This window comes from Arenicella chitinivorans (assembly GCF_014651515.1).
In the GTDB taxonomy this organism is placed as follows: Bacteria; Pseudomonadota; Gammaproteobacteria; order Arenicellales; family Arenicellaceae; genus Arenicella; species Arenicella chitinivorans.
On the sequence record NZ_BMXA01000007.1, the window covers coordinates 112,666 to 170,336 of the forward strand.

General features: G+C 50.4%; 57 protein-coding genes and 1 tRNA gene (1 of these 58 running past the window's edge). 36 read left to right on the top strand and 22 right to left on the bottom strand.

The features are described from left to right. Positions 1–239 carry the 3' portion of a hypothetical protein gene (locus IE055_RS15605; protein WP_189402614.1) on the top strand. 208 nt of this gene lie to the left of the window's left edge, so 239 of the gene's 447 nt are visible here — the last part of the coding sequence; the start codon falls outside the window, past its left edge; its stop codon occupies positions 237–239. Positions 240–241: 2 nt separating this feature from the next. Next, positions 242–613, top strand: a complete 372-nt coding sequence (locus tag IE055_RS15610; protein WP_189402615.1) for a hypothetical protein — start codon at positions 242–244, stop codon at positions 611–613. Between the two features lie 134 nt (positions 614–747). On the opposite strand, the gene IE055_RS15615 is transcribed toward IE055_RS15610, so the two are convergent. From IE055_RS15615 to mutY, 5 genes are all read right to left on the bottom strand, one after another. Further along, positions 748–1,737, bottom strand: a complete 990-nt coding sequence (locus IE055_RS15615; protein WP_189402616.1) for an ATP-binding protein — start codon at positions 1,735–1,737, stop codon at positions 748–750. Positions 1,738–1,780: 43 nt separating this feature from the next. Beyond that, the gene (locus IE055_RS15620; protein ID WP_189402617.1) at positions 1,781–2,815 is read right to left on the bottom strand and encodes a site-specific integrase; all 1,035 of its coding nucleotides are present in this window, start codon (positions 2,813–2,815) and stop codon (positions 1,781–1,783) included. 108 nt (positions 2,816–2,923) lie between these two features. Further along, positions 2,924–2,999, bottom strand: a tRNA-Phe gene (locus tag IE055_RS15625). A gap of 110 nt (positions 3,000–3,109) precedes the next feature. Beyond that, positions 3,110–3,409: an oxidative damage protection protein gene (locus tag IE055_RS15630; protein ID WP_189402618.1), complete on the bottom strand. Its 300-nt coding sequence runs from the start codon at positions 3,407–3,409 to the stop codon at positions 3,110–3,112. Between the two features lie 38 nt (positions 3,410–3,447). After that, positions 3,448–4,470 (bottom strand): A/G-specific adenine glycosylase, encoded by a 1,023-nt coding sequence (gene mutY / locus IE055_RS15635; protein ID WP_189402619.1) that lies wholly within the window; start codon positions 4,468–4,470, stop codon positions 3,448–3,450. 155 nt (positions 4,471–4,625) lie between these two features. Here mutY and IE055_RS15640 point away from each other — a divergent pair, with 155 nt between their 5' ends. The 4 genes from IE055_RS15640 to trmB all read left to right on the top strand — a co-directional run bounded on the left by IE055_RS15640 (position 4,626) and on the right by trmB (position 8,575). Continuing rightward, on the top strand, positions 4,626–5,738 hold the full coding sequence (locus tag IE055_RS15640) for a nucleotidyltransferase family protein (RefSeq protein WP_189402620.1): 1,113 nt from the start codon (positions 4,626–4,628) through the stop codon (positions 5,736–5,738). Between the two features lie 14 nt (positions 5,739–5,752). Continuing rightward, entirely contained in the window at positions 5,753–6,049 is a 297-nt protein-coding gene (locus tag IE055_RS15645; RefSeq protein WP_189402621.1) for a PqqD family protein, read from the top strand. A gap of 5 nt (positions 6,050–6,054) precedes the next feature. After that, a complete protein-coding gene (locus IE055_RS15650; RefSeq protein WP_189402622.1) occupies positions 6,055–6,900 on the top strand; it encodes a hypothetical protein in 846 nt (281 codons plus the stop codon). A gap of 985 nt (positions 6,901–7,885) precedes the next feature. Further along, positions 7,886–8,575, top strand: coding sequence for a tRNA (guanosine(46)-N7)-methyltransferase TrmB (trmB, locus tag IE055_RS15655; RefSeq protein WP_189402623.1), 690 nt, complete (start codon positions 7,886–7,888; stop codon positions 8,573–8,575). A gap of 1 nt (position 8,576) precedes the next feature. On the opposite strand, the gene IE055_RS15660 is transcribed toward trmB, so the two are convergent. Beyond that, entirely contained in the window at positions 8,577–8,825 is a 249-nt protein-coding gene (locus IE055_RS15660) for a CPXCG motif-containing cysteine-rich protein (protein WP_229794325.1), read from the bottom strand. A 7-nt stretch (positions 8,826–8,832) separates the two neighbouring features. Here IE055_RS15660 and IE055_RS15665 point away from each other — a divergent pair, with 7 nt between their 5' ends. Continuing rightward, a complete protein-coding gene (locus IE055_RS15665) occupies positions 8,833–9,915 on the top strand; it encodes a hypothetical protein (protein ID WP_189402624.1) in 1,083 nt (360 codons plus the stop codon). A 269-nt stretch (positions 9,916–10,184) separates the two neighbouring features. Beyond that, positions 10,185–10,484 carry a GIY-YIG nuclease family protein gene (locus IE055_RS15670; protein WP_189402625.1) on the top strand — a complete coding sequence of 100 codons (300 nt, stop codon included), beginning with the start codon at positions 10,185–10,187 and terminating at the stop codon, positions 10,482–10,484. Positions 10,485–10,970: 486 nt separating this feature from the next. Here IE055_RS15670 and rpiA read toward each other — a convergent pair whose 3' ends face one another. From rpiA to purD, 4 genes are read right to left on the bottom strand one after another with little or no spacing between them, the layout of a single operon-like run. Next, entirely contained in the window at positions 10,971–11,630 is a 660-nt protein-coding gene (gene rpiA, locus IE055_RS15675; RefSeq protein ID WP_189402626.1) for a ribose-5-phosphate isomerase RpiA, read from the bottom strand. A 38-nt stretch (positions 11,631–11,668) separates the two neighbouring features. After that, positions 11,669–12,151 (bottom strand): dihydrofolate reductase, encoded by a 483-nt coding sequence (locus IE055_RS15680; protein ID WP_189402627.1) that lies wholly within the window; start codon positions 12,149–12,151, stop codon positions 11,669–11,671. Beyond that, complete coding sequence (gene thyA / locus IE055_RS15685) at positions 12,151–13,059, bottom strand: thymidylate synthase (RefSeq protein ID WP_189402628.1); 909 nt, start codon at positions 13,057–13,059, stop codon at positions 12,151–12,153. The genes IE055_RS15680 and thyA overlap by 1 nt, the downstream gene beginning before the upstream one ends. Before the next feature lie 20 nt (positions 13,060–13,079). After that, complete coding sequence (gene purD, locus IE055_RS15690; protein WP_189402629.1) at positions 13,080–14,369, bottom strand: phosphoribosylamine--glycine ligase; 1,290 nt, start codon at positions 14,367–14,369, stop codon at positions 13,080–13,082. A gap of 167 nt (positions 14,370–14,536) precedes the next feature. Between purD and IE055_RS15695 the strand changes: the two genes are divergently transcribed. Then, positions 14,537–16,174, top strand: a complete 1,638-nt coding sequence (locus tag IE055_RS15695) for a mucoidy inhibitor MuiA family protein (protein ID WP_189402630.1) — start codon at positions 14,537–14,539, stop codon at positions 16,172–16,174. 76 nt (positions 16,175–16,250) lie between these two features. Here IE055_RS15695 and IE055_RS15700 read toward each other — a convergent pair whose 3' ends face one another. Together IE055_RS15700 and IE055_RS15705 are read right to left on the bottom strand one after the other, a co-directional pair. Next, positions 16,251–17,102 (bottom strand): YIP1 family protein, encoded by an 852-nt coding sequence (locus IE055_RS15700; protein ID WP_189402631.1) that lies wholly within the window; start codon positions 17,100–17,102, stop codon positions 16,251–16,253. A gap of 165 nt (positions 17,103–17,267) precedes the next feature. Further along, positions 17,268–18,272, bottom strand: coding sequence for a LacI family DNA-binding transcriptional regulator (locus IE055_RS15705; RefSeq protein WP_189402632.1), 1,005 nt, complete (start codon positions 18,270–18,272; stop codon positions 17,268–17,270). Between the two features lie 301 nt (positions 18,273–18,573). On the opposite strand from IE055_RS15705, the gene IE055_RS15710 reads away from it, so the two are divergent. The 4 genes from IE055_RS15710 (at position 18,574) to IE055_RS15725 (ending at position 24,146) form a co-directional block, all read left to right on the top strand. Next, positions 18,574–20,844, top strand: coding sequence for a TonB-dependent receptor domain-containing protein (locus tag IE055_RS15710; RefSeq protein ID WP_189402633.1), 2,271 nt, complete (start codon positions 18,574–18,576; stop codon positions 20,842–20,844). 107 nt (positions 20,845–20,951) lie between these two features. Next, positions 20,952–22,187, top strand: coding sequence for an MFS transporter (locus IE055_RS15715; protein WP_189402634.1), 1,236 nt, complete (start codon positions 20,952–20,954; stop codon positions 22,185–22,187). 5 nt (positions 22,188–22,192) lie between these two features. Next, positions 22,193–23,251, top strand: coding sequence for a glycoside hydrolase family protein (locus IE055_RS15720; RefSeq protein ID WP_189402635.1), 1,059 nt, complete (start codon positions 22,193–22,195; stop codon positions 23,249–23,251). 1 nt (position 23,252) lies between these two features. Then, the gene (locus IE055_RS15725; protein WP_189402636.1) at positions 23,253–24,146 is read left to right on the top strand and encodes an ROK family protein; all 894 of its coding nucleotides are present in this window, start codon (positions 23,253–23,255) and stop codon (positions 24,144–24,146) included. Here IE055_RS15725 and IE055_RS15730 read toward each other — a convergent pair. After that, positions 24,119–24,583 (bottom strand): tRNA (cytidine(34)-2'-O)-methyltransferase, encoded by a 465-nt coding sequence (locus IE055_RS15730; protein ID WP_189402637.1) that lies wholly within the window; start codon positions 24,581–24,583, stop codon positions 24,119–24,121. The two genes, IE055_RS15725 and IE055_RS15730, sit on opposite strands and share 28 nt — an antisense overlap. Before the next feature lie 122 nt (positions 24,584–24,705). Here IE055_RS15730 and tmpT point away from each other — a divergent pair, with 122 nt between their 5' ends. Next, a complete protein-coding gene (gene tmpT / locus IE055_RS15735; RefSeq protein ID WP_229794326.1) occupies positions 24,706–25,401 on the top strand; it encodes a thiopurine S-methyltransferase in 696 nt (231 codons plus the stop codon). Between the two features lies 1 nt (position 25,402). Here the strand turns inward: tmpT and IE055_RS15740 are convergent, their stop codons facing one another. Both IE055_RS15740 and hemJ read right to left on the bottom strand, forming a co-directional pair. Then, complete coding sequence (locus tag IE055_RS15740; protein ID WP_189402639.1) at positions 25,403–25,819, bottom strand: DUF2721 domain-containing protein; 417 nt, start codon at positions 25,817–25,819, stop codon at positions 25,403–25,405. A 10-nt stretch (positions 25,820–25,829) separates the two neighbouring features. Further along, the gene (hemJ, locus tag IE055_RS15745) at positions 25,830–26,243 is read right to left on the bottom strand and encodes a protoporphyrinogen oxidase HemJ (protein ID WP_189402640.1); all 414 of its coding nucleotides are present in this window, start codon (positions 26,241–26,243) and stop codon (positions 25,830–25,832) included. A 161-nt stretch (positions 26,244–26,404) separates the two neighbouring features. Here hemJ and IE055_RS15750 point away from each other — a divergent pair, with 161 nt between their 5' ends. After that, a complete protein-coding gene (locus IE055_RS15750) occupies positions 26,405–27,166 on the top strand; it encodes a DUF4097 family beta strand repeat-containing protein (protein ID WP_189402641.1) in 762 nt (253 codons plus the stop codon). A 3-nt stretch (positions 27,167–27,169) separates the two neighbouring features. Here IE055_RS15750 and hemW read toward each other — a convergent pair whose 3' ends face one another. Further along, positions 27,170–28,324, bottom strand: a complete 1,155-nt coding sequence (gene hemW, locus IE055_RS15755; protein WP_189402642.1) for a radical SAM family heme chaperone HemW — start codon at positions 28,322–28,324, stop codon at positions 27,170–27,172. A 133-nt stretch (positions 28,325–28,457) separates the two neighbouring features. Between hemW and thrH the strand changes: the two genes are divergently transcribed. Beyond that, positions 28,458–29,078, top strand: a complete 621-nt coding sequence (thrH, locus tag IE055_RS15760; protein ID WP_189402643.1) for a bifunctional phosphoserine phosphatase/homoserine phosphotransferase ThrH — start codon at positions 28,458–28,460, stop codon at positions 29,076–29,078. On the opposite strand, the gene IE055_RS15765 is transcribed toward thrH, so the two are convergent. Continuing rightward, entirely contained in the window at positions 29,075–29,467 is a 393-nt protein-coding gene (locus IE055_RS15765) for an RNA-binding S4 domain-containing protein (protein WP_189402644.1), read from the bottom strand. The genes thrH and IE055_RS15765 overlap by 4 nt on opposite strands. A gap of 350 nt (positions 29,468–29,817) precedes the next feature. Between IE055_RS15765 and IE055_RS15770 the strand changes: the two genes are divergently transcribed. Beyond that, positions 29,818–30,495, top strand: coding sequence for a hypothetical protein (locus tag IE055_RS15770; protein WP_189402645.1), 678 nt, complete (start codon positions 29,818–29,820; stop codon positions 30,493–30,495). Positions 30,496–30,556: 61 nt separating this feature from the next. On the opposite strand, the gene IE055_RS15775 is transcribed toward IE055_RS15770, so the two are convergent. Further along, positions 30,557–31,390, bottom strand: coding sequence for a purine-nucleoside phosphorylase (locus IE055_RS15775; protein WP_189402646.1), 834 nt, complete (start codon positions 31,388–31,390; stop codon positions 30,557–30,559). Between the two features lie 106 nt (positions 31,391–31,496). Here IE055_RS15775 and IE055_RS15780 point away from each other — a divergent pair, with 106 nt between their 5' ends. Genes IE055_RS15780 through IE055_RS15790 form a run of 3 tightly spaced genes read left to right on the top strand, consistent with a single transcriptional unit; the run spans position 31,497 to position 33,308 of the window. Further along, positions 31,497–32,213 (top strand): NUDIX hydrolase, encoded by a 717-nt coding sequence (locus IE055_RS15780; RefSeq protein WP_189402647.1) that lies wholly within the window; start codon positions 31,497–31,499, stop codon positions 32,211–32,213. After that, positions 32,213–32,791: a thioredoxin family protein gene (locus tag IE055_RS15785; RefSeq protein WP_189402648.1), complete on the top strand. Its 579-nt coding sequence runs from the start codon at positions 32,213–32,215 to the stop codon at positions 32,789–32,791. The genes IE055_RS15780 and IE055_RS15785 overlap by 1 nt, the downstream gene beginning before the upstream one ends. Before the next feature lie 58 nt (positions 32,792–32,849). Then, positions 32,850–33,308 (top strand): YkvA family protein, encoded by a 459-nt coding sequence (locus IE055_RS15790; RefSeq protein WP_189402649.1) that lies wholly within the window; start codon positions 32,850–32,852, stop codon positions 33,306–33,308. On the opposite strand, the gene IE055_RS15795 is transcribed toward IE055_RS15790, so the two are convergent. After that, positions 33,305–34,141 (bottom strand): SDR family NAD(P)-dependent oxidoreductase, encoded by an 837-nt coding sequence (locus tag IE055_RS15795; protein WP_189402650.1) that lies wholly within the window; start codon positions 34,139–34,141, stop codon positions 33,305–33,307. The two genes, IE055_RS15790 and IE055_RS15795, sit on opposite strands and share 4 nt — an antisense overlap. Continuing rightward, complete coding sequence (locus tag IE055_RS15800) at positions 34,134–34,781, bottom strand: TetR/AcrR family transcriptional regulator (protein ID WP_189402651.1); 648 nt, start codon at positions 34,779–34,781, stop codon at positions 34,134–34,136. The genes IE055_RS15795 and IE055_RS15800 overlap by 8 nt, the downstream gene beginning before the upstream one ends. A gap of 184 nt (positions 34,782–34,965) precedes the next feature. Here IE055_RS15800 and IE055_RS15805 point away from each other — a divergent pair, with 184 nt between their 5' ends. From IE055_RS15805 to IE055_RS15820, 4 genes are read left to right on the top strand one after another with little or no spacing between them, the layout of a single operon-like run. Beyond that, positions 34,966–35,829: a metal-dependent hydrolase gene (locus IE055_RS15805; RefSeq protein ID WP_189402652.1), complete on the top strand. Its 864-nt coding sequence runs from the start codon at positions 34,966–34,968 to the stop codon at positions 35,827–35,829. A 4-nt stretch (positions 35,830–35,833) separates the two neighbouring features. Then, the gene (locus tag IE055_RS15810; RefSeq protein WP_189402653.1) at positions 35,834–37,252 is read left to right on the top strand and encodes a flavin-containing monooxygenase; all 1,419 of its coding nucleotides are present in this window, start codon (positions 35,834–35,836) and stop codon (positions 37,250–37,252) included. A 55-nt stretch (positions 37,253–37,307) separates the two neighbouring features. Continuing rightward, a complete protein-coding gene (locus tag IE055_RS15815; protein ID WP_189402654.1) occupies positions 37,308–38,462 on the top strand; it encodes a cation:proton antiporter domain-containing protein in 1,155 nt (384 codons plus the stop codon). Further along, on the top strand, positions 38,462–39,328 hold the full coding sequence (locus IE055_RS15820; protein WP_189402655.1) for an SDR family oxidoreductase: 867 nt from the start codon (positions 38,462–38,464) through the stop codon (positions 39,326–39,328). Before IE055_RS15815 ends, IE055_RS15820 begins: the two co-directional genes overlap by 1 nt. 84 nt (positions 39,329–39,412) lie before the next feature. On the opposite strand, the gene IE055_RS15825 is transcribed toward IE055_RS15820, so the two are convergent. Then, positions 39,413–39,808 carry a hypothetical protein gene (locus IE055_RS15825; RefSeq protein ID WP_189402656.1) on the bottom strand — a complete coding sequence of 132 codons (396 nt, stop codon included), beginning with the start codon at positions 39,806–39,808 and terminating at the stop codon, positions 39,413–39,415. 67 nt (positions 39,809–39,875) lie between these two features. Between IE055_RS15825 and cobB the strand changes: the two genes are divergently transcribed. From cobB to IE055_RS15880, 11 genes are all read left to right on the top strand, one after another. Next, positions 39,876–40,595 carry a Sir2 family NAD+-dependent deacetylase gene (cobB, locus tag IE055_RS15830; RefSeq protein WP_189402657.1) on the top strand — a complete coding sequence of 240 codons (720 nt, stop codon included), beginning with the start codon at positions 39,876–39,878 and terminating at the stop codon, positions 40,593–40,595. A gap of 87 nt (positions 40,596–40,682) precedes the next feature. Next, positions 40,683–41,324 (top strand): ANTAR domain-containing response regulator, encoded by a 642-nt coding sequence (locus IE055_RS15835; protein WP_189402658.1) that lies wholly within the window; start codon positions 40,683–40,685, stop codon positions 41,322–41,324. 327 nt (positions 41,325–41,651) lie between these two features. After that, the gene (locus IE055_RS15840) at positions 41,652–43,019 is read left to right on the top strand and encodes a CmpA/NrtA family ABC transporter substrate-binding protein (protein ID WP_189402659.1); all 1,368 of its coding nucleotides are present in this window, start codon (positions 41,652–41,654) and stop codon (positions 43,017–43,019) included. A gap of 30 nt (positions 43,020–43,049) precedes the next feature. Then, entirely contained in the window at positions 43,050–44,048 is a 999-nt protein-coding gene (locus IE055_RS15845) for an ABC transporter permease (RefSeq protein ID WP_189402660.1), read from the top strand. Positions 44,049–44,083: 35 nt separating this feature from the next. Further along, positions 44,084–44,941: an ABC transporter ATP-binding protein gene (locus IE055_RS15850; protein WP_189402661.1), complete on the top strand. Its 858-nt coding sequence runs from the start codon at positions 44,084–44,086 to the stop codon at positions 44,939–44,941. 118 nt (positions 44,942–45,059) lie between these two features. Then, positions 45,060–46,247, top strand: coding sequence for an alginate export family protein (locus IE055_RS15855; protein ID WP_189402662.1), 1,188 nt, complete (start codon positions 45,060–45,062; stop codon positions 46,245–46,247). 12 nt (positions 46,248–46,259) lie between these two features. Beyond that, complete coding sequence (nirB, locus tag IE055_RS15860; RefSeq protein ID WP_189402663.1) at positions 46,260–48,788, top strand: nitrite reductase large subunit NirB; 2,529 nt, start codon at positions 46,260–46,262, stop codon at positions 48,786–48,788. Positions 48,789–48,815: 27 nt separating this feature from the next. Then, positions 48,816–49,151, top strand: coding sequence for a nitrite reductase small subunit NirD (nirD, locus tag IE055_RS15865; protein WP_189402664.1), 336 nt, complete (start codon positions 48,816–48,818; stop codon positions 49,149–49,151). A 9-nt stretch (positions 49,152–49,160) separates the two neighbouring features. After that, positions 49,161–51,782 (top strand): nitrate reductase, encoded by a 2,622-nt coding sequence (locus IE055_RS15870; RefSeq protein ID WP_229794327.1) that lies wholly within the window; start codon positions 49,161–49,163, stop codon positions 51,780–51,782. A 435-nt stretch (positions 51,783–52,217) separates the two neighbouring features. Next, positions 52,218–53,027 carry an alpha/beta fold hydrolase gene (locus IE055_RS15875; RefSeq protein ID WP_189402666.1) on the top strand — a complete coding sequence of 270 codons (810 nt, stop codon included), beginning with the start codon at positions 52,218–52,220 and terminating at the stop codon, positions 53,025–53,027. 6 nt (positions 53,028–53,033) lie between these two features. Beyond that, positions 53,034–54,209 (top strand): phospholipase D-like domain-containing protein, encoded by a 1,176-nt coding sequence (locus tag IE055_RS15880; RefSeq protein WP_189402667.1) that lies wholly within the window; start codon positions 53,034–53,036, stop codon positions 54,207–54,209. A 2-nt stretch (positions 54,210–54,211) separates the two neighbouring features. Here IE055_RS15880 and IE055_RS15885 read toward each other — a convergent pair whose 3' ends face one another. Next, entirely contained in the window at positions 54,212–56,110 is a 1,899-nt protein-coding gene (locus IE055_RS15885) for an LTA synthase family protein (RefSeq protein ID WP_189402668.1), read from the bottom strand. A 160-nt stretch (positions 56,111–56,270) separates the two neighbouring features. Here IE055_RS15885 and IE055_RS15890 point away from each other — a divergent pair, with 160 nt between their 5' ends. Beyond that, positions 56,271–57,479 (top strand): MFS transporter, encoded by a 1,209-nt coding sequence (locus IE055_RS15890; protein WP_189402669.1) that lies wholly within the window; start codon positions 56,271–56,273, stop codon positions 57,477–57,479. Positions 57,480–57,671 lie beyond the last annotated feature (192 nt).

Below are 57,671 nucleotides of genomic sequence, written 5' to 3' on the forward strand. Positions count from 1 at the left end.
CTGCTTTAAAAACTTTTTCAACCATCAAAGCTTTACTTGAAAGTATAAGGCCCAAGTTGCCATCAGTTGAAAAAAAGAAATTAGATGATTATTTAGCTAAGCTTCACCCTAAAAAATGCCTAGTTTTGGATGGAAACCTTTCTGGTCTTACAGAAGATGAGGCGTGGAAACGCTACACAGAACTAAGCGGCTTGATGACGACACTTCAGCAATTGGTAAAAGATTCAAAATGGGATTAATTATGAGTACTGAAAGTAAAACAACACAGCTGATTACAAAATTAATCCGTGAAACTTCTAACGGGAATGTTGAGTGGACAGTTAAAGATGCGCCCCGAGCATTAAATTACGAAACAGAACAATCTGTTCCTCTATACTTACAAACCGAATATAAAGGTAGGAAATTGGGGGTCTACGATCTACGTACTAAATATTTTACCGATGAGGATGAGTATCATTGGATTGAAGGCGTTGGCTTTTGTATCGTTGATGACAAAGGACGAGTTGTTTGGGAAGCGAATGAAAGTTCTCTCGCCTTAGGTGATCTTTTTAAGACAGCTAGAGAACAGGCCTCTGGAGTTGACGATATTCTTGATGATTTACTCGAGATGTAAAACAAAAGCATTTACAGATTCGATATGTTTTATTTCAAATGAAGGTGGTTAGTTGAAAAATGGAGTATCCAGAACTAACTTATTGGGGCTTTGGCTCAGGTTCTATATTTTTACAACCAAGCAGAGTACGGTACTTACCAAATAGATAAAGATTTCGATGCCTTTGATGCCATGGGCCGTGCGCCCGGTATGGTTTTTGCCAGTTCTTCTCCTTTCGTGATAACGTTTTTGACAATATTGGGGAGGTAATCTGCGTCGTTGGTGTTGACTCGGAGGTTGACTGTTGTACCTTTTGATGGCGTGATGATCACTTGATCTTGCTCATTTCTAAGCGACAGCATTACATCATTACTCACGATAGAGAATCCCCCTAGTTGCTTGCCGAGTTGAGAGAGAACGTACAAGCCAAAGCCTGAGTTTTGCCACCTATCTTCGTTTAGTGGAGCTACTTCTGAAGATATTCCTGGCAGTAAAGCCATTCTTATAGCGGATCTCTTATTCGCAATGTTATGCGCTGCCGAGAGGCTTTCAGCGATACCGATACCCTCGTCAGATATTGATATTTCAGCAAAGCCATCGGCCCATTTTTGAGCCATCATAAAGCATTCTTTTGCTTTTGAATGTTCAAATACATTTCTTATTATTTCGCGCATACAATACCCTAGGAAGTCGGCGGCATAGGCGTCTCTTGAGTTAGGGTACAAAATTTTCACTAGTTCGTTTGACCTATTTTCAATCTCTACTTGGAGCACATTTTCACTCTCTTCGAGTTCAGATTTTTGAATAGATTTAATTGGAATATAGTTTGTGTTTCCGTATGTTGAGTTAACGGGGTTTCCTGCGTCTATACCTACAAACTTAAAGAAGCCAAAGTGTTGCAGATAGGAGCAAGCCTCATTTGATCGATGGCCACTTACACTAGTGCGTAGCTGTTTCTTAAAGCGCTGTTTTGTAATATTCCTAATGCCGACCGCTAGCCCTAGTGCTCCAGAAGGGTAAACCCAGCCTAGGTTGCTAAAATCCAAAGTAATATGAGCTACGTCTTTTACTCGCCATATTTCGTTTATGAAGCCTGCTGCTGAAACGTCATGCAAATTTCTTGGACAGTAAATTGTTTCGCTCATTCTTTCTAATTATTCGATGGCCACGCCATGATTATCGTAGTGATTAAATTTTAGATATTTTATTTACTAAATCTTCGTTTCTAAGGTGAGTGTACCTCTTAAGCATTTGCATTGATCTATGACCAGTAATTGAAGCAACCTCTTGGTCAGTTAGTCCTGCTTCGACAAACCTGCTTGTGGCTTCATGTCGAAGATCATGGAATCTCAAATTTGTAATTTCAGCTCTTTTTAACGCAGAGCTCCAAACTCTATTCAAAGTGTATGGTCTACGGTTGCCGTCTTTTCCAGGTTCGCCATAAAATAGTAAATTAGTATCTAAAGGGCGAATAGGGTGCTGCAGAACTTCTTTGAATACAGCTTTTGCTTTGTCTGATAGAGGTATTGTTCGTGAGTCGTTGTTCTTTGTATTGTGAATAGTAAGAACACCTCTCTTGAGATTAACTCTTGATTTTTCGAGCCCAAGAATCTCGCCTTGTCGCATAGCTGTATATAAAGCTATGCGAACTATCCATCCTAAGAAGGGGTTGCTGTGTTGGTTGCAGGCTCTAAGTAGGCGATCTTCCTCGTCATCAACGAGCCTTCTGTCTCGGCCAGCTCCGGGGCTAGGTTTCCGTACATTCATTACAGGATTTGAGACTAGGCCTAATCCCCATTCTTTGATTGCAGTGGAATAGAGGTGGCTGAGAAGGGCGAGCTCTAAACGAATCGTGCTTGCGCTTTTTCCTTCTTCTGCTCTTTTGTCTCTATACTTAGCGATGATTTCTGTATTTAGTGCAGTCATACTATAGCGGCCAAGTTCTTGACTTAGCTGATCTGCACGGCCAAATTCTCGTTTTTGAGTGGTTGGCTTTTTCGTTGGCGTAACTTCTTTTGTATATCTGAGCAATGCCTGGGCGATGGTGAGCTTTTCAGAGTGATTTCTTGGTATATAGATACCGCGAATGATTTCGTCTTCGGTAGTGCGTGCCCAGTCCTCTGCGTCGCGTTTTATACGGAATGTTTTAGATACTTTTGGCCAGCCAGAGCGACGGATAATTGCCTTCCATTTTCCTGAGTCTGTCTTGGTTATTGTGGCCATATACAAGTACCGAATCTGAGCAGTGTACCCAAATTGTACCCTTTGGCGAAAGGCAAGGGAAATCAACGAAAGGACGTTTCGTCAAGCCATTGAAATTAAAAGATAAAATGGTGGCCAGGGACAGAATCGAACTGCCGACACGGGGATTTTCAGTCCCCTGCTCTACCGACTGAGCTACCTGGCCATTTGTGCGTCTGAGCTTGGTTAGTCAGACTGGGTGGGGTTCCTTTCGGAGCAGCGCATTACAAAGGAATGCGCGTTTTGAGTCAAGTACTTTTTGCGATTTTATGCGGTTTAAAACTCGTCTACGATGGGATCGTTCGGGTTTTGCGGTGGCACGTAGTCAGCGGGCTTTTCTGCGCCTTCGCCGAACAGGAATTTTTCCATTTCGCTCACGATGAGTTCTTTGGCCTTGGGGTCCATGGGGTTTAGACGGTATTCGTTGATCAGCATGGTCTGGTGATTGACCCATTGGTCCCAGGCGGCTTGCGAGATATTTTCGAAAATGCGTTTACCCAGTTCGCCAGGCCAAGTTTGAAAGGCGAGGCCGGGGGCTTCTTTTTGCAGTTTTTGGCAGAACACGGTGCGTGACACGTTAGGCTCCTGATGCTGTGCGCGTGGCTTACAACGCGCTAATACGTTTCTAACAATTTCTTGACCGGCGCGGCGAGGCCGAGCGTTTGGTCTGAATGGGGTTTATACCATACCGCGCTCGAGTCGGCGACGTTCATTGCTGTTTGGTTGGGTAGGCACAGCACAGGTGTGATGTGCAAGGTAAAGTGGCTGAACACGTGTTTGAGTTCAGGCAGGGTTTGCAGCGCAGTGACCGAGAGGCCGTCGATTACGTAGTCATCTTCAACTGACTCTACTTGTGGCGGGCACCAGAGTCCGCCCCAGATGCCGCTGGGTGGATTCTGTGACAACCAGAATGCATCGTCTGGGTTTTTGATCAACAGCATCACGGTTTGCTTGCTCGGCTTGGTTTGTTTTGGTTTGCCGTGCGGCAGTTCGGTGACTCGATTGGTGTGTAATGCGGTGCAGTCCGAATTTAACGGGCAGTCTGGGCAGTTGGGCTTGCTGCGGGTGCAGAGGGTCGCGCCGAAATCCATAATGGCTTGCGTGTAGATGTGCACATCGTCCTGCGGTGTGTTGAGATCGGCCAGTTCCCAGAGTTTGTTCTCCACGGCTTTGACGCCGTACCAGCCTTCAATGGCGTAGAACCGAGCGAGTACGCGTTTGACGTTGCCGTCCAGGATTGGAAAGCGCTGACGGGTCGAGAAGGCCAGAATTGCCCCAGCGGTGGAGCGGCCAATACCGGGCAAGTCGACCATCTCGTCGAAGGTGGTCGGAAAGTGCCCGTCGTACTTCTCGGCGACGATTTTGGCAGCCGCATGCAGGTTGCGTGCACGAGCGTAGTAGCCAAGGCCCGTCCATAAATGCAGGACTTCATCTTGCTCAGCGTGCGCCAGATCCGTCACGCGCAGGAAGCGATCCACAAAGCGTTCGAAATACGGTATTACTGTACTGACCTGAGTTTGTTGCAACATGATCTCCGACAGCCAAATCCGATACGCATCGTGCGTGTTTTGCCAAGGCAAATGATGTCGGCCGTGATCGCGGTGCCAGTTGAGTAAGGTGTTGGTGATGGTCTGCATTGCGCGTGTCAGAAAAAGCCAGTGGGTTAAGCCCGTTAAGGGTAGCATTTTTCAGACCTTGATTAGATGAAGGTGGTGATTCGTTTCATGAAAATAGTGTGTGTAATTCTGATGCGCGGGCTTGTGCTTTGTGCGAGCTGGTTTAGACTCGCACTATGCATAGGCCGCTCCCTTCAGTCTCGGTTTTAGCGCGCTTCACGTTAGACAGTGAGGCGCAAACCGCTGCGCGTGAACGCTTGCTCGCGGTGTCTGATTGGCAGGCGTGGATAAACCAGATTGAACTGCATGGTTTATCGGGGTTTGCCAACAAACACATTCAGGAATACGACCTGCCGGTTCCAGAGCAACTCAACGCGCCATTAAAAGCACTGAAAATGCGTCATCACAGCGCGGCCAAAGCGCGATATCACGCATTGCAACAGATTGATACCGTGTTTCAGGCGCAGGGTATTGATTACCTGGCTTTGAAGGGCGCTGCCTTGATGCCGCATTTATACGGTCAGGCGTATTTACGTCCGATGCGTGACATGGACCTCTTGTTGCGTCGGGCTGACCTGAGCCGGGCGGCGGACGCATTGCGCTCCATTGGATTTCATTTGCCGCACGCGCAGCCGTCCAAATTTATGCGCGATGTGCATCAACTCCCGAATGCCACCAAGACAATTGATGGGTTTGTTTGCAGTGTTGAACTGCACCTTGATGGTGTGTCACGCGATACCGCGGGGCACTGCTATTACCCAGAGTCGCGCGATCAGATTCAGGCTATTAGCTGGCAAGCGCTAACGATGAACGCTTTGGATGACCTCACCATGCTGCATCAGGTGACATTGCATCTGGAGGGGCTGCATCCGGGCTCGGCATTGAAGTTGATTAATGTGATGGATGTGGTTGGGTTGGCGCAGCGCGTGTTGCAATCCGGGCAGTGGCAAGCACTCCAGCAACGCTATCCGCATGTGCTAAATACGCTGCGCTGTTTGCATCTATGGACGCCGCTGCCAAGTGATCTCCAAACAGCATTGTCACCCTTGCCAACGCGCGCCGTGTCGGATGTCGGGATTATCATGCAGCCGCTGGGGCAGATCCTAGGTAGTCAAAATTCCTGGCTAGCCAAGTCACGTGCTTTGTTCCGCCCGTCAGATTGGTGGCTGCATTTGCATTATCATGTGGACCCAATGCGCTCACTGTGGCGCGTTAAATGGTTGCGACATCCGGCAGCGGTTTTGCAATCATTGATGCGACGGGTTTTGTCCGCAATTCGCGGCGGTTAGCGTACAATAGGTTTATGGACACAAGTAAGCGATATCAACAAGCGCCGGATTGTCTGTTGGAAGACATGGACGGTGATTTATTGTTGTATAACCCAGCTACGGCCACCACGCTGCAATTAAATGGGCCGTCTGCCATCATATGGCAGCTTCTCAACGAGCAACACAGCGTGGCTGAAATCATCGCGGCTTTACAAGAGGCGTACCCAGACCAAGCTGCGCAGATCGAAACCGATGTGTTGCAAGCGGTCAGTGATTTCGTGGCACAGTCTGTGATTGAAGTGGTGCCACCCGAGGCCGTCACCAGCGGGTAGTCAGCATGCGACGATGGCTCATTGAATATGGCGGCGTCGAGCTGACGGTGTGTGCGAAAGGCGACGCAGCGGAAGGCTTAGTAGAGCTCGCGTTAGCGGCCATTCCAGCCGAACCAGTCGCCCGATCACATGGCACTAAAATCGTCGTTGGTTTTGATTCCGAGTCGTCAAACTGGACCTTGCTGGATCACACCGCGCATGTCGAACGTAAACTTTCAGCGAGTGGTGATCTAATCTATCACTTGACCGACCGGATTGTGTTTCATGTTGCAGATAGAGCAAAGAACGTACACTGTTTGCACGCGGCGGCGGTCGCGCATAATGGCCATGCTTTAATCGTCCCGGCCAGTAGTGGGGCCGGTAAAAGTTCGTTTACCACTTGGTTGGCCGCCAATGGCTATGATTACGTTACGGATGAACTTATTCTGATCGACGCTGAGAACAAACTACAAGGTATCGCACGCCCGATTCAGATCAAAGCGCATGGTTTAGAGGCGATTGATCATCTGATCGAGCAATCAGATTTGGTGCAACAAGGGCGTTTTGCCAACGCCGTACCGCCTGCCAGTCTTGGGGCTCGCTTTGACGTCTCGGGGGAGCTGTCGGTGTCGATGTTCGTGTTTATCAAGTTTCAGAAAGGCGCGGACTTCGAGTTCGAGCGTCTGTCGAGCGGCGATGCCGGTATGCGGCTGATGGCAAACCACGTGAATGCCCGCAGTCTGGAAGGTCACGGATTCCGCGCCATGATGAAGTTGATCCGGGAGACACCGTGTTATGTGCTGAATTACGGTGGGTTTGACACGCTGCCGGAAGGGTTTGCAGGGGAGCTTAAGGCGTTGCTGGCGAGTTGAGAATTCTAGATTCTTCGTCGCGTCGCTCCTCAGAATGACGGAGTGAGGTATTGATGAAGGAGCTTCTTCGTCGCGCGGCGTCTCAGAATGACGCAGGTGGTGATTCCTCCTGTCAATTCATCGCCATTGCGAGGCGCTACATGACATTCTCATACGCAGATACTTCAACGGGTTGCAGCTCAGGATGACGAGAAACGCATGGTGCGTCTTCCACTCACTGACGTACCAAGAAGTCCTTCAATCCAGAATAGATTGCTTATGGTGCCCTCTGTCGCCAGCGCTGTGAAAGTCCAATCCAGAAAAGCTATCTGTTTTGTCCTTTATCGTCATTACTGGAAACTACATGACATTCTCATACGCAGATACTTCACCGGGTTGCAGCTCAGAATGACGGGAAACGCATGGTGCGTCTTCCACTGACGTACCAAGAAGTCCTTCAATCCAGATAAGTTGCCTGTTATGCCCTCTGTCGCCAGTGCAGTGAAAATCCAATCCAGAAAAGCTATCTGTTTTGCCCTTTATCGTCATTACTGGAAACTATATGACATTTTCATACGCAGATACGTCACCGGGTTGCAGCTCAGAATGACGGGAAACGCATGGTGCGCCTTCCACTGACGTACCAAGAAGTCCTTCAATCCAGAATAAATTGCCTATGGTGCCTTCTGTCGCCAGTGCAGTGAAAATCCAATCCAGAAAAGCTATCTGCTTTGTCCTTTATCGTCATTACTGGAAACTACATGACATTCTCATACGCAGATACTTCACCGGGTTGCAGCTCAGAATGACGAGAAACGCATGGTGCGCCTTCCACTGACGTACCAAGAAGTGCTTCAATCCAGAATAAATTGCCTATTGTGCCCTCTGTCGCCAGCGCCGTGAAAATCCAATCCAGAAAAGTTATCTGTTTTGTCCTTAATCGTCATTGCGAGGAGCGGAGCGACGTGGCAATCTCCACACCTGATTGAAAGGCCCATTTTGAACCATGAACGAACCAAGCAAACACCACCGACCGATCCGCAGTTTCGTAAAACGCGAAGGAAAATTGACCACTGGTCAGAAAAACGCCATTGAACAACTCTGGCCAACGCACGGTATTGAACTTAAAGCAGAGCCGCTTGAGCTGGCGGCAGAATTTGGTCGAGACGCGCCGGTAGTACTCGAAATCGGGTTTGGTAATGGGCTGTCTTTAGCGGACATGGCTGAAGCCTACCCGGATCTAAACTTCTTCGGCGTTGAGGTGCATCGTCCGGGTGTTGGTAGTTTACTGGTGCAGGTGAAGCAACGTGGGCTGCAGAATGTGCGAGTGTCGCAGGACGACGCGGTACAGGTCCTCGAACAGCAGATTCCAGATGCGTCTTTGCATCGTGTGCAGATATTCTTCCCCGATCCATGGCACAAAAAGCGTCATCACAAGCGGCGGTTAATCCAGCCGGATTTCGTGACCATGTTGGTTAAGAAGCTGGCGCCGGGTGGTCATATTCACGTGGCAACCGACTGGGAGAATTACGCGGAGCATATCCTAGGGGTGTTGAGTCAGAATGCAGATCTATGCAATACCAGCAGCGATCCGTCTGGTTATGCGCCCAAGCCAGAATACCGGCCTGACACCAAATACGAAAAGCGTGGAATCCGTTTAGGTCACGGCGTTTGGGATCTGGTGTTCGAAAAATAACTTACAACACCGACTCATCGTCAGTGAACGTGGCAACTCGGTGAAGCTTCTGTCCGTCGGATTCGATTAAAAACTCGATCGGACGACAACACACGTAGCAATCTTCCACAGTTCGATGATTGCCTTGACTAAGGTCGACAAAGGCGGTGAACTCTTCACCGCAATAAGGGCAGTTGACTTGCGCTTCGTGATACATCCTTGAATAATACCAAGCCCGTGTTAACCGGCTGTCGTGACCGCGAAAATCCATTTTTGTTATGAAAAATCAACCAGAATGGTGGGACCCGTATTCCTGCCAGCCGTATAAAATGCGCGATGAAGACAAACCGCGTTCAGGCATGGGCAATGTTTGGGAATACGCTAAGGTAGCCGGGTCGAATCTGATTGGTTTGCCAGCGATTGCCTATCAATATCTGAGCTTGAAGAAAAGACCTTCTGGGATTAGTTCAGATGAATTCGTGGGTCTGAGTATTGCGCCGCAGGTTGAGTACCAGTCTGCGATCATTGAAATGGTCGACGAGCTCGGTGTTAAGCAGTTATTGATGCGCATTCCGAGTTGGGATGTCGATGCACTGGATGACTATGTGCGGTTTTTGGAACTGTTCCCCAACAATGAGTTCGTCATCAATATTCTGCAAAGCCGAGACAGTGTGCAACATCTGACCGATTGGCAAAACCAGGTCGCAAAGATCATCCGCGCCACGCGTCATATCACCAACACCTACTGGATCGGTAACGCGGTTAATCGCACCAAATGGGGTTGCGTCCATTCTGGTCAGGCGCTAGATCTGCAAGTGGCGGTGGAGGAATTACGCAGCGAATTTAAAGATTTGAGGTTATTGGGTTCCTCAATTATCGATTTTGAGCCGCTACTTAGCTGGCGAACCTTATGGAATTTTCGTAATTATCATATCGATGCCAACGCAGCACTGCTTTATGTGAACCGACGGCACTCTCCCTATGGAACGCAATACGGCATCTTCGATCTTGAGAACAAGCTCCGTCTCGCTAAAGCGATGACACGCCTGTCGAATCGATGCGACGACGCGTTGTGGATCACCGAGACAAACTGGCCGTTATTGAATACCAAACCTTACACACCGAACTCGGGCAATCCAACGCGCACGGTCGATGAAGAAACCCAGGCCAAGTACCTCAAATGGTACTACCAGATCGCCTGGCAAACTGGTTGGGTAGAGCGTGTTTACTGGTGGCAATTAATCAATCCCGGCTACGGGTTAGTGGATCATCGGGAAGGCAGCTTGCGCAAGATGCCGTCGTATTATGCGATGAAGGAGATTATTGCTGGAGAGTTGAGTCAGGTTCCCGATCGGGATTGATGAGATCCTTCGCTGCGTTGCAGCTCAGGATGACGAGTAGTTGCAAAGGTTCAGGATGATGGGGCGTTGCAAGGGTTCAGGAAGGCGGGGGAATATTGCTGCTCGTACTACCAGTGAGATTAATGGTGTGGTTTGATGGAGTTTGTCGGCACGAAAGCTGCTGTTAATATGAATTTGTGAGGCGCATTTTCTTTCGACGTCATTGCGAGGAGCGCAGCGACGTGGCAATCTAAAAGCTTAAAAATGCCCATAAACCAAGGAGGAGTTTCATGGCAAAACAAGGATTCGTCTACATAACGAGCAATTCAACACGCACTGTGTTGTACGTAGGTGTTACATCAAACCTGGAGAGACGTGTGTACCAGCACAAACATAAGATAGTCCCAGGATTTACCGCCAAATATAACTGTACCGATCTAATTTGGTGGGAATGCGCGGATTCAATTGTGGCGGCGATTCAAAGAGAAAAGCAGATCAAAGGCTGGAAGCGGAGTCGTAAGAATGCATTAGTGGTCGCGTTAAATCCGTTGAAAAAAGATTTGTCGAAGTCATTGTTTGGTTGGAAGTAGAGTAGAGATCCTTCGTCGCTTTGCGACTCAGGATGACGGAAGTATTTTTTCGGGTCAAGCTGGCGCGGTGGTTGTGTAACAATTGGTCGCTCCAACCCCTGGTCATTGCGAGGAGCGTAGCGACGTGGCAATCTCTTTGGTTAGATCCTTCGCCGCGCTGCGGCTCAGGATGGCAGGGATCAGGACGATGGAGGGTTTTTACGCTACAGGGTGGCCGAGAATTATTGTGGTTCAAGCTAATGTGACGGCATGTGTGATGAGAGCTTAGCCCAACCTCGCGTCATTGCGAGGAGCGTAGCGACGTGGCAATCTCTTTGGTTAGATCCTTCGCCGCGCTGCGGCTCAGGATGACACAGTTTTTTTGCGGCTCAGGATGACAGGGGTTTTTGCGGATCAGGATGACACTGTTTTTTTGCGGCTTGGGATGGCGCGGGACTATAGCGGTTCAGGACGGTAAGGGATTGGTTATACCAAGTTAGGGTGTCGCTACGCGGTCAAAGTCCGAACCCCATTACTGCCGCCGAGTAATAGCACGTCCGCGCCGCGCTGGGCGAACAGGCCATTAGTGACGACGCCGGCAATTTGGTTGATGGTGCGTTCCACTTCCGCTGGGTTGTCGATTTGCAGGTGGTGCACGTCGATGATTAGATTGCCGTTGTCGGTGACAACGCCCTCTCGTAGTACGGGATTGCCGCCGAGTTTAACCAGTTGTCTTGCCACGTAGGACTTTGCCATTGGAATGACTTCGACCGGCAGAGGAAAGGCCCCCAGTCGGTCTACTAATTTTGAATCATCGACGATGCAGATGAACTTCTCGCTGGCTGCGGCGACGATTTTTTCGCGGGTTAGGGCAGCGCCGCCACCTTTGATCAGGTCGAGGTGTTTGGTGGCTTCGTCCGCGCCGTCGACATAAATAGGTAGGTCGCCGACGTCGTTGAGTTCATAGACTTTGATTCCATGACTGCGTAAGCGTTCGGCGGACGCCTCGGAACTGGCGACGGTGCCCTCGATGTTGCGTTTGATTTTGGCCAGCTCATCGATAAACAGGTTGGCGGTTGAGCCGGTGCCGACGCCGACAACCCAATCCCATTCCAGGTAGGCGATGGCGGCTTCGGCGACGAGTTGTTTGGCTTGTTCGGGGCTCATGATCGATTCTCTTTAGCAGGCAGTTGGACGACAGTTAATCATACACGTTGATACGTGACGTAATCGAAAGCAGGTTCTTTGTCGATAATTTTCTCGCGCTGAACTTCAACGAAGTCGTTGCTGGAGAACAGTGGAAAATACGTGTCGGCGACCGGTGTGTCATACACTTCGGTAAGTTCCAGTTTGGTGGCGTAGGCTAGAAATAATTTGTAAATTTGGCCGCCGCCAATCACGAAGGCACGACCGGTGTCGGCTTCGTTTGCGAGTTCAAGCGCGGCATGGATGGAATTGGCGACGGTCACGCCGTCTGCTTGCCACTCGCTGTTCTCGGTGAGCACAATATTGAGCCTGCCAGGAAGCGCGCGACCGATGGAATCGAAGGTCTTGCGCCCCATAATAATTGGGGAACCCATGGTCAGTTGCTTAAACCGAGGCAGGTCACCGGGCAGGTGCCAAAGCAGTTCGTTGTTGTGACCCATCTCGCCATTTTCGCCGATGGCTGCAATTAGAATGATCTCCATTACACGGCCACCGGTGCGCGAATTGCAGGGTCTGGATCATAGTCGCGGAGCTCGAAGTCATCGAATTGGAACGCGAACAAGTCATCGACGTCTGGGTTTATGTGCATGTTTGGCAGCGCTTTTGGTGCGCGTTGAAGCTGCGTTTTGACCTGCTCTTGATGGTTGTTGTAAATGTGCACGTCGCCAAAGGTGTGCACGAACTCGCCGAGTCCGAGATTGCACACTTGTGCGACCATCATGGTCAACAGTGCGTAGCTGGCAATATTAAACGGCACACCAAGAAATAAGTCGGCACTGCGTTGATACAGCTGGCAGCTGAGCTTGTTATCTGGCGATACGTAAAACTGAAATAAGGTATGACAGGGCGGCAAGCCGGCTTTGGCCATTTCTTCGATTTCAGCTGGGTTCCAGGCAGACACGATTAAGCGGCGAGATGTTGGGTTGGTTTTGATTTCATTCACCACCCAGTCGAGCTGATCGATGCCGGAGAAGTCACGCCATTGCTTGCCGTACACTGGCCCGAGTTCGCCCCATTGTTGGGCGAAGTCGTCATCTTGCTTGATACGCGTAATAAACTCTTCCAACTGATATTGCCAATCACAGGAACCTTGTTTGACGTCTTGATCTCGCCCTTGCGCTTTCAAGTATCGTTGAAACGGCCATTCGTTCCAGATGCCAACGTTGTTGTCTACCAGGTATCTTATATTGGTGTCACCGCGCACAAACCAGAGCAGTTCATGGATGATGCCGCGCAGAAAAACTTTTTTGGTGGTCAACAGCGGGAAGCCATCGCTAAGATTGCAGCGTAACTGACGGCCAAACACGCTACGTGTGCCGGTACCGGTACGGTCGTCTTTACCAACACCGTTATCGAACACGTCTTGCAGAAGGTCGAGGTATGCTTGCATGCCTGTTGCCTATCGGTTGATTAAGCCTGCGCTTCGCGAGCGATGGCGCGATACGCGATGTCTGAGCGGCAGAACATGCCGTCCCAGCTAATTTTATCGACAGCCTGGTACGCACGTTGCTGCGCGTCGGTCACGCTGCTACCCAACGCTGTTACGCATAAGACGCGTCCACCGCTAGTCACGACACTGTCGCCTTGCAATGCGGTGCCAGCATGGAAGGTTTTGCAATCCGCAGAGTCGCAGTCGTCGAGCCCTGAGATGGGCTTGCCCTTGGCGTATGATTCCGGGTATCCACCAGCCGCAAGCACTACGCCAACCGCTGCTCGAGGGTCCCATTCGGCTTCAGTCTCGCCTAGACCACCTTCTAAACCAGCCAGGCACAGTTCGACCAGATCGGATTTGAGTCGCATCAGGATCGGTTGCGTTTCAGGGTCGCCAAAGCGACAGTTGAATTCCACTACCTTGGGTGTGCCTTCCGGCGTGATCATTAAGCCAGCGTAGAGAAACCCAGTGTACGGATGGCCGTCTTGTTTGATGCCGGCCACGGTCGGGAAAATAACCTGTTGCATGATCCGGTCATGAATCTCATTGGTAACCACCGGTGCAGGCGAATACGCACCCATGCCGCCGGTATTTGGGCCCTGGTCACCATCGTCACGCGCTTTGTGGTCTTGTGATGTGGCGAGCGGCAAAATGTTATCACCGTCGACCATGCAGATAAAACTGGCTTCTTCGCCTTGCATGAATTCTTCGACCACCACACGTGCACCAGCATCGCCAAATTTATTGTCGAGTAACATGTCGCGCGCGGCAGCTTGTGCTTCATCAACGCTGTGCGCCACGATAACGCCTTTCCCGGCAGCCAGACCATCGGCTTTGACGACGATTGGTGCGCCTTGTTGCGCAATGTAATCACAGGCCTGATCGGCATCGGTGAACACTTGGTAGGCCGCTGTTGGAATACCGTGTCGCGCCAGAAAATCCTTACTGAATGCTTTTGAGCCCTCGAGCTGAGCGGCCCCGGCACTGGGTCCGAAGCATTTTAAGCCCGCTTTTTCAAAGGCATCTACCACACCGATCACCAACGGAGCCTCGGGGCCAACAATTGTGAGGTCAATTTTCTCTTGTTGTGCAAACTCGATCAGCCGTTCGATATCTTCCACGCCGATGTCAACATTGGTGACCTTGGCTTCGCGCGCCGTTCCTGCGTTACCAGGTGCCACGAATACCTTGGAGACGGAATCTGATTGCGCGACTTTCCACGCAAATGCGTGCTCTCGACCGCCGCTGCCGATGATTAAAACCTGCATGCTGTGTGTTTGAATTGACGATTTGGATTGGCGCACATTCTACCTCGTGCGCACCGCCGTGTCTCGTCGATCCGAGCCGCTGCTGCTGTTGAATTGAGTATGCGGAGGTTCTGCTTTAGACTGCCTGTTGGATCAATGTCTCACAATTGTGGTAAGGAAGAATGCAAATGCAAAAAATACTCATGGCGATGGTGCTGGTGGGCACTCTCGTGACGCCGGGCGCCGATGCGGCGAGTTTAGCCAGTAAAATTTCGGAAGTGACGGTGTACAGTTATGGTGCGACCGTCACGCGCACCGCCAGCCTGACTACCCATGCAGGTGAACAGCGTATCGAGATGGCTGGGTTCCCCGCGGATCTAGAACCAGAGCGACTGCGACTGGAATTGAGTAATACTGAGGTACGCTTAGGGCAGGTCAAGGTAGTGCGTAATGAGTTGCGTGATACTGACAACCCAGAAGTACTGACGTTGCGGGCCTCACTTGAATCGGTCCAAGAGAAAATTCAGGTTCTGGAGGATGCCGACAAAGCTGCCAAGCTGCAACTCACCTTTCTCGAGTCTCTGGCGACGGGCTATTCCAAAGAAGCGTGGTCTGGGGCCGCTCAGGCGAACGCGGATACGGCCAGCTGGCAGCGTGCTCTGACCTTGATGCAAGGCGGGGCAGCGCAAGCTTACGCAACTCTGCGTGACAATGCCCGCGCCAAAGCTGAGTTGCAGAAGGACGCTGCCTTGTTGGAGCGCCAGTTAGCCGATAAACGCAGCACCAGTCAAGCCTCGTCCACGGTGGTGATGGATCTGATTAGTGACAGTGCGCGTAGTATCACGATTCAGGCGCGTTACCCTCAGGATGATGCGCAGTGGTACCCAGTATACGAAGCACGTCTCGACACGGCGAAGGAATCATTGTTGTTGGCGCAGAAAGCGGTGGTGTCGCAGTCGACCGACGAGGTCTGGAATGACGTGAAGGTCATCCTGTCCACCAGTGAGCCATCTCAGGACATTGTGGCACCTGAAGTGAGTAGTCGTTTTGTGAATCTGGCGCCGCCGATAGCACGTCGATCCGCGAGCCGGCAAGACATGTACCAAGCGGTCGCTGCACCGATGATGGCCGATTCAGTTGAAGAGATTGTGGTTACCGGTAGTAAGCAAGTTCGGGACCCGAGCTGGAGTGGCACCTTTGCCATGAATTTCCCGATTCCAGGTCGTATTTCGATCAGCAATAATAACGATGAGTCGCAGCGGTTTGATTTAAAAAGCTATGAGTTTGCCGCGGAACTGGTGACTCAGATTGTGCCTCGGCAAAAAACCGAGGCGTTTTTGACCGCTAAGCTGGTGAATACGGGGAGTGATCCTTTGTATAGCAGTTCGATGAATGTGTTCGTTGACGGTGTGTTTATGGGCGAAGCGATGATGCCGAGTTTGTTGCCGGGCGCGGAAGTCAATTTGCCGATGGGTCAAGATCCGCGCATTGAAGTCAAGGTGGTGGATCAAGGTGGCAAAGATGCTAAATCTGGTGTGTTTAAAAAGCAGCGTATCGAAGCGATGGATTTGGTGTACCAAATAACCAATCGCCGCCCTGGCGCCGCGCTAGTCGAAGTGCGCGACGCTTATCCAGTGGCAAAAAACCGAGATATCAAAATAGAACAAGCTGACAACGCCACGCCGCCAACGGTCGAAGATGAGGATAAGCAGGCTGGAGTCATGGTGTGGCGAAAAAGTCTCACGGCTGGCGAAACGTGGTCCATCCGTTATGCCTATACACTCACTCACCCCGCAGACGAACGGTTAGTCTCGGGTGCACGCTAGTAGGTGATTTAGTAAATAAAAACGGCCTGCCGATATGTTCGACAGGCCGTTTTTTAACTCGGTTGAACTAGCGCTGTTAGTCGTTTTCTTTCTCAGCCGCTTCTTGCTCTTTGATACTTTCTTCCATACCCTTGGAGAACTTCTCCATGCCTTTTATAAACTCACCAAATTGTTTGCCTGCTTCTTCTGGTGTCATGTCTTCGATGTTTTCCAGTTCAGATAAGGAATGCGCAATGCTGCCTTCGCGCGCCTCATGCTTGATTTCGCTGCTCCACTTTTTCGCCATGGAGCTGTATTTGCGAACCGTGTGTTCGCTACCAACGTTGGAAATAACACCCAGTGCAGCAAAGATGCCGAACACGATTTTGGCGGTTTGCGCTTTGAGCTCGTGTACTTCAACACTCGCGGTATACAACAGAAAACAGCTCCAGAGCGTTTTAACGATGCCGGCAACGTATGGGATGATGGACAATGCCGATGCAATCGGAGCCAATGCTGTGGTGTAAGCGGTCGCGCGGTAAGCAACTTCGTAGTTCTTCTGCGACCCCATCAGTTTCCAGATGACGAAGAGAATCGCAGCACCAATAAAGCTACCGATGACAAACATAATTGGCAGGCCTATCAGCATGCCGAAGCCTATCGCGCCACCCATCATGGTATTGAATTTGGCTAGGCCGATGATGTTAAGTACAAAGCCGATAACTGCCGTTACCAGTCCCATACACACCACGAACAGAATGGGGTCAACAAAGCCGCCTGTTTGCGGCATATTGCGGTAAAAGCCAACCGGGTCGGTAATTATTTTTTTGGCATCGGCAATGACGCTGTTGATGTCAAAAGGTGGGCTTGTGTCGGTGCTGGGAGCGGCCTCTGGAGTCACCTGCTCTTGGTTTTCATTCGGATCTTGGGTTTGTTTATCATCGCTCATTCGTTGTTCTCCTGTAGGGTGCGTCACCTTAAAACAAAGTTTTCACTGCAGGCACAAGAACTTTGCCGATTTGACACCTGCTGCGCCCAGTATAGCCAGCCGCTTCAGTGTTACTCAAGTAGCAAACTGAATGAGATGGTCTGAAGTCATATTTTCGTAGCAGGATCAAGAGCCTAGTGTGGATTCACGAACCACAAGTTCGGTGGGAATAAATTGGCTCTGGACCGATTTATTTTCAAGCAAATCAAACAGTGTATCGACTAGAGCCTGCCCACCTGCTCGGCGATTTTGTGTGATTGATGTCAGCGTGGGATTGCTGTACTCAGACAGGGTGATGTCATCGTAACCAACCACGGCGATATCTTCAGGCACCGACAAACCGCCATCATGGATGGCCTTTATTGCGCTGAATGCCAACAAATCGCTGGACGCCACTAAGGCATCGAACCCCGGTTGTTGATCGAGCAACTCAGAAACATAGTTCAGCGCAGCGTCACTGGCGGTTTCAGAATAGGCGATGAGCTCGGCGTGGACCGTCAGGCCGGCTTCGGACAATGCAGACTGAAAGCCTTGGTAGCGTAATTGCGTTTCTGGAAATCGAGTGTCGCCTAGAAATACAAAGCGTTTACGGCCTTGCTTCAGGAGGTGTTCGGTGGCAAGTTTGCAGCCCTGGTAGTTGTCCGTGCCGACGGTGACATACCTTTGATCTGGTAGTTGCGCGCCCCACACCACCATGGCGCTGCTGATGTCAGCAACTTTGTTGAGTTCGTCGTGGTAGAGACTTTGACCAATGACGATGATGCCGTCCACGCTGCGGGTTTCGGCAAATTCACCAATCCATGATGGGTTGTTATTCGAGTGCTTAGCCAGCAATAGCTCATGACCGCCTCTAGCTTCCAGTGCATCGGCTACGGATCCCAGCATTTCAAGGATAAATGGGTCTGTGGCGAGCCATTCCGCCTGACCGTTGGAGGGCAGTAGAACCCCAATGGTCAATATGTTTTGCAAGCGAAAATTTCGCGCGCGCATGTTCATACGGTAGTTGTGTTCTTTAGCTAATTGCTGAATGCGGTCACGAGTTTCTTTAGTGACACGCTCACTGCCAGCGAGTGCGCGTGACACAGTGGACTTTGACACGCCTGCTAACTTGGCTAAATCGGACATTTTCATTTGTTTTTCGACCTCTTTCTGGGTGGAATGTGAAGCGTATCAAAACCATGGAGCCGAGGCGACGGCGAACCCATAAAGCTACCTAAGTGAGAGTATAGCGTATTTTTTTCAATACAACCGGTTGCATTTTTGTGCAATCGGTTGTATTTTGCATAACCATGACACTGCTGGACTCCAAGTTGCGCCTAAGCTAGGAGTTTCGATGCGAAAGAATAAAAATAAGAAGTGCCTAGGTGTCTATCTCACTTAACGCCGTTGTTGAGTGTGCTAAAAAATAAGAAAGCCAGTGAGGAGATTAATCATGAACGTATCTAAAACGTTAACGTTGAATGCCGTTGCTTTGTCAGTCAGTGGTATGTTGCTTACCCCAGCCATTGCGCAAGAGCGCGAGGCGCCACTTGAAGAAGTCATTGTTACCGGAGTACCACAGCCGACCAGTAAATTAGAGTCGACTATGTCGGTCACTGCGATCAACGCAGAAGACGTGACCAACTTCGCTCCGCGTTCCACCGCAGAGATTTTTCGGAATGTGCCCGGTGTGCAAGCCGAATCGTCATCGGGAGACGCCAACGCAAACATCAAAGTGCGCGGTTTACCGATCAGTTCGGGCGGAGCGCGTTATTTGTCGCTGCAGGAAGACGGATTTCCTGTGATGTTAGTTGGAGATGCCGCCTTCGCCACAGCAGATAGCTGGTTACGCTTCGATACCACAATTGGCAGTGTGCAGTCGATTCGTGGTGGTTCTGCGTCGACGCAAGCAGCCAACGCGCCAGGTGGGATAATTAATTTTATTTCCAAAACTGGCGAACAAGCAGGTGGTTCGGTTGGTTTAACGCTGGGGTTAGATTACGACTCGTTGCGACTGGATATCGAGAATGGCGGTGATCTTGGTGGTGACTGGACCTACCACATCGGGGGCTTTTATCGCTCGGGCGAAGGACCGCGTGCTGCAAGCGACGACATCGAAGAAGGGTTTCAGGTCAAGGCGACGGTTGCAAAAACATTCGACAAGGGTTCACTTAAATTCCATCTGAAGCATTTGGACGACGAAGTGCCAACCTATTTGCCAATTCCGGCCCAATACAGCGGGGGTAGTACTTTTTCTGAATTGGGTACCAATTTTGGTGACGGAACTTTGTTCTTAAACACGACTGATTTCGCACCGCGCCGAGACGGCATAGCGGCAGTGCAAGGTGATGGTTTTGAAGCGCAGATGACCTCGTTTGCTTTAGCTGCTGACTATGATTTTAATGACGTTTTGAGCGGCGCGGTAAAGTACCGTACTGCATCGACTGAAGGAAATTTTGCATCACCTTTCCCGGCGAATACCTTTGTGGATGGCGCTGCGGGTCCGTCGGTCGAAATCGTGTACTTTGATACGGAAGTTAACGATGTCGGCAATGACTTCGCGGATGTCAGTTTGAGTGCTGATTTCGGTTCAGTGATCGTTAAGGCCGGTATTGCGTTGGTGGATCAGACGATCAGCACCACGTGGAATTTCAACCAGTATTACCGTCGCTTGGATGGCAACCTGAGTGTGTTTGATCAAGGTGACTCAATCGGTGGTGTACTTTATGGCAATCCGGCGTTTGGTAACTGCTGTACACGTGCCTACGACTTTGAGATCGAAGGCAGTGCGCCGTACGTTTCGGTTTCCGGCAACTTTGGTGAAAATCTGAGTTGGGATGCCAGTTATCGTAAGGACAATTATGACGTCACAGGCTCGTTCCAGGAAAGTACGGTTTTAGTGCCACTGGATGTGAATGGTGATGGTGTTATCGCAGCAAACGAGCAGGCCGTACCAACCTTGGGGGCGGCTCGACGTGCTGACTACGACACCGATTTCGATTCATGGTCGATTGGGGTTAACTACGCACTGAACGACAACATGGCTCTTTTTGCCAACGTATCTGAAGGCGGCGCAATTTCCTCCCCAGACCGGGTGACTGGCAGTCTGCGTGACGATGGCAGTATCTTGAGTGAGTCGGCGTACAGCACAGTGGAACAGACTGAGATCGGCTTCAAGTACCGTGGTGATATTGCGTCTTTCTATGTGACTTATTTTGATGCGGATACCGAAGAGTCTCGTCAGTTTGAAGTAACGTCGCAGACGCTGCGTGGTAATACATTTTCCGCATCTGGGTTTGAGTTAGAAGGTGACTTGTTGTTTAGCAACGGGTTTGGTGTCAAAGGCAGTCTCACATTAACAGATTCAGAAATCACCAGCGGCGCAAACGCGGGGAATACGCCACGCCGACAAGCTGACTATATCTTTAATGTGACGCCACACTACAGCGCAGACATGTGGGATACGGGTATTAACTTCGTTGGTACCGATGAGGTCTTCGTGCAAGATAACAATAGCCTTAAGTTCGACAGCTACATCACTGCAAACCTATTCTTCAATTACCGTTTCAACGACAAGCTTAGCGTAAGCCTGAATGCGAATAACCTGTTCGATGAAGTTGGTTTCACGGAAGGTGAAGAAGGTGCAGCATTTATAGGGGATTTTGTCCGAATTCGTCCAATAAATGGGCGCACTACGTCGGCCACACTGCGATACAGTTTTTAGTTTTTCCGGGGGGAAAGTAGCTGTGCCCTGAGTTGATTCGGTCAGTGAAGCTCAGGGCCAGTTACACTCGATAAACGAACAAACTGACTACAGCAAGAGAGGTTGAAATGACGCAACACACTCATTCCCATGATCTTCGTGCGGTTCGTTGGCTCACGTATTTAATGTTCATGATGTTTGCGATGACCACCGACGCAGTTGGTGTGGTCATTCCTGAAGTCATGAAAGCATTTGATCTGAGTCTCACTGCAGCAGGGTTGCTACACTATGGACCAATGGTCGCCATTGCCATTGCGGGTATGTGTTTTGGGCATCTCGCCGACAAACTAGGCCGTAAGCGCGCCATCATACTCGGGTTGGCGCTGTTCGCGGCAAACTCGTTTTTATTTGTCATAGAGAGCACTTTTTGGTTCTACCTGACCTTGATGGTCTTGTCAGGTTTGGCGATCGGTATTTTTAAAACAGCGGCTTTGGCCTTGATCGGCGATATTACTCGTTCAACGACCGAGCACACCGCGACCATGAACGGCGTCGAAGCATTCTTTGGCGTTGGCGCCATCATTGGGCCCTTCCTGGTCACCTATCTGCTGAACAATGGCATGGAGTGGAAATGGCTGTATGTGATCGCGGCTGTGCTGTGCGTGGGGTTAATCCTCGCGGCGTGGCGTATCGATTATCCGAAGACCATGGCTCAGACCGATAAGCCCATCGATGTGGCACGCACATTGCGCATGGTGAAAGACCCTTATGCGTTGGGTTTTTCTTTGGCGGCCTTCCTGTATGTAGCGACAGAAAGCGCTATTTATGTATGGATGCCAACCTACTTACTTGGCTATCAAGGTGAGGCGGTATGGCTGGCACTCTACGCCTTACCGATCTTCTTTATTTTGCGCGCTGGTGGTCGCTTCGTTGGCGTGTGGATGATGGCAAGGTTTAACTGGGCGGCGGTAATGGTGTTGTTCACCGGGATTATCGCGGCGTGTTTTCTTGGCGCTATTATCTGGGGCAAATCAGCCGCGGTGTATTTGCTGCCACTTTCCGGCCTATTTATGTCAGTAATTTATCCCACCGTTAACTCGAAAGGCATCAGTTGCTTTGAAAAGCACAAACACGGCGCGGCAGCGGGCGTGATTCTCTTTTTTACAGCCTTGGGCGCAGCGGCAGGTCCATTATTGATGGGCATCGTGAGCGATGCGAACGGTGGGGATGCGGTGTACGGATTCATTGTCGCGACTGGTTTTGCCGTGGTGCTGTTTTTCGGCTTCGTGTTCAACTTGCTTAAAGACCCAACGCGCAGACGATTGCACGAGCTAGAGCAGCGCGATTACAAAAATCAGGTGTAGCAACTATGACGTATTCTGTACAACAGGGCGCAGCCAGTGTTTTCTATGACGGTATCGAGCATCCCGACTACTTTTTGTGGGATGCGTGGTCGTATGAGCAGGATGGTATTTTGCATTTATACAGTTTGGCGGTAGAGCGTATTCTCAAAAATGGCGTTCGCTTACAGCCGCATGAGCGCAACAATGTGCCGTTCCATGTTCGCCATTTTAGTTCCAGTGATCATGGAGAAAGTTGGCATGATTTGGGTTGTTTTCAGGAGCCAAGGCCAGCGTTAGCTAGCTTTGATGCGCGTACGGTGTGGAGTAGTTCCATGACATTGCTAGCGGATCAGCGCAAACTGGTTGCCTTTACGGGCTTGGCTGAACAGGGCTCGGAGAGACCCTTTCTTCAGTCTATGGCGATGGCGTTTAGCTCGGACGGCAATGCGATAGACGCAGATTCGATTCAGTTAATCTCCTCACCCGTTACGGATTGGGAAGAAATTACCGCAGCAGGTTACTACCTGGCAGAGCGTGCGAATCTCGGTCATAAAGACGGAGAAGATGGCGGGCCGATACTCGCCTGGCGTGACCCGTATGTGCTCGAAGTGGACGGCGACTTGCACCTGTTTTGGTGTGCCAAAGCGGATCGAATGACGCCAGCTTTGGGGCATGCCAAACTCAACGCGGAGTATCAGATCGACACCTTGTATCCACCAACACGACTCCCCGATGACAATGGCTTTACTCAGTTCGAATTGCCTAAGGTGTATCATGACTCGGAAAACCAGCAGTTTTATTTGATTGGTGCGACCTGCAATCGACTGTATGAAGGGCAGTCCGATGCGGAAGTAGATAAGCAAATTCGGATGTATGTCGCTGAGTCAGTACGCGGGCCGTGGCGGCCACACAGTCCTACAGGAAGTTCTTTGGGGTTGGGGGCGAAACACATGTTCGGTATGACGGTGCTTCGCGCGGACTTTTCGACTGGCGAGTTACTTTGTATCGCCCCTTATACCGAGGCGGCCGACAAACCGTTGACGTTTTCCGCACCATTTACAATCAAGTTGAACCCGGAGGCGTAAGATGGCTGAACGTTTTGGCGCGATTGAGGTCGGTGGCACCAAGGTCGTTTGTGGTGTCGGCGCTGACCCGTTAAATTTTGACACAGTGGTGCGAATCGAAACCCGTGATCCTGACTCGACCATGGCTGAGGTGGTCGACTTTTTTCGCACCGCCCAAACTAAGTCAGGTCCGATCTCGGGAATCGGTGTCGCGTCATTCGGGCCATTGAATGTCGATCCACGGGATCCGCGCTACGGCCAGTTCTTCGCAACACCTAAGCCGGGTTGGAGCGAGTATCCGTTACGACAAGGTTTGCTCGACGCGCTTGGGCTACCGGTCTCAGTCACGACCGATGTAAATGGTGCCTTGTTAGCCGAAGCTGCGTATGGCGCGGCACTCGGCGTCTCGAATGCCGTATACGTTACCGTCGGCACGGGGTTGGGGGCCGGGATTTTGGTTAATGATCTACTGGTGAGCGGGTTCATGCATCCGGAAGTGGGGCACATGCGCGTTCCTGCTCACGGTGTGGAAGGAAGCTGCCCGTTTCATAAGAACTGCCTTGAAGGACTGGTATGTGGTCCGGCCATCGCCAAACGCGCGGGCAAACCTGCTGAGCAGTTGGCTACCAACGACCCGCTGTGGGACGATATTGCGATCAATCTTGCTGACATGTGCGTCAACTTACTTTGTGTGCTTTCGACCGAGCGAATAATTCTTGGCGGTGGTGTGATGCAAGCGCCCGGACTGCTGGAAAAAGTTCGAACTCAAACCGAAACGCGTCTTGCAGGATACCTACCAGTGAACTCTGAGCTCGACGGGTTCGACACAGTCATCGTTGCACCTGGGCTAGCCGAATTGAGTGGTTTGACCGGTGCACTACGCTTAATTCAAACCGCGCCGTCAAACCCCATCTGACGCCAGGCCTCATAGGCCAGAATCGACACCGAGTTGGATAAGTTTAGGCTGCGATTATTGGGTCGCATCGGAATAAGAACGCGGTCTGATTCATCCACGCTGTTCATGACGTCTGATGGCAACCCATCCGTTTCAGAACCAAACAACAACGCGTCGCCGGGTTCAAAGGCGACATCGGAATAACGGGCTTTACCCTTGGTGGTTATAGCATAGACCTTCTTTGGCACCACGCTCTGCAGAAATGAAAAGTAATCTGGATGACGCGTCACATTGGTCAAATCATGGTAATCAAGACCTGCGCGACGCAGTTGCTTCACCTCCAGATCAAACCCAAGGGGTTCAATTAGGTGCAAATGAAACCCAATATTCGCTGCCAATCTGATGACATTGCCGGTATTGGGAGGGATCTTGGGGCTATGCAGAACGACGTGGAACATGCGTAGGTTTTAATCAGAGAACGATGTTAATAGGATACACCGAGCGCAATCGGTGCGCTACGATGAGCCAATATTTGAGTAAGCGTTTGACCTCAAGTTAGCTTGAGGCGCTATGGTGTGAGGTGGAAAGTAGCAACGCACAAACATTCAGTGAGGTGATTATGGAAGCCGAGTATTGGCATCAAAAGTGGGCAGCCCGAGACATCGGGTTTCACGAAGGCGTGGTGAATTCATCCTTGGCTAATCATATAGATCAGCTTGGCGTGCCAGCCGCGGCGCGAATATTTGTGCCTCTGTGTGGTAAGACGCGCGATATCGCTTGGTTGCTATCGCGCGGGTATCGTGTGGTTGGTGTCGAACTCAGTCCGGTGGCTGTCTCAGAACTGTTCACCGAACTGTTCACCGAAATAGGGTTGGCGCACACAGTGGAATCAGTTGGTGATCTACGATCTTACTCAGCACACAATCTTGTTGTGTGGCAGGGCGATTTTTTTGCTTTAACCAATGCGTTGCTGGGCGACGTGGACGCGGTTTATGACCGTGCAGCATTGGTGGCACTGGCGCCGCCGCTTCGAGATCAGTACACCGCGCATTTGAAAACCTTGGCAGAATCAGCACCACAGCTATTGGTGACCTATGAATATGATCAATCGGCCTTTGCTGGACCGCCGTTTTCTATCAGCGAAGCCGAGGTGAACAGGCATTACGCGTGCGATTATCAGGTCAAACTAATGGCGCGCGAGACCATCGATGGGGGCTTTAGGGGCAGAGTGGCGGCAGACATTGCTACCTGGTTACTAGAGCCTAGGGTTCAGTAATTTAAGTGGTGGTCTTTTTGCGCTGTTTTCTGACTTGGGTGCGGTCAAGTTCAATTTTCAGTGATTGACCGGATTTAAGTACTTCGGTCAACGACAGCAGCAGCGACACAAACATCGCGGCCAGACTGCTGACGAATAGAATTTCGCCAGCAACTTGTTGCTGCCAGATAAGCGCTAACATTGCCAGAACGCAAAACAAGAAAGCCACCACACCAAATGCCTGCATGTATTTAATGAGCGTGATGCGCATATGCAAAGACTGGATTTGCTCGACCAGGTTGGCCGAATGGTGTTCGTCTACTGAGTGGTTTAGCGCTCGAATAACGTTGGCGAGGGCCAGATAGCGATTCGTATAGGCCAGAAACAACAATGATATGCCGGGGAAAAGAAATGCCGGATCGGTGATGCTTAAGGACATGATGACTCCCTTAGAACGGTTTCACGACCACCAGAATCACGATAATAATCATCGCCACGGCGGGTAGTTCGTTCATCCAACGGTAAAAAACATGACCGTGCGGTATTTCATCTCGGGCCAGCTTTTTAATTGTTGCTGCGCACCACATATGAAACGCCATAAGCAACACAACCAGCGCTAATTTGGCGTGCATCCAGCCGCCTTTGAAACCGTAACCCAGCCACAGCCAAACGCCGAATACCAAGGTCGCAATCATGGCCGGCGTCATGATGCCGCGCATTAATTTACGCTCCATTATCTTAAAGCGCTCTCGACTTTCAGTGTCTTCGGACATCGAGTGATACACGAACAGTCTTGGCATATACAAAATGGCGGCCATCCAGCTGATAACTGCGATGATATGAAGTGATTTTATCCAGAGCATGGGGAGTGACGATGTATAAGCAACAGCATTAAGTATAAACTGGTTTAAACTGATTTGAAGTGAATCCAGATACAGAGGTTTTTTCGTCTGTGTGTAAACCTTTTTTGACTTCGTGGCGTCTTAGTTCTTTAATGAGCGAAATTTATTTACGGAGTAACCAAATGAAACGAATTCTTATAGCGAGCGCGTGTATGGCGATCAGCAATTCTGCGTTGGCTTGGGGCGATGAGTGTGACCAAATACGGAGTCTCGAGCGCACGGTGAGTGTGGCTGAAGCCAAACAACTCGTGGTTAAGGCGGGCGCGGGCGAGTTGGAGATTGTTGGCGAAAACCGCAGCGACATCGTGATTAAAGCCAAGTTGTGCTCAGACGATGCAGAGGCCCTCGCTAAAATGGACGTGACCGACAACACCAGCGGCGACACGACAACAATTCGTACCATCTACCCGGATCGTTCACTGTTCGGCGGTTACGATCAGGCGCGCATTGATCTGACCTTAAAGGTGCCAGAGAAAATGGTGTTGGATGTGGACGACAGCAGCGGCGAGGCCGAGATCAAGAATGTGGCAGCGCTGGATATGCGCGACTCATCCGGCCCGCTGGAAATTGAGAAAATTGCGGGTAACCTGACCGTCGTGGACTCATCGGGCAGCCTCGAGATTAAAGACGTGCTAGGTGATGTGAGCGTGACCGACAGTTCCGGTGGCATCGAAGCCAGTTATATTTCGGGTAACTTCGTGGTGGAGGTCGACAGTTCCGGTGGGATCGACGTTGATAATGTTAAGAAAGATGTGTTGATCAAACGTGACAGCAGCGGCGGTATCAAAGTAGCAAATGTGGGCGGTGATTTCACTGTACAGGCCGACGGTTCTGGGGGTATCAGTTACGAGCGCGTTGCCGGTAAAGTGACGCTGCCACGATAAGCACTAGTGATATTCCAGATAGTCCTCTAACATCATGTTGAGCATGTTGTGGCCGAATTGAGTCGGTCTCACATGCTCATCACCGATTTCGATTAGTCCGAGCTTTGCGTGCTTTTCCAGCAGTGCGTCAATGTATGAAAGCGGTAATTGGCAGCGCTGTTCGAACAGTGACTTGCTGAATCCATCCAACAAACGCAGTGCATTCATCATAAATTCAAACGGTCGTTTATTCGGCTCAATGAGTGACCAAGATTTGTCGCCCAGCTTATTGTCGGCTGCGATATATGTGGCAGGATGCTTAATTTTCCAGGCCCGTTGCACGGTGTTGTCTAAGGTCACTTTGGCATGCGCGCCGGCGCCAATTCCAAGGTAATCACCGTATTGCCAATAGTTGAGATTGTGGCGGCAACGTTTTTCGGCTTGTGAATACGCTGAGACTTCGTAGTGCTGATACCCATGCGCGGTAAGTCCAGCTTGTAGCGTGTCTTGCATTGACCACAGAGCTTCATCGTCTGGGGTTACCGGCGGTGCGTGATAGAACAGGGTGTTGGGTTCAATCGTAAGCTGGTAACAAGAGAGGTGCGTCGGATTCAGGCTGATGGCCTGCGCAAGATCCGCAAGCGCCTGCGCCTCGGTTTGTTCCGGCAAGCCAAACATCAGATCCAAATTGAAATTGGTAAATCCGGCCTGTTGCGCTGCCTGTGCGGCTAAAACGGCTTCGTTTGATGAGTGAATGCGTCCCAGCGCGCTGAGGTGCGAGGGGTTAAAACTCTGAACGCCAATCGACAAGCGATTGATCCCAGCCTGACGGAATCCACTGAACTTACCAGCTTCGCTGCTGCCAGGGTTGGCTTCCAGCGTTATTTCGATATCTGATGCAAACGCAAGTCGTTGTTGAATCCCATCGAATAAGCGGGCGTAGCTGTCCGCCGAAAATAGAGATGGCGTGCCGCCGCCGATAAAAATGGTTTGAATCGGGCGTTGTTGTAGCGCTGGTCCAAACTGATGTAGGTCGGCATCCAGGTCTGCTAGCAACGTTGTAACGTACTCAGTCTCATTCAAGGTGTCGCGTTGCTGGTGTGAGTTGAAGTCACAATACGGACATTTGCGTTCACACCACGGTACGTGAATGTATAGGCTTAGGGGAATCGCGCTCATGCGCGGATTGTGTCACGTGCGTCAGTCGCCGCAAAGCGAATTCAACGCTTGAACTGAGGAATCTGAACGCTTATTGTGCAGCCTACATCAACCTGCTTAAATGCGACGCGGGCGCGCGCAGCACAACCATTGTATGAATATTGTTTGCTTGGACCTGGAAGGCGTTCTGATTCCAGAAATATGGATTAATTTTGCCGAAAAAGTAGGTATTGAAGAACTCAAGGCCACAACCCGTGACATACCAGATTACGACGAACTGATGCGTTTCCGGCTCAAATTATGTGCTGAACATGAGTTTCGTATTCAGGACATTCAGGAAGTGATTGCTACGTTGACGCCATTGGATGGGGCCAAGCAGTTCTGTGATGAGTTGCGTGCGGACCATCAGTTGATCATCCTGTCGGATACCTTCCAACAGTTTGCGACGCCTATGATGCAGCAACTCGATTGGCCGACGATTTTCTGCCACGAACTGATTCTTGATGCGCAAGGGCGAATTGCCGACTACAAACTGCGAAAACCTGACCATAAGCGTGAAACGGTACGCCGCTTGCATGAGCTGAACTTTAATGTGGTGGCCGCAGGAGACTCCTACAACGACACCACCATGTTGTCAGAAGCAGAACAGGGAATTCTGTTTTGTCCGCCGCAAAATGTAATCGATGAGTTTCCGCAGTTTCCGGTTGCTACCGATTATGCCCAACTGCGTCAGCATATTGATGCGGCGGTTGCCGCCATGCCGGTTAAAGATTAGTCGCCGCGTTTAAGTGCGCGGTGCGAGCGGACCCCTCGTTTATCCGGTTTGCGTCGATCGACATCGATTTGCGGCTGCGCTGCCAATTGTTGTTTCAACGCGTCACGCGCGCGCAGGCTCTCGTCGGTTTCTGCGTATAAAGTCCGTGCGATCGTCGCGGACCCGCGTGACTCGCTGAGTGCCAAAATTTCGATTTGCAGGGTGTAAACGCCGCGTTTTATGGTCAACACATCACCGATACGGACCTGGCTTGCAGGTTTTAAGGATTGTCTACCGCTGGCAATTTGGCTGGATTTTAATGCTTTGATCGCCAGTTGACGGGTTTTGAAGAATCGAGCGGCCCATAACCATTTGTCGATTCGAACGCTGTTTTGAGAAGCATTTTTCACGTTTTTCGGTCTTTAATCGAGGGTTCAAACATTAAATTTGCGCTTTTACCGCAAAATTGCCATAACTTAGTCATATTTTAGGACTATACTGTAATTAGTCGAAAGAACAACGACTTAGCGCTGTAAGTAAAAGTGAGGGCTAGCCAAAAAGCAAACTGTTGGCGAGCGATCACGGTGTATATTGGGTTTACATTCTAACTATTAATCGCGCTGGGGTTGTGCTGGTAGTGTTACATAAAAAACCAGTATTTTAAGTGGTAGGTAACATGGTGATCTTCGCGGTGTCGTGCGTACACCAACGCCGAGAGGATTGGATCTGGATAGGCGAGAGAGAAATTTAATAAATAGTCATGAAAACACACGATTCAAGCAGAGCAGCTCCGATACGTTCAAGCGTTCGGGCCGTGTTGTTTGTGGCGACTATGGTGCTATCGTTGACCGGTTATGCCGCGTCTGATGACGATGAACTGGCGCCCAAACCAAACCTGATGTGGTTGTCGGAAGATGTAAACGTCTCAGTCTTCGGTGAGAGCCAGTACGACTCGTTTCTAGGGAAAGGCGAGTTTTGGACCAATAACTGGGGCGTCAGCGCGAAGCTGATGCAAAATGATGAAGACGATGTATTCGGACTTCCTGAAGACAGCAAATACTTCAACCTTGATGTCAAGCGACGCCTATTCGGCGACCAAGACAAATCCAATCTGGAACTTGGACTAGGTTGGCAGGCGCTGGACATTGATTCGCAAATCGCCGCCAGTGGCCCGAAAGTTTCGGTCAGCGGTCGCTATAATGTGTTTGATTCTTTTCAGGTGTATGGTTTGACCTCATATTTTCCTGAGTTGGACGAAGAAATCACGGACTTGGATGCAACGGGTTACGAAATTGAAGCAGGATTGTTGTACAAACCACTGCCTTCATTGTCGCTTAAAGCTGGCTATCGAGTCTTCTCGTTAGACCTAGAAGACCCAGTGATAGAAGATTTGGGTTCCAGTTCCGGCTTCCTGCTAGGTACTGATCTAAGCTGGTAATCTGGGTCTTACTGAGCGCGCGAAATCCTATACGCGCTCACTCGTTTACTGCGTGTTTTAGTTACACTAAGCGCGACAGTATTTCACGCATTCCTTGTGCGGCCAATGTCGCGTTAGCTAACACATCTTCTAAGGTATCTGGTTGTTGATTTTCATCACCTGTTGCCATGTTGGTAATTGCTGCCATGGTGAGCACACGTAAGCCGCAATGGTTGGCCGCTATTACCTCTAGGACAGTTGACATGCCCACCGCATCCGCCCCCAAAACTCGCAGCATCCGCCGTTCTGCGGACGTTTCGAGTGAAGGGCCACACACACCAGCATACACGCCTTGATGGACGCGTAACTTGAGTTCGCCCGCGATGCTGAGCGTTTTATCGATCAGTGATTTGTCGTAGGGTTCAGACATATCAGGAAAGCGAATACCAAGGCGTTCATCCTGACCAATTAAGGGGTTGTGGCCGGTCAGGTTAATGTGATCGTTCAATAACATAATCTCGCCTGGTGTAAAGGCCGGATTCAGTCCACCGGAAGCGTTGGTAATGATCAGCGTCTCGCAACCCAGGGCGCGCAGCGTATACGTAAGTAAACAGACCTCCTGTGCCGTGTATCCTTCGTATAGATGATGTCGCCCCGCGCACAAGGCAATGGTTTGGTTCTCATTCGAGACCAGCCGTAATTCACTATCATGGCTAGGAGCGGTGGATCGTGGTAGGGCGTCAATCTGATGATACGGGATGGTCGCTACGGGTTCGTATCCGGGCAAATCTAATCCCGACAAACCTGTACCGAGGACGATGGCGGTTTGGATCGGGTCGGCATACACGTCTCGGATACTCTTCGCAGCGCGTGCTACCCGTTCGGCTAATGCAATTTTTATCTCTGGGTTCGACATAATGAAGGTCAACGTTGTTAGGCTGAACAGGCCCTAGTTTATGAGGCTGTGTAAGCGAATTCTAGAACACAGCCTTCGGTTCAGGCATAATTGAGGTAAGGTAAATGTGGATGTTCGTGATGATATGTTAATTGGTGAGCAAGAGCTAAATCTTATTCGTGCTTATCAGCCGAAATCTCGCTCGCTGGAAAGCTTGTTGCGTGCAGCGGTTGCCATTATTTTACGTGACGCAGAGCATGGCACTGAATTTTTGATGATGCAGCGGGCCCAGCACGAAGGCGATCCTTGGTCGGGCCAGATGTCTTTTCCAGGTGGTAAGATCGAAGCGGCGGACCACAGCCCGTTGGCCGCCGCCATGCGAGAAGCAGAAGAAGAGGTCGGCGCAAGTTTGCAACGCCAAGATCTGGTCGGCCAACTGGATGATTTATATGGTCTCAAGGTCGATGGTGTCTATAGTGTGCATGTGTCCTGTTTTGTGTTTAAACCTGATCGCGAACTGGATCTGGTCGGGAACCATGAAGTGGCGGACATGGTGTGGTTGCCACTTGGAGTATTGCACGATGACCGTAATGCACATGCCTTTGCGCACCCGTTGGATAACTCTATGGATATGCCCGGAGTGATGATCGACGACAGTAAGAATCAGGTTTTATGGGGCCTGAGTTTACGTATGCTGATGACCTTACATGAATTACTCGGTTGGCCTATGCCGGTGCTAACAGAGCAGCAACGCAAAGTGTTGAGTAACATTGAACACCGTGAAATGAATCGCGATAATGTGGACAAAATTACGCGCAAGGTCGCGAAGATGAGGTACAAGTAATGGCTGCCGTTGCTTCAACTATGCGTGATCTGGGAACGCCTGCCAGCGAATTTAGCTTGCCCGACGTCACAAATCGTAACCAGATCGTTAATTTATCCGACTTTGATGGACAGCCGCTGCTCGTCATGTTCATTTGCAATCATTGCCCGTACGTTTTGCACCTCATCGGACCGCTGGTGCAGCTTGCAAATCGGGCCCAGAAAGACGGTTTTGGTGTGGTGGCAATCAACGCGAACGATATCGAGACCTATCCACAAGACGGGCCCGATTTAATGCAGAGCTTTGCGGCGCAGCATGGTTTTGATTTTCCGTATCTGTTTGATGCCACGCAAGCGGTAGCAAAGGCGTATCGTGCGGCGTGTACACCTGACTTTTTTGTCTATAGCCGACAACACCGGCTGCAATACCGCGGACAAATGGACGCCTCCAGACCGAGCAATAGTCACCCAATAGATGGACATGATCTGACCGCGGCGCTGGATGCAGTGCTTGCCGAGAAGCCAACCACTGAGCAGCAAATTCCAAGTATTGGTTGCAATATCAAATGGCGGTCGGGGAATGAGCCGGATTACTTCTAACCATGACCGGATTGTCCGGTGACCGTGCAGTATGATTAAGTGAATAACGGAGACCCGCATGGCAGAAAAAACACCACCCAGACTTCTTAACAGCTGGGCCTACCAAAAAGCCAAGCATGCGGTGAATGCGACCTTGGGCAGTCCGGCGAAGTTGTTAGAGCTGGTCTCCAATGCGCGGATTCTAAACGTATTAGGTAATAACGAGCGCTTTTCCGATATCGTTGAGCCAGTTAAAACTGCGTTTAGATTACTCAAGCGTTATGCGAAAGGCGACTATCGGGACATTTCCAAAGAAAGCTTGGCTTTACTGGCGACCTCGGTTATTTACTTTGTGATGCCAATCGACTTGATTCCTGACTTTCTGCTTGGGTTGGGATTTCTAGACGACATCAGTTTGTTGGCTTGGACGGTCAATGCGCTATCACAAGATCTGGATCGATTTACTGAATGGGAAAAGGCTCAGGCGGAAGAGTCAGACCCGGAGCCGTTGTTGTTGCCTGGGCCGGCCAAGGACTAATTGGTTTCGCGCATCACCTTGTGCAGTATTCTATGGTACCCGTTTGGTGCAACGCGTTGGATTACGTCCATCATCTTGGCGTCCCTACCAATTAATAAGCGCCTTTTGTTGGTCAGAACTGCATCCAGAATTTGATTGGCAGCTGATGCCGCTGAGGTGCGAGCCAGTTTATCGAACCGTTTAACGTCGGATTCTCGTTCAGCATCGGTCTGGCTATCGAACTCTCCGCCGACGCGAGCGTTCCGCGCTATATCGGTTTTAACCCCGCCAGGATGGACGCTGGTGCAACTGACGGTGCTATTAGATAACTCAAGTTCCTGCCGTAATGCCTCAGTCATGCCGCGCACTGCAAATTTGCTGGCGTTATAGGCTGATTGCTCGGGCACGCCAATCAAGCCAAACAGGCTAGACAAATTGACGATATGGCCCCACCGCGCGCGCTCTAGAATTGGTAAAAATGCTTTTGTGCCGTATAGCACACCAAAAAAATTGATGCCCATGAGCCATTCGAACTCGTCGAGTGATGTGGTTTGCAAGGTACCAGATTTGAGTGCGACACCGGCATTGTTAATTACGAGATTAACTTGGCCGAAGTGTTCCTCCACCTGGTCTGCATGGTAAAACACCGCTTCGCGGTTCGAGACATCCAGCGTCTGCGACAGTACCTCGGCGCCGAGTTGCTCAGCAATGGACTTTGTTTCGACCAACCCATCTTGGTCGATGTCAGAAATGGCGATTCGTGCACCGCGTCGAGCTAGCTCCAAGGCTAATTCACGCCCGATACCGCTGGCGGCACCGGTTACCACGGCAACACTCTGTTGAAACTTATTCATGACTATTCCTGTGATTGTTACTGCGGGTATTTAATTTTTCATCAGACAAATTCAATAAAATCTTGGCTAGCCAGCGTTTGAAATAGGCGCGATCGCCTTTGGATTCGTCGAGGTCGTAGCCGAGTGCCTCCTTCATTGCGGTCCCAGATACTACCTCGCCGACCAAGGCCAACGTGACCAACATGACCACGCGTTTGGAGTGCTCAATCTTGGCATCGGGATCCATCATTAGTCGAAACTTATGGGACAGTTCGACAATTCTTTCCATATTCGGTTTCAATGAACTTTTGGCGCCATCCAGGTGTAGCCAAACCGCAGCACGACCTTCGTCATCTGGGTATACCGTCTCAAGGATGTGTGTGATGGCAGCAACGCGGTCTTCAGGTGGTGCGGAAAGCGCGTCATCGATGGCGTGTGTGATGCGTTCGGTAGCGCGATTACCGACGCGTTCTGCTAGCGCGTTGACCATGCCGTCACGTGAGCCAAAATGGTGAATGATATTCGGATGTGCCATGCCAGCGCGTTTTGCGACCGCACTAATGCGTAGTCCTGCTGCTCCAACGTCGACCAACATGGATTCCGCTGCATCCAGGATAGCCTCTTTCGCCGCTTCCGGTGAATCGTGAGTTTTTCTTGCCATAAAAAATTATTTGACCCGTTTGAAACCTGCTATTGACAGAGCTGTCAACAGACTCTAAAGTAGTGAGCATATAGTTTACAACCTTGTAAACATGAATACCAGAACTAAGTCTGAAATCGACTCACTGAGATACTTCAGGCTGTGTTAACCGGTAGCGAAAACCTTACTCCACAGCAGGTGAGCCATGAATGCAGGTACCAATCCACAAATAGTAGACACTCAATCGCATTCCAAACTGGTGATTGAACCACGAACGGTCCGATTTGAATTTGATGATTTCGACTCACCATTTTTTTATCAAGGAAGTCCGCAAATCAGCGCACTTTGGGTGGCGATGTCGGCCAGTTTTCCGCCCGGAGAAACTGAATTCATCCATTCTGTTCGCTTGTTTAAAGATCAAGTAACAGACCCGAAATTGCAGCAGGAAATGAAAGAATTTGCCGCGCAGGAAGCGCACCATTCATTGCAGCATCGTAAAATCAATAAATTATTTGAGTCGCTCGGGTATCGAATAGAGCAGATAGAGCGCGTGTTCAAGGACGTGTTGATCAAGCGCGCCGATGAATGGACTGCAGAACGCCGCTTGGCTCGAACCGTGGTGGCGGAACATGTCACAGCCGTGATGGCGCACTTTGCGCTAACCAACGCGGATTCGATGCAACATTTTCCGGCTTCGGTTCGAACATTGCTCCAATGGCATGCGATTGAAGAAATCGAGCATAAGTCGGTGGCGTTTGACGTGTATATGCATTGTGTCGGCGACATCAAAGCTTTACGCCGCGAATTCAGGTATTTTTGCTACTGGGAATTTCCATTCAAGATGACGATGGCAACCCGTTTTCTACTGCGTGAGATGGGCTACAAGTCCACATGGCGAGACCGTAAGGTGCTGTGGCGATACCTGTTCGGCGAACAAGGGTTGATTAAGTCCGTGAAGCCGTTGTACACGATGTTTTTGGATAAGAACTTTCACCCTTGGCAGCATGACGATTCCAAGCTGGTCGAGCAGTGGAAGCAAGCTCTGGCACCGTATTTTGTAGCTCGATAAGCAAATGGCTACGACGCATTTTGATGCCATTATAATTGGTGCTGGCATCTCGGGTATTAGCGCTGCTTACCACCTGCAGACCTACAACCCGGAAAAAACATACGCTGTACTGGAAAGGCGTGATTCCCTTGGTGGCACTTGGGATTTATTTAATTACCCAGGGATTCGGTCAGACTCTGATATGTACACGTTCGGATTCTCCTTCCGCCCTTGGGAGGACCAGTCTGCGATTGCTGAGAAAAGTAAAATACTGGACTACCTCAACGCCACGGTCGACGAGTTTGGAATTGATCAGCATATTCAGTACGGCCACCATATTGTACAAGCCGCATGGAATACCGACCAAGCAAGGTGGACCTTGACTACTACCGACGGAAAACAGTTCAGCTGCCAGTTTCTGTACATGTGCGCGGGTTATTACAGTTATGACGAAGCCTATTCACCTGATTTCCCTGGCGCGAAGGACTTCAAAGGCGACATTATTCATCCGCAATTCTGGCCTGAAGATTTCGATTACACCAACCAGACGATGGTGGTGGTCGGCAGTGGTGCAACTGCTGTCACGTTAGTACCGTCGCTGGCGAAAAAAGCCAAGCATGTGACTATGTTACAACGATCACCAACGTATCTTGGTTCCAAGCCGGCAAAAGACCCTATCGCCAACCGGCTCGCAGCGTTGTTCGGGCGTTGGGCTGCGCGCTGGTGGTTTATTCTCAGCACCATGTTTATCTATTGGATTTCTAAGACGTTTCCCAACTTTGTGAAACGCAAGATGTCGCATAACATTGAAGAAATTCTGGGTGACAAGTTCGACGCGAAGCATTTTACACCGCGCTACAACCCTTGGGACCAGCGTGTTTGTCTGTGTCCGGACGCTGACTTCTTCGAGGCTATAAAGGCAGACAAGGCGAGCATTGAAACCGATCACGTCGTTCGTTTTACAGAGCGCGGTATTCAACTTAAATCTGGCAAGGAAATCTTGGCAGATACGATTGTGACTGCCACCGGTTTGCAGATCCAGTTTCTCGGTGGGTTGAAATTTATTGTCGATGGTAAACCGTTGCATACCCGTGATTCCTACGTCTACAAAGGCATGATGTTGAGCGGCGTGCCGAACACGTTTCTGGCGGTCGGTTACACCAATGCGTCATGGACCTTGAAAGTGGACTTAACGCACCGTTATGCTTCACGCTTGATTAATTATATGAATGAGAACGGCCATCGTATCTGTAACCCGCAGCCACAAGGGCCGTTGCATGACGCACCGTTGATGGATTTAAGTTCGGGGTACATTCAACGCGCTCTGGACGACCTGCCCAAACAGGCGAGCACCAAACCGTGGCGTTTGAATCAGAATTTTATTCTCGACAACCTCGCCCTCCGATTCACGGCGGTCGATGACCAAGCCATGACCTTCAGCTGATACCGCTGCGTAAATACCCTTTTCTATCTACAAATGCTTGGGTTAGCATAAGGGCATGATTCATTCCCTGTTTTTAATCTTCGTCGGCGCGGCGGTGTTTGGCACACTGGCTTTGGTGGCGCGCCAATCGTTGATTATCGGATACATCGTACTCGGGATGGTATTGGGCCCTTGGGGGCTTAAATGGGTGACTGACACGGTTCTGATTCAAGACATTTCGAACATCGGCATCATTTTTTTGCTGTTCCTGCTCGGCTTGAACTTGAGCCCAAAAAAACTGTTGGTGTTGTTACGTCAAACCATGATTGTGACGTTGTTGACCTCTGCGGTTTTTGCATCGGTCGGTTGGGCGTTTGCGACACTCGCCGGATTTAATACGGTAAACGCCATTATTATTGGCGTCGCGTGCATGTTCTCGAGCACTATTATCGGGTTGAAACTATTGCCGACGACGGTTCTTCATCATCGCCATACGGGAGAGGTCATTATCAGCGTGCTGTTGCTACAGGATATGATTGCCATCGTGGTGCTAATCGCTTTTCAAGCCGCGTCGTCCGAATTAAACACCATGGTTGAGTTGGCCAAGTTGGTGGTGTTGTTGCCCCTGCTCGTCTTGCTTGCGTGGGCTTTAAAGCGATGGATATTGCTCAAATTGCTGAGTAAGTACGATCGCATTCAGGAGTACGTATTTCTGTTGGCGTTAGCATGGTGTCTGGGTATTGCGCACTTGGCACACGCGATCGGTTTTTCACACGAAACCGGGGCGTTTATTGCTGGGATCACCGTGGCAACTAGCCCAATTGCGCTGTTTATTTCGGAAAGCCTAAAGCCGTTACGGGACTTCTTTTTAGTGATGTTTTTCTTTGCCTTAGGCGCAGGCTTGAACCTGTCGGCATTGGATCAAATTTGGCTGCCCGCAATTCTCTTGGGCGGTGCCATGCTGGTGGTCAAGCCAGTCATTTTTCGTTTTGCACTGCATCGAGTATCGGAAACCAGTAAGCTGGGTTGGGAAACCGGTTTTCGACTTGGTCAGATGAGCGAGTTTTCGTTGCTGATCGTATTCGTAGCCTTGCAAAGCGCGTTGATCGAGCCCGCTGCCGTGTATTTTGTGCAGCTTGCTACCTTAGTGACCTTCATCGGTTCCAGCTATTCTATTGTGTTGCGGTACCCAACCCCCGTCGCTGTATCAGAGAGGTTAAGGCGCGACTAATGAGTCAGATTATTTTCGGCTGCGGTGACGTAGGCCGGCGTATCGCCCGAGCGTTGATAAATGATGGTGTCTCACGTGAGGCGCTGGTGGCTTACGTGCGTTCATCGGCCAGCGCCGAAGTCTGCTCGCGTCTCGGCGTCATGGCACTGCGTGTAGATTTAGATAAACTTCAGCGCGGATTGAGTCCCTGTCATGAAAGTCAGCTCTACTACACCGTCGCGCCACCTAAACACGGTACTCAGGATCTGCGTACCGAAGCGCTGCTAACCGCATTGACCAAGGATAAGATTCGCCCGAGTAAGGTGGTGGTCATCAGCACCACGGGTGTATACGGTGATTGTGACGGTGACTGGGTGACGGAACAAACTCCGACTAATCCAAGTACTGAGCGTGGACAGAGACGGCTTGATATGGAGCAGCGTTGGTTAACCTGGGGCTACAAGCTGCGCGTACCGGTGGTAATCCTGCGTGTGCCTGGGATTTATGCCTACAGTCGCCTACCGCGTGAGCGCATAAAGGCTGGGATTCCGGTGGTCAAGCGTGATGAGTGTGGCTATACGAATCGAATACATGCCGATGATCTGGCACGCGTGTGTGTTGCCGCAATGCAGCGTGGCGAACGCGGTGAAATTTACAATGTGACGGATGGTCGGCCAGGGTCAATTACTGAATATTTGCAGGCTGCAGCGCATGTCTTAGGACATGATCCACTACCCGAGATCACAATGCAGGAAGCTCAGCAGCAACTCAGCGACGGGATGTTGTCGTACCTGAGTGAGTCGCGGAAAATCAGCAATCTGAAAATGTTGACGGACTTGGGTGTCGAGTTGACGTATCCGGATTTTATGCAGGGGATTAAATACTGACTAAACCGCGCTACCGATTAAGTGGCAGCGCGGTTCGCCATTGCTGGTGTGGGGGCCACCAGCATCCCAACCCCTGCTCAGGATCTAGTTGCCGCAGTGAAAGTGATCTTTGTGCCGGTAACAATCACGGTTGCGTAGATAGTAATCTGAGAAGCCGGCTGTCGGGCAACGCGGCGTGTAGCGGGAGCGGTAGTCCCGACGGCCGCCGCCGTAGTAGTATTGGTTTGAGTAGTAAGGATCGCGGTAATACTTGTCGTGGTAGTAGGATTGGCGATGGCGTTTGCGATAGTGACGTTTTTTGAGATGCCGGTCACCACGGTATTGCTTGCGGTGGTGGCGATAGTGGTCGTCATGCACACCAATGCTTAAACCGGGTATGTCGATATGCACACTACCTTTGGCAGCGGCGGTACCGGGTACCAGCAATAGTAGGGCAATTAGACCAGCGCCAGCCATGGATAAGCGGGAAAAAGTCTTCATAGAAACCTCCTGATTGATTACGATAAAATCAATCTAAACGAAGTGAGCTGAACCATAACTGAACCATATGCAACTCCTGCAACGAGACTTTAAATCCATTGTGGTACTCACAGGCGCGGGCATTTCCGCTGAATCCGGTATACGAACTTTTCGTGCCGCCGATGGCTTGTGGGAAGATCACCGTATCGAGGATGTGGCAACACCGGAAGGATTCGAGCGTGATCCCACCTTGGTGCACCGATTTTATAATCAGCGACGCAGACCCATTTTGGACGGTGCCGTGGCACCGAACCCCGCTCACCACGCGTTAGCTAGGTTGGAAGCTGACTTTCATGGAGATTTCTTACTGGTTACCCAGAATATCGACAACCTGCATGAGCAGGCGCGATCACAGAATATTCGTCATATGCATGGCGAGATTCTCAAAATGCGGTGCAAAGCGACCGATACGGTATTTACTTGTGATGACGATTTGAGTGAAGCCACTGAGTGCGCGTGCTGCGCGCAAGCAGGCAATCTGCGACCGCACATAGTCTGGTTCGGAGAGATGCCGTTATACATGGATGAGATATATAACGCGCTCGCTAACTGCGATCTATTTATTTCGATCGGGACGTCCGGCAATGTGTATCCAGCGGCCGGGTTTGTGCAAGCGGCGAATCAAGCGGGGGCATTGACCTTGGATCTAAATCTGGAGGCATCCCAGGTTGCCTCGCAGTTCGATCAAACGGTCTATGGTCAGGCTGGTGAGTTATTACCTGACTGGGTGTCACACTTTTTGCGTTGACAGACTGTCTGATTGGCACAATTCATGCTTGTAAAAAGGGGTATGGCGATGTGGGATCGCCAACTATCATTTTAGAGGTAACAGAAAATGAAAGCGAAATACTCGACTCTTGCAAACCAAGCGGCGGCAAATGCGGTGCGCATGTTTACGCACCGTGTCTTATTAGTTGAAAGTAATTTTGGTGCTAACCAACAAAATCAGATGGCGGAAAAATTACGCGATCAAAATTTTGAGTCTCTGGAGACTACGCACTCGAGTGAGGATTTACTACAAAAAGTCAAACTGATGTCACCGGATGTATTGATCTTGTCCTTGGTGTCTTTAGACGAATCGACGTTGCATCAGTTAGTCGAGATAAATCACGCAAACCCTTTGCCAGTCGTGGTTTTCGCGACCAAGCACTCGCCAGAATTTATGCAGCCGGTCGTTGAAGCCGGGGTCAGTGCCTATGTGGTTGATGACGTAAAATCACATCGATTGCCGGTGATTATTGATTTGGCGATTTACCGTTTCAATCAAATGCAAAGCCTATGTAAAGCGCTCAAAGAAACTCAGACTCGCCTATCAGATCGTAAATTAATCGAGCGCGCGAAAGGAATTTTGATGCAGCAAAAGAACCTGAATGAGAACGAAGCCTACTCGCAGATGCGACGCTCAGCGATGGATAACGGGCAAACTATGGTCGATCTCTCTAAGCGAATTATTGAAGTGACCAACATTTTGAAATGACTCCAATGAGTGCAAGCCTTCGTGTGCTTGCACTCTTTTGGCGCAGGATGCGCCTGCGTAACCCAGAAATATCAAGAAAACATCAAATCAACTGTCGCTTTTTATAAAATTTAAACTTGGCACGACGCTTGCTCAAGGAACTTCGAAGGGCTATTGCAATGTAATGCAACGCCCAATCAAACACCTCGAAGAACAATGCCGTTACTCAAGGTAGAGCTTCCCACATTTATCGATCGCAGCGGCGTGATCGTGTATCCGTTGATTTAACCTGCTATCGCTAAACACCGGTCTTTTCGGTGACACCGCCACACGCAATCGAGGTCGTTTATGTGCCGACGTAGTATCTTTCGAATTTTCCTTGTTACCGTTTTTTTCACTTTCATTTCCACTTCGTTGTCAGTCCATGCGGAGATCGGAGAGCCGGAGAAAGATGAGTTGACGTTCGGTTTTATCAAGCTCACGGACATGGCACCCATCGCAATCGCCTATGAGAATGGGTATTTCGAGGATGAAGGCTTGTACGTGACGATCGAAGCACAGGCGAACTGGAAGGTGTTACTTGATGGCGTGATAGATGGAAAGTTAGACGGCGCACATATGTTGGCCGGACAGCCTTTAGCGGCAACGATTGGCTTCGGAACCAAAGCCCATATCGTTACCCCATTTTCAATGGATCTGAATGGGAATGGAATCACCGTTTCCAACGAAATCTGGAAGAAAATGAAAGCGCACATTCCAATGGAAGGCGGCAAGCCAGTTCATCCGATCAAAGCCGATTACCTGAAACCGGTGGTCGATGAGTTCAAGCAAAAAGGTGAGCCTTTCAAGATGGGTATGGTTTTCCCAGTATCGACTCATAACTACGAATTACGATACTGGCTAGCGGCGGGTGGTATTCATCCAGGCTACTACGCACCGCACAAGGGCGATACGGCGGGTACGATCGACGCCGATGCCTTGCTGTCGGTTACACCACCACCGCAAATGCCGTCGACTCTGGAGGCTGGGACAATCTACGGGTATTGTGTTGGCGAGCCCTGGAACCAACAGGCAGTGTTTAAAGGTATCGGTGTGCCGGTGATCACGGATTATGAAATTTGGAAGAACAATCCAGAGAAAGTCTTTGGAATGACGAAGGAATTTACCGAAAAATACCCAAATACCACGGTGCGCGTTGTCAAGGCACTGATTCGTGCTGCGAAGTGGTTGGATGAAAATGATAATGCCAACCGTCCCGCTGCGGTAAAAATCTTGTCACAATCGAACTACGTTGGGGCGGACTATGAAGTCATTGCAAACTCCATGACTGGCACCTTTGAATACGAAAAAGGCGATAAGCGGGCAGTGCCTGATTTCAATGTGTTCTTCCGTTATAACGCCACCTACCCGTATTACTCGGACGCAATCTGGTATTTAACTCAAATGCGGCGGTGGGGGCAGATATCGGAACCAAAGTCCGACGAATGGTATGTCGAGACCGCCAAGGATGTATATAAGCCGGGCATTTATGCGACTGCAGCCCAAGAGTTAATCGCAGAAGGATTGATGAAGGCGAATGAATTTCCGAACTTTGCAACCGAAAGTGGCTTCAAACCGGAGCAAACTGAATTTATCGATAACATTAGCTTTGATGGCAGCAAGCCCAACGCGTATCTAGAAAAATTCGATATTGGTTTAAAAGACGAAACGCTGTAACCGACCCATTTACGCGCACCGGAGTTATTTATGACTACGCAGACCCAGCAAGTGCCGCAATCGCGCGCGGCGGATTTACTCAACACCGTCGGACGCGCATTCCGCGCATTCGATGTGAAAGTCATATTTTATCCAATCATGGGGCTGGTCGCGTTTTGCATAGTTTGGTCAATAGGCGCGAATCGTATCGATACCTCATTGGGTAAATTTCCAGGCCCTGCGCAAGTTTATGAACAGGCAAGCGTGCTGGTGCAGGAGCACCGTGAAACCAAGCAGAAAGCCGATGCATTCTACGAGCGTCAAGAAAAACGAAATGCAGCTAAGCTGGCAAAAGACCCAAACGCCAAAGTTAAGATCCGTAAGTACACAGGCAAAGAGACCTTCTTTGACCAAATCCTTACTAGCTTGAAAACGGTCATGTTTGGTTTTGTGATTGCCTCACTCATCGCAGTACCCGCTGGGATAGTGTGTGGATTGAGTGATGGGATCTACAAAGCGGTGAATCCGCTAATACAGATATTCAAACCGGTATCACCGCTTGCTTGGTTGCCGCTGATCACCATGGTCGTGAGTGCGGTGTATGTTTCAGAGGACCCGTTCTTTGAAAAATCGTTCCTGAATTCGGCGTTTACGGTTGCCTTATGTTGTCTGTGGCCGACGTTGATTAACACCGCAGTTGGCGTGGCGAATGTTGATAAAGATCTTTTGAATGTCAGCCGAGTGATTAAACTGCCGGCCTTGATGCATGTCCGAAAAATCATTCTTCCAGCGTCTATTCCGATGATTTTTACCGGTTTGCGCCTGTCTTTAGCGACTGGCTGGATGGTATTAATTGCGGCGGAAATGCTGTCGCAAAACCCTGGTTTGGGGAAGTTCGTTTGGGACGAGTTCCAAAATGGCTCGTCTAATTCACTGTCGCGAATCATGGTCGCCGTGATTGTGATTGGCGTAATTGGTTTCGCCTTGGACCGTCTTATTTTGATGGTTCAACGTTGGGTAAGTTGGGACAAATTGGCTGTACTGCGCTAGTCGCAAAAGCCACAAAGGGACACGAGAAAGTAATTATGGCAAAAAAATTCTTAGAAATATCTCAGGTGGGCATTGAGTTTCCGACCCCCAACGGCGTTTTTTGCGCATTGCGTGGTGTGGATTTCGCGATCAATGAAGGTGAATTTGTATCGATTATCGGGCACTCAGGGTGTGGTAAATCCACGGTCTTGAATATTGTCGCAGGCCTGTATCAGGCGACCGAAGGCGGCGTTATTTTAGATGGCAAAGAAGTCGATGAACCGGGGCCTGATCGAGCTGTGGTGTTTCAAAGTCACGCGCTCATGCCTTGGCTAAGTGTCTATGAAAACGTGGCGCTAGGAGTAGAGCAGGTTTTCAAGGGCAGAAAAAATAGGGCGCAAATGAAGTCCTGGATTGAACATAACCTCGAGTTGGTGAAGATGGATCATGCGATGCACAAAATGCCACATGAAATTTCCGGCGGGATGAAGCAGCGGGTTGGCATCGCGCGTTGTTTGGCGATGCAGCCGAAAGTGATGCTCATGGACGAACCCTTCGGTGCGTTGGATGCGCTCACCCGTGCGAACTTGCAGGACTCCGTGATGGAAATCCAGAAGGAACTCAATACTACGGTGATCTTGATCACGCACGATGTCGACGAAGCAGTCTTAATGTCAGACAAGATCGTGATGATGTCGAACGGACCAGCGGCGAGGGTCGGTGAAATTTTGACAATAGAGCTGCCTAGACCACGAGAACGTCTGGCGCTGGCTAAGAGCGACCAGTTTAACTTTTACCGTCAACAAGTCTTGTCTTTTCTGTATGAGAAGAAAGGTGTGGTGGATTTTGATGAAGCCAAGAAACAACGTGCCGTGCCCGATCAGACAAAGGACACAGTTGAAAAAATCAGCTAATAACAACCAGGTGTGTTCAGTGCCGAACCACTCCATCAATGACTCACTTAGTCCCTTCAAGGTTGAAGTTGCGACGAACTGAATCTCTCCAATTTGTAGAGCGAAATAAATACACATGATGAATAAGCAAAAGAAGCGTATACCGAGTGTGGCTTTGGTATTAGCTAGCGGTTTAATAGGATCTTCCGCATACGCAGATCAGAATGCGGGCAAATTTTTCGGCGACTTCAGGTTGCGTTACGAAACGGTCGATCAAGATAACGCATTGCGCGATGCAGATGCACTGACCTTACGCAGTCGACTTGGGTATAAAAGTCCAACTTGGTCGGGGTTTTCTGCACAGGTCGAAGTCGAAGACAGTACCAGTTTGATTGACGATTTCAGCGTGCCGCCAGCGGGCGTGAAGACCGGTCAATACTCGGTGATCGCCGACCCAGAAGTGACTGAAATCGATCAGGCGTTTGTGCAGTACAGCAATAATATCGTGACGACCAAACTGGGGCGCCAAGTGTTTACGCTGGATGGTCATCGTTTTATTGGCCACGTTGGCTGGCGCCAAGATCGACAAACCTTCGATGGTGTTGTGGTGAGCGTTAGACCGAGTGAGTCTTGGACGACGACGGCGGCGTATATCAATAAGCGAAATCGAATTTTTGCTGAAGAAGCAGACATCGACAGTGACGACATTATTCTAAATGTCGCATACCAAACTAAGGTCGGCAAGTTGGTTGGTTACGGCTACTTGCTGGAACAGGACGAAAACCCGAGCTCCGAACTCGATACCTTGGGTGTGAGTTTCACTGGCACCACACTGGTTGCGGACAGCAAGATTTTGTACGACGTGGAGTACGCCACACAAGACAAAGCCGGTGCGTTTGATACCGATTACGTCAAATTGGAAGGTGGTGTCGTGAATGCGGGTCTGACCGCCAAACTTGGTGTGGAAATTCTAGGCTCGGATGATGGACAAGCTGGCTTTTCGACACCCTTGGCGACTTTGCACAAGTTTAATGGGTGGAGTGACCAGTTCTTGGCCACACCAAACGCAGGTTTAGAAGACATCTATTTCAAGTTAGCGGGTAGCTTGGCAGGCGGGAAATGGCTAGCGGCATATCACGATTTTTCTTCGGATGTGGCACAAGCAGGTGTTAGCGATCTAGGCGATGAGATCAATCTGCAGTACACACGTGGCATCAACAAATATTTCTCAGCGGGTATTAAGTATTCGACGTACTCAGCGGGTGACACGGTGTTCGGCAAAGTCGATACCGACAAGCTCTGGGTTTGGGCTGGCGCTAAATTTTAGAGGAACAGGCGAATGGCGAAACGTAAGGTAGTTGTAGTTGGTAACGGCATGGTCGGACACCATTATGTCGAAACACTGGCCAACAGCGATATCGAAGCACAGATCTGTGTTATTGGTGGTGAAACGCGGCCAGCTTATGATCGCGTCCATTTGTCTGAGGTGTTTGATGGTAAAGTGCCCTCTGATCTGGCATTGACGACTCGTGAAGCGTACGATGCGCTCGGTGTAGAGGCCCATTTTGGTGATTTCGTCAGCAAGATCGATCGCGAGAATAAACACGTGGTCACAGTAGGCGGGCAGGTCTTTGAGTATGACAAACTGGTGCTGGCCACCGGTTCTTATCCATTTGTGCCACCCGTGCCAGGACGCGAGCGACCGCATTGTTTAACCTATCGGACGATCGACGATCTGGGTGAAATCAAGGCGTCGGCCAAGGGGCAGAAAGTTGGCGTCGTGGTCGGTGGTGGATTGCTGGGTCTGGAGTGCGCCAATGCCTTGAAGAATCTAGGGCTGGAGGCACACGTCGTCGAGTTTGCGCCTGGTTTGATGGGCGTGCAACTCGATGATGGCGGAAGTCGCATGTTGCGGCGAAAAATTGAAGCACTGGGTGTGCGGGTACATACCAGTAAAGCCACTGAGAAGATTGTCGAAGGCGATGCACATCGACTACGCATGGAGTTTGCCGATGAGACTTCCCTAGAAACCGATATGATCGTATTTTCGGCAGGGATTCGGCCCTATGATCAGCTCGCGCGTGATGCGGGTTTGAAGGTCGGTGAGCGTGGTGGTATCGAGATCGATTATCATTGTAAGACCTCAGATGAAAACATATTCGCGATCGGTGAGTGCGCGGTATTGGGGAACTTTATTTTTGGTCTGGTGGCACCAGGTTACCGTATGGCCGAAGCTGCGGTTTCACAACTGAGTGACAATAAAGTGTCGTTTACCGGCGCCGACATGAGCACCAAATTGAAGTTGCTCGGTGTGGATGTCGGCTCAGTTGGCGACTCAAAGGGCATGGCCGATGGTGCGTTAGCATTTGTGTTCAGTGATGAACGCGAGGAAGTCTATAAGCGCTTGAATGTGTCACCCGATGGCAAATACGTGCTCGGCGCCACCTTGGTTGGAGATTGCGACGATTACGACACGATTCTGCAATACTACTTGAACAAGATTGAGCTACCTGAAAACCCGGAGTCATTGATCTTGCCAACATCAGATGGTGCTGCACCGACCTTGGGTATGGATGCATTGCCGATGACCGCCTCCATTTGCTCTTGCCACAACGTGACTAAAGGCGACGTGGTCAATGCCATCGACAACGGCTGTATGAGCTTGGCAGCGGTGAAGTCAGATACCAAAGCTTCGACGGGTTGCGGTGGTTGTGCCGCCTTACTCAAAAACGTGGTGGATTTTGAGTTGGCCTCGCGCGGCGTAGAGGTGGATACCTCCATTTGCGCGCATTTCAAATATACGCGCCAAGAACTGTTTACCATTATTCAAAGCACGCAGACCAAAACCTTTGATCAGTTGCTGGCCAGTCATGGTCAGGGGCGCGGATGCGATATCTGTAAGCCAGCCGTGGCGTCCATTCTTGCGTCCTTGTGGAACGAGCATGTCTTAGAGTCGGATCTGGTACCGCTACAAGATACCAACGACACCTTCATGGCCAATATGCAAAAAGATGGCACCTACTCGGTAGTACCGCGAGTACCGGGCGGTGAGATTTTGCCGGATCAGTTGATTGCCTTGGGCGAGGTGGCAAAGCAGTTTGATTTGTACAGCAAAATCACCGGCGGGCAACGTGTGGACTTGTTTGGTGCGCGATTGAATGATTTGCCAGAGATCTGGTCACGTCTGATCGAGGCGGGTTTTGAAACCGGGCATGCCTACGCAAAATCACTGCGAACCGTGAAGTCCTGTGTTGGCAGCACTTGGTGTCGTTATGGCGTGCAGGATAGCGTGGGCCAGGCGATCGATATTGAGCATCGATACAAAGGTCTAAGGTCGCCGCACAAATTAAAGATGGCCGTGTCGGGCTGCACACGAGAGTGTGCGGAAGCGCAGAGTAAAGACGTTGGGATCATCGCCACCGAACACGGTTGGAATCTGTATGTGTGCGGCAATGGTGGTATGAAACCACGTCATGCTGATCTATTTGCGACCGACTTGGACACCGCAACCCTGATCAAATACATCGATCGATTTTTGATGTTCTATGTGCGGACGGCCGACCGCCTCCAGCGCACGTCAGTGTGGTTGGAGAGTCTGGAAGGCGGATTACCCTATTTACAGGACGTGATTATTAACGACTCGCTTGGAATTGCTGGAGACCTTGAGCGTCAAATGCAGCATGTGATTGACACCTACCAATGCGAATGGAAAACGGCGCTGAGTGATGACGAAAAACTCAAACGTTTTCGCCACTTCGTGAATTCGGATCAATCCGATGACAACGTGGTGTTTGTGGAAGAGCGAGGTCAAAAGCGCCCGGCAGATCTGCAGGAAAAAGCGCAAAAAACCTTAAAAGCCGTGTCGTAATCAAGTTCATCCGTGGAGAAACAATCAATGGGCGCGCAAAAATTATGTAACAAAAATGATCTGGTGATTAACTCCGGTGTGTGTGCACTGGCACAGGTGAATGGTCAGCCACAACAGCTTGCAGTGTTCTATCTGCCAGACACCGAACAGCAGGTGTTTGCTATCCATAACTGGGACCCTTTAGGGCGTGCCAATGTGTTGTCGCGGGGTATCGTCGGCAGCATCGACAATGAACTTGTGGTCGCATCGCCGTTGTATAAGCAGCACTTTTCGCTCACCACGGGTGAGTGCCTGGAAGAAGATATCTCGGTGCCAACGTTTGCCGTCACGCTGTCGGGTGACGACGTGTTGCTCTCGGCATAGATGATGAGCATGCAGGCGACAACCTGCCCATACTGTGGCGTTGGTTGTGGGGTAGCGGTTCAGTCTGAGTCTGATGCAGTACAGGTGCAGGCCGATGCTCAGCATCCCGCGAATCTTGGACGACTTTGTAGTAAAGGCAGTGCGCTGGCAGCGACGGTGTCAGAAGCCGGGGAAGCCGCTCGTATTCTGCATCCCAGCATCGATGGAAAGCAAGTCGACTGGACGCAGGCAACCGACCACATCGCTGCGTCGATTCGTTCTGCCATTGATGAGCACGGGGTCGACAGTGTGGCATTTTATTTGTCCGGCCAGTTGTTAACCGAAGACTACTACGTTGCCAATAAGCTGATGAAAGGGTTCATCGGTACGGCAAATGTCGATACTAATTCGCGGCTCTGCATGTCCTCGGCGGTGGCAGCGTATCAGCGGGCATTTGGCGCCGATGCGGTACCCTGTTGTTATGAAGACCTGGAATGCACCGACCTCCTGGTATTAATCGGCTCCAACGCCGCATGGACTCACCCGGTGTTGTATCAGCGAATGGTGCAAGCCAAACAATCAAACCCCAATTTACGTGTGGTATTAATCGACCCGCGCCGCACGATCAGCAATGATTTGGCCGATCTGCATTTACCCTTAAAGCCGAGTTCGGACGGTATTCTCTTCAAAGGACTGTTGCGACATTTGATTGCGCACGATGTGGTTGATCGTGCATTCATTGCGGGCCACACCGACGGCTTCGCAGAGGCAGAGCGTTCCGTGGCGTCTTGGGATATTGATCGCGTGGCTGAGCACACGGATTTGAGTCGAGACCAACTCACACAGTTTTACGATTGGTTTGCGACCACGCCCAAAGCCATTAGCTTTTACTCGCAAGGTATTAATCAGTCTGCCACGGGCACGGATAAGTGTAACGATATTATTAATTGTCACCTAGCGACGGGACGCATCGGGCAACCTGGGGCGGGGCCGTTTTCAATCACCGGGCAACCAAATGCCATGGGTGGACGTGAGGTCGGTGGTCTTGCGAGTCAGTTGGCTGCGCATATGGGGTTTACTGAGCCAGAGACCGATCGGGTGCAACGCTTTTGGAATGCGCCTACGGTGGCAAAGCAGCCGGGTTTGAAAGCCGTTGATTTGTTTGATGCTATGCATCGCGGCGATATTAAGGTAGTTTGGATTCTGGCCACCAATCCTGCGGTTAGCTTACCTGATAGCGAGCACGTTCGCGCTGCGCTAGCCAAGTGCCCAACTGTGATCGTGTCGGATCTCACTGCGAATGACACGACCGAGTACGCCAATGTGTTGCTTCCAGCACTGGGCTGGGGCGAAAAGGACGGTACCGTGACAAACTCTGAGCGTCGTATCAGTCGGCAACGTGCGTTCCGACCGGCGCCCGGTGAGGCTAAGTCAGACTGGTGGTCCTTGACCCAGGTGGCACAAAAGCTGGGATACGAAAATCAATTTCCATATACTTCTGCGCATGAGGTGTTTGTTGAGCATGCGCGGCTCTCCGGTTTTGAAAACAACGGCAAGCGGGCCTTTGATATTTCGGCCCTCAGTACATTAACTGGGAAAGGCTACGACTCACTCAAGCCAGTGCAATGGCCGGTAACGCATGCACGACCGAAGGGCACCGCACGGTTGTTTACCAACCATCAATTCTTTACTGCTACACAGCGTGCGCAATTTATAGCGGCGCCGCCGCACATCATTGCCGCGCCAGACGGGATGTTTTTGCTTAACACGGGTCGACTCCGTGACCAGTGGCATACCATGACACGCACGGGTCAGGTGGCGTCTTTGTGTGGCCACGATGAGCTGCCGTTTGTTGAGATGCACCCAGATGATGCTGCTGACCAGGGCTTGTCCCAACATCAGTTTGTGCAGGTTCAAAATCATCATGGACGATTTATTGGTCGACTCAATGTGGTTGATTCGGTGCAGCGCGGGCAGTTGTTTGCACCAATTCACTGGACCCAACAATTTGCGCAAAGTGCGATCATTAACAGCGTGGTGGCACCCGTGGTGGATGCGGTATCGGGCCAACCTCAATCCAAAGCTGCGGTGGTCTCGTTGCAACGATTCGACTGTCAGCAGTGGGCGCGCGTCGTCACGACTGAGCCACTGCAATCGAATGACTGGGCGTATTGGGCGCAAACGCGGATTGCGCGTGGCTACGTCACCTTGGTTGGCGTGTCCGATGAAGTCGACTGGAAAATTTGGTTGCGGTCACGATTCGAATCGCCGATATTTGTAAAGCACTATCAAAACCCGCTCTCTGGGCAGCAGGCTCTCATCGCCAGTGATGAAAAGCGACCGGTCGCTTTGGTGTTTACGCATGCCAATGTTGCGGAACTGCCGAGTCAGGTATGGCTGGAGCGTGTTTACGCGATCAACGACTCAGCTACGTTAAACCAAGAGTTGCACGGGGAGCTAGGTGGTTACGACGAACTGATATGCAGTTGCTTTAAAACCACACGCAAAGCCATCACTGCCGCGATGGAACAGGGAAGTGAAGATCTGGAGGCGTTGGCGTCTACGCTCGGATGCGGATCAAAGTGCGGGAGTTGTCGACCCGAGCTAAATGGATTATTGCGCCTCTATGCAGAAAACCCGATGGTCGCTTGACGTAGATTTTCGCTCGTTGACGGTTTTGAGCAGCGCAAAGGAATGAGCCAATATCGATTTACAGGTTTTGGGCAATTAAGGCTGGGGAGCTTGGCTGATAGCCGACAATGAGATTCGGTTAGAAAGTGGATCAGTGACCGCGCCAGCAACCAGCTTCAGGTAATCCTGGAGGGCTCAAATATCGCTGCCAACACGGGTTGTCACTGAAATCGGCGGTGCTACGCTAAGTATCAGTTTGTTGACCATTACAGAGATGACGTCTTGTCTTTTGCTGCGGTTGATTTTCAGAGCGGTTTATTCAAAAGCGAAACGACGACAAAAAATTGACGCGCCACGCGTTCGAATAGGCTCGTCGGTTTTAAATTCCCGTTAGGGGTTAAGGGGCCACGTGTTACATAATAGACTTGATAAACCAACTAGTTAGGATGATACATCATGCGTTTGCTTAGTCTTTTGGGCCTCGGCCTATTGTTTGCTGCGTCGCTGGTCGATGCGACAGAGCAGCAACCGGAAGTCGATACGTTTGTGATTGTACATGGTGCCACTGGAGGTGGTTGGGATTGGCGTGTGGTGAGTGAACACCTGATTGAAGCTGGACATCGTGCGTACAGACCAACGCTGACGGGGCTCGGTGAACGATTTCATCTGGCTGGACCTGAGGTGAATCTCGACACGCATATTCAGGACATTGTTAGCATGATCGAATTTGAAGGGTTGGACGATGTTGTGCTCGTTGGTCACAGTTATGGGGGCATGGTTATCACTGGGGTGATGAATCGAATTCCAGAACGCATTAAACACGCAACCTACCTAGATGCGTTGTTGCCAGATCATGGTATGACAGCTGAGCAAACTACCAAGCTTCCCATTCACACCTGGCCAGTCGAGGCCGGTGTGGTGAAGTTTCCTTGGGTGGATGAATCAAAACCGTTTCCGCGCGATGTGGTTCACCCAGTGAATACATTGACCCAACCTGTTGAGTTCGATAACCCATTAGCACACATTATCGCGGCGACCTTTGTGGCATTCATCCCGAATGGTCAAACTTTACAGCAATGGCAAGCCGAGCGTAGTGGGTGGTCACGAGCAAAAAAGCGTGGATGGACAATGCGCATCTTCGACGGAGATCATGTGGTGTATCGTGCCAAACCCGCGGCGATGGCAAATCTACTCATTGCTACCGTGTCGGACCGAAATTCCAGCGCGCACGGGCGAACCAATAATCCAGTCGACATCTCGGAGTAGCGTTCTGTGACCAATTCTGCACCAACTACCTCGTCGAAAACAGTCGACCATCGAGCGCAACTTGAGTTAGCTCTGGGCCAGCCATTTGTTGATGGGAATACCATAAACGATCTGCAAAACGGGGATGAAATCTTCCCGGTAATGCTGGACGCGATTCGCGCTGCGAGGGTCTGCGTTGACTTTATGACCTTTGTGTATTGGCAGGGCTCAATCGCCAAAGAGTTTGCCACAGCTTTATCGAATAGGGCACGAGCTGGTGTGACCGTGCGCGTGCTATTGGACGCTTACGGCGCCCGACGAATCAATAATGAATTGGTATCAGAAATGGAGGCAGCCGGTGTCGAGTTAAGGTGGTTTCGCCCTTTGTCGACATGGCGAATCTGGCGCTCTGACAAACGCACACATCGCAAAGTGCTCGTCTGTGATCATCGAATTGGTTTTATTGGGGGAGTTGGTATCGCCGATGAGTGGCGTGGTCAAGCACGCGATGCCTCGGAATGGCGCGACTGTCATTTTGAGATTCAAGGCCAGGCGGTTCGCGGATTACGTGCGGCATTTTTAGACAATTGGAATGAAGCAGGGGATTGGACCAACGATCTAGCTTGTCAGGCATTTGATGTTGTCGATGGCAACGTGCCCATGCAAGTCGTGCGCGCATCGACAACGATCGGTTGGACTGACATTGCGACCTTGGTACGTACCTTAATTCAGATTGCTGAACGACGACTAATTGTGGTGACCGCGTATTTTGCGCCGGACGAAAAAATGGTCAAAATGATATGCGAGGCGGTTAAGCGAGGGGTTGATGTTGACGTGTTGACGGCAGGCAAGCACACCGATAGCCGACTCTCGCAGTTGGCCGGTCAGCGGCATTATGCTGCGCTGCTCGAGTGCGGCGTCACCATTCGCCAATACCAACGCACGATGTTGCATAGTAAGTTGATTTTAGTGGACGATGACGTGTGCTGTTTGGGTTCCGCCAATATTAATCACCGCTCTTTGTCAAAAGATGAGGAGTGCTGCGTCGTAGCGTTATCGACCGACTTGAATGCCACTCTAACCGCTGATTATGAGCGCGATTGCGAGCACGCCAAAACCTTGAATTTATGCGATTGGCAGGTACGCTCCTGGTGGCAATGTCAGCAAGAGCGATTGGCGGGGTTATTGGTCGAGCAACTTTAATGTTATTTGTTTGTGTGTGTTGGCCACAATCGATTATTGAGCTCTAGCGCTTGGGTTTGTTTGATAAACAGTTGCATGCTGCGGTAGTTAGGATTTGGTTCGGCGTCGGTGAGTTGGCTCGGCAAACCACGTGCCGCATACCAAGCATCGTTGTTGCTCATAGTGAGCGGACGCATGCGGGGCTTGGGATCGAATAAACTGTGTCCCAGGAACGTGCTCATGTATCGATTTATTCCCAATAGGTGCAGCACAGTTGGGGCGAAATCCAAGGAGCTGGAACGGCGAATGGTGAACTTTCCGGTTTGAGTGTGAAACGGGGAATAGATCAATAACGGGATTCGGTCCATGAACACCGGTGAGTAGCGATCTTGTTTTTGCCACAAAGCGCGATAGTCGTTATCGGGAAAATGTGCATGATCTGACGTAAGAATAACGATCGTGTTGTCGCGTAATGAGGATTGTTTAAACGCGGTCCAAAACTGACCAAACGCGGCGTCAAAAGCATGAATTGTGTCTAAGATGTAGTGCTGGTCTGATGTTTCCGATGGTCGGTATTTGAATTCTGGGTCGAGCAAACGGTTTCCCGTGTGGGTTTCAAAGCTATACAAACTAAGGTAAAAGGGCTGATTTGAGGTAGACTCACGCTGTTTCAATTCACGGTTTAAGGCTAAGAAGAGTTCCAGATCGCTCATGTGTGTGACGCTGAACCGACGTGCTAAATCATCTTCAAAAGGTGTATTTAATTCGTCGTACGCAAGGGACTTTTGAAAGCCTATTCGGCTGGCCATTTCGTCCAGCTCGGTGTCGTCCTTGCGCTGAGAAAACAATAATGTGGATTGATACCCAGAATCGTTCAAAATATGTGGCAGGCATCGATAACCGGTCGACGGTTCTGTGCGATTGGTCGGATACAAGGAGCATTGTTGCCCTGACAGTCCTCGATAGGTGGCGAAAGTATGGTTGAAGTAATAGTCGATTAAAATTGATTCAGACGCAAACGCCGCAATGTTTGGAGAAATACCCGGGAATCGATTTGAGTACGGTTGGATAGTACGGGCCGACAAACCTTCAGCATGGATTACGATTAAATTTGGTGGCTGTGGGAATGGTTGACTACTGAGGCCGTCGGAGTCGGAGGTTTCTGTCAAATGCACGAGCGGATAATTGGGATCCTCCTTGCCCCAGTGCAGATTGTGTTTTCGCACAAACTCGGACAACCGTGCATTCAATCGCAGCGACTCTGCCACCGGCGGCGCGTCCGAATGCTGCAGGCGAACATGGTGCCACAGTACGTGAGTAAGATCGCCGAGTGGTGAGGCGGCATAATGTCGGTACTTTGTCGAGTTAAGCAGCGCGCTGCGCTGCGTGACGATATCCGCCGGTAACCATTTGTGGTCATTTCGAACCAGCACGGCGACTAGCAGAATGAGTACACTGAGAATCAAACGCCGGTCCAGTGACCAGGAACGCTTGCATTGCGTGACGCAAATAAGACTAAAAACTAAGTAGACGGCCAGTGCCAGTCCCCCGATCACCATGTGTTGATTATCGATCATGGCCACGTGTTCTACATTTTCGAGTGCCACTTCCGGAAACAGGTCGCCGGAATAACGCACACTTTGGTACTGCACGTAGAAGCCAAATAGTCCAAGCGTGCCCAACAGCCAGGCAACTGCGCGTAACCACAAAGCATTACCACCAACTGCGATTATCAGTGCGAGAATAATCAAAATATCGATCAGGTAACGTTGCACGACACTTAAGCTTAACAACCATGAGCTCTGAGCAGGTAGAGGGTTAAAACTCAGAAAGAGTCCAAGCAGCCACGCCAATCCGATACTGACCAGCAGCGTCCATACCCCACTGAAGTATAATTTTTCTGGTCGAACTCCACTATCCATCCGAACATCCTCCGTTGATGCGTTTAGTAAAACAAGTGTTTCGAGAGTTTAAGCGGACATATGTTTGATAAGGCGACCTTTAACCAATTGTTCATTTAACTTTGCATTCGCCGAGCAACTTACTTACGCTTTGCGTTTACGTTTTCATTTGAGTTTGGTTATGTCTTCTCTGCGATCCTGGCAGACACCAGCTAGTCTGCTGCTGCTAATGGCATTTATTATGCCGCTGGCGTTCTCGACCTGGGCCGCACTGATTAATAACTTCAGTAATGAGTCGGCGGGATTTACCGGCAGGGAGATCGGTATCCTGCAGAGCTTACGAGAGATCCCAGGTTTCCTAGCTTTTACCGCAGTGTGGTTGTTGGCATTTATCCGCGAGCAGCGGTTTGCATTACTGGCGCTGTTTTTACTGGCTTTCGGAGTTGTGGTTACCGGGTATTTCCCAACGGTAATGGGCTTGTACGTCACCACGGTGATCATGTCGATTGGCTTCCACTACTTTGAGACCGTGAACCAATCTCTAACATTGCAATGGATCGAAAAATCGGAGGCTCCGCACTTTATGGGGCGTGCGCTCGCGGTCAAGGCAGCGGCATCAATTCTGGTGTTTGCCACGACCTGGCTGCTGATGTCATATTTCTCAATCAGCTATCAAACTATCTACCTTTTATTCGGCGGGCTCGCCCTAGCGTTGGTGTTGTTTATTTGGCGTGCTTTCCCTCAATATCCGGCGAAGGTAGAGCAGCAAACGCGCCTTATCGTTAGAAAGTCCTATTGGCTTTACTACACATTGGTATTTCTGAGCGGCGCACGCAGACAAATTTTTATGGTATTTGCCGGATTCTTGTTGGTCGAAAAATTTGATTATTCTGCCGCGGAAATCTCGTTGTTGTTTCTGGCAAATTATATTTTCAATTTTTTCTTCGCAGCCAAGATTGGCAAACTGATCGGTATTATCGGCGAACGCCGAGCACTTACCATTGAGTATGCCGGCCTAATTCTGGTGTTTATCTCCTATGGTCTGGTCGACAATGGCACGCTAGCTGGTGCCTTATATATCATCGATCACTTCTTCTTCGCCCTCGCAATCGCCATCAAAACTTACTTACAAAAGATCGCCAAGCCAGACGATATTGCATCCACCGCAGCCGTTAGCTTTACCATCAATCACGTCGCTGCCGTGGTGCTGCCGGCATTGTTGGGGCTGGTCTGGTTGTACAGCAATGCGCTGGTGTTTTTTATCGGCGCCGGGATTGCCTTGGGGTCGCTGATCGCCTCACAGTTTATTCCTGATCAGCCAGAGATTGGTGCGGAAACGAGATTGAAATCTTCGGTCGGCAGTCCGGCGAGGCCGTTGTCGGGGAAATAAGTTGCCGTTGATAGTGGCCTGCTTATTCGAACGGCCAGGTATGTAATGCTAGCGCCTGTGTGATTTGCTTACCCGAGCCGTAGTCAGTAGAGAGTCCATCTGTGTTGCTTATGGTAGCCCAAAGAGTTGAAGGCTTTGGGTGATGCACTTATGCGGGGAATATTCTTCCACACCTCGCCGCGTTAACCCTAG

Coding starts and splice junctions, on each gene's coding strand:
- IE055_RS15610 (WP_189402615.1), top strand. CDS start 242: ATGAGTACTGAAAGTAAAACAACACAGCTGATTACAAAATTAATCCGT.
- IE055_RS15615 (WP_189402616.1), bottom strand. CDS start 1,737: ATGAGCGAAACAATTTACTGTCCAAGAAATTTGCATGACGTTTCAGCA.
- IE055_RS15620 (WP_189402617.1), bottom strand. CDS start 2,815: ATGGCCACAATAACCAAGACAGACTCAGGAAAATGGAAGGCAATTATC.
- mutY (WP_189402619.1), bottom strand. CDS start 4,470: ATGCAGACCATCACCAACACCTTACTCAACTGGCACCGCGATCACGGC.
- IE055_RS15640 (WP_189402620.1), top strand. CDS start 4,626: ATGCATAGGCCGCTCCCTTCAGTCTCGGTTTTAGCGCGCTTCACGTTA.
- IE055_RS15645 (WP_189402621.1), top strand. CDS start 5,753: ATGGACACAAGTAAGCGATATCAACAAGCGCCGGATTGTCTGTTGGAA.
- IE055_RS15650 (WP_189402622.1), top strand. CDS start 6,055: ATGCGACGATGGCTCATTGAATATGGCGGCGTCGAGCTGACGGTGTGT.
- trmB (WP_189402623.1), top strand. CDS start 7,886: ATGAACGAACCAAGCAAACACCACCGACCGATCCGCAGTTTCGTAAAA.
- IE055_RS15660 (WP_229794325.1), bottom strand. CDS start 8,825: ATGGATTTTCGCGGTCACGACAGCCGGTTAACACGGGCTTGGTATTAT.
- IE055_RS15665 (WP_189402624.1), top strand. CDS start 8,833: ATGAAAAATCAACCAGAATGGTGGGACCCGTATTCCTGCCAGCCGTAT.
- IE055_RS15670 (WP_189402625.1), top strand. CDS start 10,185: ATGGCAAAACAAGGATTCGTCTACATAACGAGCAATTCAACACGCACT.
- rpiA (WP_189402626.1), bottom strand. CDS start 11,630: ATGAGCCCCGAACAAGCCAAACAACTCGTCGCCGAAGCCGCCATCGCC.
- IE055_RS15680 (WP_189402627.1), bottom strand. CDS start 12,151: ATGGAGATCATTCTAATTGCAGCCATCGGCGAAAATGGCGAGATGGGT.
- thyA (WP_189402628.1), bottom strand. CDS start 13,059: ATGCAAGCATACCTCGACCTTCTGCAAGACGTGTTCGATAACGGTGTT.
- purD (WP_189402629.1), bottom strand. CDS start 14,369: ATGCAGGTTTTAATCATCGGCAGCGGCGGTCGAGAGCACGCATTTGCG.
- IE055_RS15695 (WP_189402630.1), top strand. CDS start 14,537: ATGCAAAAAATACTCATGGCGATGGTGCTGGTGGGCACTCTCGTGACG.
- IE055_RS15700 (WP_189402631.1), bottom strand. CDS start 17,102: ATGAGCGATGATAAACAAACCCAAGATCCGAATGAAAACCAAGAGCAG.
- IE055_RS15705 (WP_189402632.1), bottom strand. CDS start 18,272: ATGAAAATGTCCGATTTAGCCAAGTTAGCAGGCGTGTCAAAGTCCACT.
- IE055_RS15710 (WP_189402633.1), top strand. CDS start 18,574: ATGAACGTATCTAAAACGTTAACGTTGAATGCCGTTGCTTTGTCAGTC.
- IE055_RS15715 (WP_189402634.1), top strand. CDS start 20,952: ATGACGCAACACACTCATTCCCATGATCTTCGTGCGGTTCGTTGGCTC.
- IE055_RS15720 (WP_189402635.1), top strand. CDS start 22,193: ATGACGTATTCTGTACAACAGGGCGCAGCCAGTGTTTTCTATGACGGT.
- IE055_RS15725 (WP_189402636.1), top strand. CDS start 23,253: ATGGCTGAACGTTTTGGCGCGATTGAGGTCGGTGGCACCAAGGTCGTT.
- IE055_RS15730 (WP_189402637.1), bottom strand. CDS start 24,583: ATGTTCCACGTCGTTCTGCATAGCCCCAAGATCCCTCCCAATACCGGC.
- IE055_RS15740 (WP_189402639.1), bottom strand. CDS start 25,819: ATGTCCTTAAGCATCACCGATCCGGCATTTCTTTTCCCCGGCATATCA.
- hemJ (WP_189402640.1), bottom strand. CDS start 26,243: ATGCTCTGGATAAAATCACTTCATATCATCGCAGTTATCAGCTGGATG.
- IE055_RS15750 (WP_189402641.1), top strand. CDS start 26,405: ATGAAACGAATTCTTATAGCGAGCGCGTGTATGGCGATCAGCAATTCT.
- hemW (WP_189402642.1), bottom strand. CDS start 28,324: ATGAGCGCGATTCCCCTAAGCCTATACATTCACGTACCGTGGTGTGAA.
- thrH (WP_189402643.1), top strand. CDS start 28,458: ATGAATATTGTTTGCTTGGACCTGGAAGGCGTTCTGATTCCAGAAATA.
- IE055_RS15770 (WP_189402645.1), top strand. CDS start 29,818: ATGAAAACACACGATTCAAGCAGAGCAGCTCCGATACGTTCAAGCGTT.
- IE055_RS15775 (WP_189402646.1), bottom strand. CDS start 31,390: ATGTCGAACCCAGAGATAAAAATTGCATTAGCCGAACGGGTAGCACGC.
- IE055_RS15785 (WP_189402648.1), top strand. CDS start 32,213: ATGGCTGCCGTTGCTTCAACTATGCGTGATCTGGGAACGCCTGCCAGC.
- IE055_RS15790 (WP_189402649.1), top strand. CDS start 32,850: ATGGCAGAAAAAACACCACCCAGACTTCTTAACAGCTGGGCCTACCAA.
- IE055_RS15795 (WP_189402650.1), bottom strand. CDS start 34,141: ATGAATAAGTTTCAACAGAGTGTTGCCGTGGTAACCGGTGCCGCCAGC.
- IE055_RS15800 (WP_189402651.1), bottom strand. CDS start 34,781: ATGGCAAGAAAAACTCACGATTCACCGGAAGCGGCGAAAGAGGCTATC.
- IE055_RS15805 (WP_189402652.1), top strand. CDS start 34,966: ATGAATGCAGGTACCAATCCACAAATAGTAGACACTCAATCGCATTCC.
- IE055_RS15810 (WP_189402653.1), top strand. CDS start 35,834: ATGGCTACGACGCATTTTGATGCCATTATAATTGGTGCTGGCATCTCG.
- IE055_RS15815 (WP_189402654.1), top strand. CDS start 37,308: ATGATTCATTCCCTGTTTTTAATCTTCGTCGGCGCGGCGGTGTTTGGC.
- IE055_RS15820 (WP_189402655.1), top strand. CDS start 38,462: ATGAGTCAGATTATTTTCGGCTGCGGTGACGTAGGCCGGCGTATCGCC.
- IE055_RS15825 (WP_189402656.1), bottom strand. CDS start 39,808: ATGAAGACTTTTTCCCGCTTATCCATGGCTGGCGCTGGTCTAATTGCC.
- cobB (WP_189402657.1), top strand. CDS start 39,876: ATGCAACTCCTGCAACGAGACTTTAAATCCATTGTGGTACTCACAGGC.
- IE055_RS15835 (WP_189402658.1), top strand. CDS start 40,683: ATGAAAGCGAAATACTCGACTCTTGCAAACCAAGCGGCGGCAAATGCG.
- IE055_RS15840 (WP_189402659.1), top strand. CDS start 41,652: ATGTGCCGACGTAGTATCTTTCGAATTTTCCTTGTTACCGTTTTTTTC.
- IE055_RS15845 (WP_189402660.1), top strand. CDS start 43,050: ATGACTACGCAGACCCAGCAAGTGCCGCAATCGCGCGCGGCGGATTTA.
- IE055_RS15850 (WP_189402661.1), top strand. CDS start 44,084: ATGGCAAAAAAATTCTTAGAAATATCTCAGGTGGGCATTGAGTTTCCG.
- IE055_RS15855 (WP_189402662.1), top strand. CDS start 45,060: ATGAATAAGCAAAAGAAGCGTATACCGAGTGTGGCTTTGGTATTAGCT.
- nirB (WP_189402663.1), top strand. CDS start 46,260: ATGGCGAAACGTAAGGTAGTTGTAGTTGGTAACGGCATGGTCGGACAC.
- nirD (WP_189402664.1), top strand. CDS start 48,816: ATGGGCGCGCAAAAATTATGTAACAAAAATGATCTGGTGATTAACTCC.
- IE055_RS15870 (WP_229794327.1), top strand. CDS start 49,161: ATGCAGGCGACAACCTGCCCATACTGTGGCGTTGGTTGTGGGGTAGCG.
- IE055_RS15875 (WP_189402666.1), top strand. CDS start 52,218: ATGCGTTTGCTTAGTCTTTTGGGCCTCGGCCTATTGTTTGCTGCGTCG.
- IE055_RS15885 (WP_189402668.1), bottom strand. CDS start 56,110: ATGGATAGTGGAGTTCGACCAGAAAAATTATACTTCAGTGGGGTATGG.
- IE055_RS15890 (WP_189402669.1), top strand. CDS start 56,271: ATGTCTTCTCTGCGATCCTGGCAGACACCAGCTAGTCTGCTGCTGCTA.